Source organism: uncultured Pseudoflavonifractor sp. (assembly GCA_904419835.1).
Lineage (GTDB): Bacteria > Bacillota > Clostridia > Oscillospirales > Oscillospiraceae > Pseudoflavonifractor.
Map to the genome: position 1 here is coordinate 1 of CAJFTA010000014.1, position 42,686 is coordinate 42,686.

Here is a 42,686-nt window from a genome sequence, read left to right on the forward strand (position 1 = left end):
AGCGCGAGGGGGCAGCCGCCCGCCTCGCGTGGAATCGAATGCCCCGCAATGCCTTGCCGTGCAAGGCTTGCGGCGAGCGGAGCGAGGACTTTTGCGCCGTTGCGCGGCGCGAAAGTAACGGCATTCCTGAAGGCAGCCGAAAAAGTCCGCGGACTTTTTCGACTGCCTGAGGCGGGCCCTTCAGGGCCCGCTTTTCCCTGTTCACCCCGGGACAGGCTCCCCGTCTGTCACCACCAGATCCACCGGCCGGTCGTGGGCCTCTCTGGGGACGGCCTCCTGGAGCACCGCCCGGCGGCACAGGCCCACGGTGGACCCGGCATACCCGGCCAGGTAACGGTCATAGTATCCCCCGCCCTGGCCCAGCCGATAACCCAGGCGGTCAAAACACAGCCCGGGCACCAGAATCAGATCAATGCTCTCCCGCGCCGCCAGAGGGCAGTCCTCCCCCGGCTCCAGCATGCCGTACCGGTGGCGGATAAGGGCGCTCTCCTCCGTCACCCGGCGGGCCTCCAGGCCGCGGCCGGGCAGGCAGCGGGGCAGCAGAACCTGCTTCCCCCGGTCCAGGAGCGCGGGGATCAGCCGGGCCGTGTCCGGCTCGGTCCCCATGCCGCAGAACAGCAGGACCCGGTCCGCCGCCGCCAATCCGGGCAGGGCCAGAAAGCGGCGGAAGAGAATTCCGTCGCTCTCCGCCCGCTCCTCCGGGGACATGGCGGACAGCCGGGCCCGAACCGCCCGGCGCAGGGCCGCTTTCTCCTCAGTGATGGAAGTGGACGGCATCCCGCACCCGCTCCATGGCCTCGCGGCCGCAGGCCGCCTCCACCAGGCGCAGGCCGAACTCAAAGGCGGAGCCGGCCGCCTCGCCGGTGATGATGCGGCCGTCGGTCACCACCTGGCTGCCCTTCTGCACCACGGCGGAGCCCATCTCTTCCTCCATGCCGGGGTAGCACACCGCCTCCCTGCGGTCCAGACAGCCAATGCGGGCCAGAATGGTGGGCGCGGCGCAGATGGCGCACAGCCAGCAGCCCCGGTCATAGGCCTTCTGGATCAGGGCCAGGGCAAACAGGTTCTTCTGAATGGCCTCCACGCCGCCCAGGCCGCCGGGCAGCACCAGCATCTCCATGTCCTCAGGGTCCCGGACCTGGTCCATGGTGATGTCGGCCTTTACCGTGACGCCGTGGCCGCCTGTGACCTCCGGGCCGTCCAGGCCCACCAGCGCCACCTTGGCGCCGGCCCGGCGGAGCAGGTCCAGGGGGACCAGCGCCTCAGCCTCTTCAAAGCCGTTGCCCAGCAGAATGTAGATCATGTTCATTTCCTCCTGTTTTCCGGGGCTGAGCCGCCCCGACGTATTGACCAGTGGTTTTCCGCTTCCGTCTCCCGGTCAGAGCATGCCCTGACCGGTTATGATATCCCAGAGCTCCCGGTGGATGTCCTCAATGGACCGGACAGCGCCCGCGCTGTCCACACAGGAGACCCTGCGCCAGCCCAGCAGCCCGGCGGCAGCCAGGGCGGTACGGCGGCATTTGGCCAGATACTCCGTATCCACCTCGTGGATGTCCCCCTTTGTATGGGTGGCCTTCTCCCGGGCGCGGAGCATCTCCACCGCCCGCTCGGTGGGCATGTCCAGGTAGATCACCAGATCGGGGACGGGCAGTCCCAGCTTGCCGCACTCAAAGTCAAAGAGCCAGCGGATAAAGCCCTCCCACGCCTCCTCGGGCAGCTTGCAGGTCTGGTGCACCGCGTTGGAGGTGGTATACCGGTCGGACAAAACCAGCCCGCCGTTCTGATAATAGCTGCCCCAGTCCTTTTTCCAGGCGGCGTACCGGTCCACCGCGTAAAAGGTGGACGCGGCGTAGGGGTTCACGTCATCGGGATGGGTGCCGAACTCCCCGTTGAGATACATCCGCAGAAGGGCGGACGAGGGCTCCTGATACTGGGGGAAAATGAGCCGCCGGAAGGGGGTGCCCTCCGCCTCCAGCCGCCGGCACAGCCGGGCAAACTGGGTGGACTTGCCCGACCCGTCGGTCCCCTCAAATACAATCAGCCTGCCGGACATCTGCCCCGCCTCACTTTCCCCGCAGCCGGGCGCCGGCGGCATCCACCAGCACCAGGGGCAGCTTGGCCATGCGGCCGATGCGCTTGGGCTCCTTGAGCAGCCGGTAGAGCCACTCCATGCCCATCTTCTGCCACTTCTCCGGGGCCCGCTCCACCGCGCCGGCGAACACGTCCAGAGAGCCGCCCAGGCCGACCATCAGCCGGGCGCCGGTGGACGGGCCGTACTCGGCCATCCACAGCTCCTGCTTTGGGGCGCCCAGACAGACAAAGACCACATCGGCGTGGGACTCCTGAATGGCCCGGATCACCGGCCGGGGGTCCTGGAAGTAGCCGTCATGGGTGCCGCACACCATCAGGCCGGGGTACTGCTTCTGCAGGTTGGCCGCGGCGGTCTCGGCGATGCCGGGCTTGGCGCCCAGCAGGAACAGCCGCTCCCCGGACCGGGCCATCCTGCCCAGCAGGCCGGAGGCGAAGTCAATGCCGGGCACCTTGCCCTTCAGGGGCCGGCCCAGAATGGACGCCGCCTTCACCACGCCGATGCCGTCGGCCAGCACCAGATCCGCCCCGTTGAGCACGGCGCGGAACTTCTCATTCTTCTTGGCCAGCAGCAGGAACTCCGGGTTGGGGGTCACCGCATAGGAGAACTTCTCCCCGGCGGCCAGCCCGGCCCCCCGCTCAATCGCCTCATCCAGCGTCAGATTGTCAAACCCGACGCCCAGTACATCAATTCTCAATCCAATGCCTCCACATGAGATAGATTCCGTTAGATAATATCACATACATCTGAAAAAGTCCATGAAAAAGCCGTGAACAACCGTCCGCTTTCCAAAAATTAAGGATTGACAATTCCTGCTGCCCTCATTATAATAGACGCAGCCGAAGCCGGAAGGCTTTTTTTTACACCCGGATTCTTTAACACCTAAAAGTGCTAAAGCATTCTCAGAGGAGGATACCATGAAAACACTGTCCAAACTGACCGCGCTTGCCATGGCCGCCGCCATGGCCCTCTCCCTGACCGCCTGCACCGTGGGCGGCGATACGGGGGGACCCACCCAGACTTCCCCCAGCCCCTCTCAGTCCGGCGGAACACAGGGGAACTCCCCCGCTCCCTCCGCCTCCCAGCCTGCGGAGGACGCCTCCTATTTGGTTGGCATCTGCCAGCTGGCCCCCCACGACGCGCTGGACGCCGCCACCCAGGGCTTCAAGGACGCCATCACCGCCGCGCTGGGCGATGCCGTTGCGTTTAAGGAGGGCAACGCCGGCGGCGAGAGCAACAACTGCGCCACCATCATCGACGGCTTCCTGGCCGAGAACGTGGACCTGATTCTGGCCAACGCCACCGCCTCCCTCCAGGCCGCCGCCTCCGCCACGGACACGGTCCCCGTGCTGGGCACCGCTGTCACCAACTACGGCATTGCCCTGGACCTGGACTCTACCGAGGACGGCGTGCTGGGCGGCAACATCTCCGGCACCTCCGACCTGGCCCCCCTGGACCAGCAGGCCGACCTGCTGGAGGAGCTCTTCCCTGCGGCCGACTACCCAAGCGTGGGTCTGCTCTACTGCTCCGCCGAGCCCAACTCCATCTTCCAGGTGGAGACCATCCAGGGCTATCTGGAGGACAAGGGCTACACCTGCGCCCAGTACGCCTTCACCGACGTCAACGACCTGTCCTCCGTCGCCCAGACCGCCTGCGACAGCTCCGACGTCATCTATATCCCCACTGATAACACCGCCGCCAACAACACCGAGACCATCGCCAATGTGGTCATCCCCGCCGGGGTGCCCGTCATTGCCGGCGAGTCGGGCATCTGCTCCGGCTGCGGCGTGGCCACCCTGTCCATCGACTACTATGAGCTGGGCCAGATCACCGGCGAGATGGCTGTGAAGATTCTGACCGGTGAGGAGAGCGTGTCCGATATGGCCATCGCCTACGATACCACCCTCACCAAGATGTACAACGCGGCCAACTGCCAGGCGCTGGGCATCACCCCGCCCGAGGGCTACGAGCCCATCGCCTGAGCCTGCGGCGCACCATGACCGCCCGTCGGCGGGAGCGGAGCATTCCGCTCCCGCTCAGTCTGTTGAAAAACCTCGGTTGAACAGAATTGCCTGTGCCGGGGCGGGGGAGCGCGAGGGGGCAGCGGCCCGCCTCGCGTGGAATCGAATGCCCCGGAAGCCTTGCGCGGCAAGGCTTCCGGAGAGCGGAGCGAGGACTTTTCCGCCGTTGTGCGGCGGAAAAGTAACGGCATTTTGGAAGGCTGCCGAAAAAGTCCAAGGACTTTTTCGACAGCCTGGGCGGGAGCGGAGCATTCCGCTCCCGCTGCTGTGCGCTTCTCCCCACCTGTTTGATTTTTCATTTTTAGGAGGAACCGCGATGGATTTTCTGCTCTCCTTTCTCAACTCCATGCCGGGGGCCCTGGGACAGGGCCTGATATGGGGTGTTATGGCAATCGGTGTGTACATCACATACCGGATTCTGGACGTGGCCGACCTGACGGTGGACGGATCCCTGGCCACCGGCGGCGCCATGTGCGCCCTGGGCATTACCCTGGGCTGGAACCCCTGGGTGGCCCTGGCGGCCGCCATTCTTGCCGGCATGCTGGCCGGCCTGATCACCGGCCTGCTCCACACTCTCTGCGGCATTCCCGCCATTCTCTCCGGCATTCTCACCCAGCTGGCTCTCTACTCCATCAATCTTCGTATCATGGCCGTGGGCTCCGGCCTGACCACCAAGGCCACCCTGTCGGTCAGCGTGGACAAGTATCCCCTGATGCTCTCCTCCCGCTATATCCGGGACCTGTCGGCGGCCAACCCCTTTATCCTCCTGGTTCCCCTGGTGCTCATTGTCATTATGCTGCTCTACTGGTTCTTCGGCACCGAGCTGGGCTCCTCCCTCCGGGCCACCGGCGCCAATCAGAGCATGGCCCGGGCCCAGGGCATCAACACCAGCTGGACCAAGGTGCTGGGCCTGGTGGTGTCCAACGGGTTGGTCGCCTTCTCCGGCGCTCTCCTCTCCCAGTACCAGGGCAGCGCCACCGTGGATATGGGCCGCGGCGCCATTGTCATCGGCCTGGCCGCCGTCATCATCGGCGAGGTGCTGCTGGGCAAGGTATTCCGCAACTTTGCCCTCAAGCTGCTCTCCGCCGTTATCGGCGCCATCATCTACTACATTGTCATTACCCTGGTGCTCCGTCTGGGTCTGGAGACCACCGACCTGAAGCTGCTCACCGCCCTGGTGGTGGCCGTATTCCTCACCATCCCCCACTGGAAGGGCAAGCTCGCCAAGGCCGGCAGAAAGGGAGGCGCAGCCCATGCTTGAGCTTCAGAATATCTATAAGACCTTCAACCCCGGCACCATCAACGAGAAGCGGGCCCTCAACGGCGTGTCCCTCACCCTGAAGGAGGGGGACTTTGTCACGGTCATCGGCGGCAACGGCGCGGGCAAGTCCACCCTGCTCAACGCGGTGGCCGGCGTGTGGCCGGTGGACCGGGGCAGCATCCTCATCGACGGCGTGGATGTGACCCACCTCCCCGAGCACAAGCGGGCCAAATACATTGGCCGTGTGTTCCAGGACCCCATGACCGGCACCGCCGCCACCATGCAGATTGAGGAAAACCTGGCCCTGGCCAAGCGCCGGGGGCACCGGCGCACCCTCCGCCCCGGCATCACCCGCGCGGAGCGGGAGGAGTACCGGGAGCTGCTGAAGATTCTGGACCTGGGTCTGGAGGACCGGCTCACCTCCAAGGTGGGCCTGCTGTCCGGCGGCCAGCGCCAGGCCCTCACCCTGCTGATGGCCAGCCTGGTTAAGCCCAAGCTCCTCCTGCTGGACGAGCACACCGCCGCCCTGGACCCCAAGACCGCCGCCAAGGTGCTCAGCGCCACCGAGCAGATTGTCCGGCGGGACCGCCTGACCACCCTGATGATCACCCACAACATGCGGGACGCCATCGCCCACGGCAACCGGCTGATCATGATGTACGAGGGCCGGGTGGCCCTGGATATCTCCGGCGAGGAGAAAAAGCGCCTCACCGTGGAGGACCTGCTGGCCAAGTTCGGCCAGGCCACCGGCTCCGATGAGGCGGACGACAAGCTGCTGCTCTCCTGACAAATCCGATCATGGCAGAAAAACGTGCCCGCATCCACCAGGATGCGGGCACGTTCAGGCTGTCGAAAAAGTGGCTTCCGCCACTTTTCCGAAGGAGCTTCATGAAATTTTCACCTCGATTTCTGATGAAATTGTCGGCAAAAATTTTATGAGAAGTGTCATTTTCGAGGCACATGTCCCCGAAAATGACGGATTTTCATTTGATTCCGTCATCTGCGGATGACGGAACTCCGCGAGACTTCCTCTTCGGGGAGGTTTTTCGACAGACTGAGGGCGGCGGATATCCGCCGCCCCGCTTTTATCCGTCAGACCGTCAGCAGGCCCACCGTCACAAAGAGGTTGTACACCATGGCGGCAGCCTCCTCCCGGGTGGTGAGGGCCGCGGGGCCGATGTCCTCCAGGGGGGCCCAGAGCAGGGAGAAGGTCTGGCCGAAGATGTTCTTCTGGCTGCCGTTGAGCAGCCACATGGACTCCCTGGACCAGTCTGCCCAGGCCCAGTAGTCCCCCAGGGCGGCGGAGTGCTCGGTTTTGGCCGCCTCATAGAAGTTCATGGAGAGATACTCCGCCAGCCGGCCCATGATAGTGAGGAACTGCTGGTGATCCATGGGGTCGTCGGGGTGGAAGAGGCCGTCGCCGTACCCGCTGATGAGCCCCATGGCGGTGAGGGCGTTGAGGGAGGGGGCATACCAGGCGTCGGCAGGTACGTCGGCAAAGCCGGTGTCCCCCTGTCTGCCGTCGTGGAGGGCCTGGGCCAGCAGGGCGCAGAACTCCGCCCTTGTCAGGGTATCCCCGGGGCGGAAGGTGCCGTCGCCGGAGCCGGAGACAATCCGGTAGGCCGCCAGCTTGCTGATGGCGGCGGCGTAGGGGGAATCGGCGGTATCGCGAAAGGTCCGGGGCGTATAGCCGTCCAGGCCGTATTTCTGCGCCAGACCTTCAGCCGTGACCGCCATCCACCCATCGGCGCCGCCGGTGCCCAGCCACAGGGGCGTCTGAGGCGGAAGCGCCTCCAGCAGAGCGGTAAAGGCCGGCTTTCCGGTCTCAGAGGCGGCGTCATCCAGGTCCACGTACCAGCGCCATTTCAGGTCCACCCGCAGCAGGCCGGAGGTATCCCCGTTGGGAGCGGAGGACGAGAGGAGGCAGGCCACGTCGGCGGTATAGGCGTCATCCACCAGCAGGTCGGGAATGACCCCCACCCGGTCGGCGGTGGTTCCGTTGGGGGAGAAGTAGCGGTAAGCCGTCACCTTCAGCGCGTCACCTTCGGTAAAGCTGCCGGGGTAATTGGTCTCGTCCAGCATAATCTGAGCCACGCCCTTGCCGTAGGTGCGGCTGCCGATGACAATGCCGGCGCTCTGATCCCGGACGATGGAGGCAAAAATCTCGGAGGCGCTGGCGGTGCCCTCATTCACCAGCACGATCACCGGGTCCAGGGTCAGCTCCGCCTCCTCCCGGGGCTCCACGCCGTAACGGCCTGACTTGTCCCGCAGGTAGACCAGATTCCCCGACCCTGCAAACATGCCCGCCGCCTGCGCCGCCGCGCTGACGCTGCCGCCGCCGTTGCTGCGCAGGTCCACAATCCAGCGGTCCGCGGCGGCGTCATTGGCCTGAATCCCCTCCACAAAATGCCCCTCCGTCTCGTCGCCGAAGGTCGTGCAAGAAATATAGCCGATGTGCCCGTCCAGCAGCGAGGTGGTTGTGGCGGGAATGATCAGTTCCTCACGGGTGAGGACATAGTCCCTGCTCTCCCCGTCCCGGACCACGGTGACGGTTACCTGGGTGCCCGGCTCTCCCCGCAGCCGCTCCGCCGCGGCCTGGGCGTTCTGGCCGATCACCGTGACGCCGTCCACAGCGGTGATGATATCCCCCGGCTGGATGCCCGCCTCCCGGGCGGGCATGCCCTCGGTCAGGGTCTCCACCACCATGCCCTGGTCCGTCATGGTGCTGGTTACGCCCACGCCGCCGGTCCGGGTGTCGGACATGGTGGCCAGGAAAGCGGCGTACTCCTGAGCGTCAAAATACTGGGTGTAGGGGTCCCCCAGGGCGGAGAGCATGTCCTCCACCGTGCTCTGGGAGAGCACCTCCTGTGAGACGCTGTCGATGTAATATTTCTGGAGCAGCTCGCCGGCCTGGGCTGTATCCAGGGCCAGCGCCGGGGCGGCAAGCAGCATCAGGGACAGCAGGATGGAGAGGGCGCGGCGCAGCAGCGCCTTGTTCTTTTTCATGGGCGTAGCTCCCTTACTTTACATAATAATGTCATTCTACTACAAAGAACGGGCAGGCTCAAGGGCCTGCCCGCGCTAAGGCTGTCAAAAAAGTTAAAAATTTTTTGACAGCCTTCCAAAATGCCGTTACGTTTGCGCTGCACGGCGGCGCAAACGTCCTCGCTCCGCTCGCCGGAAGCCTTGCAGGGCAAGGCCTCCGGGGCATTCAATCCCACGCGAGGCGGGCGGCTGCCCCCTCGCGCTCCCCCGCCCAGTTCAGACGAGCGATTTTTGTCCGAGGCTTTTTTACATACTGAGCGCGGGCAGGCTCAAGGGCCTGCCCGCGCTTTTTCTCGATTTTTTGCCTTATACTGGCCAGAGCCCCTCCGCCCTCACATTGTGGAGGTTCAGCAGGTCGTCGGCGGGCAGGAAGGACACGCCGTTCCGGGCCGTGAGGGTCCCGGTGAGGGCCGTCCCGCTGCCGCCGTCCCCGGTGTTGGCCCGGTCATTGCCCAAAATCAGGAGATACTCCGTCTTCTCCCCACGCACGGCAATTTTATCGGGCCGGGCGGGATCCCAGAGAACCTGGCATCCCAGCGCCTCGGCAAAGGCCCGGACAGGGACCATCAGGGTCTCGCCCTCCACGTAGGGCTGCTCTGCCGCGGTCAGCTCCACCTCGCCGCCGTTGACGGCCAGCCGTCCCGGCTCCAGCACCGCCCAGGCGGAATAGGGCGAGGGAATAACCATCACCTTGCTGGGCCAGGCCTGGGCCGGGAAGGACTCGGCCACCATGTCGTACCAGGCCAGCAGACCGCAGCCGGGGGTGATGTCGGCCAGAGTGACCGTATCGCCGTCAAAGCCGGGTCCGGCCAGCAGCTCCGTATCGCTCAGGGAGTAGTCCACGTCGTCGCTCATGAGGACGGAGGTGCGCCCCCCCCAGACGTTCACCTGCTCCACGGTGGAGTAGGCGGGCACGCCGTAGTCGGCGGGAATGGCGGCCAGAATCACCGCCGCCGTGGCGATAGGCGGCAGACTGCGGGTCATGGCGGGGCTCACATAGGCGTAGACGTACTCGCCCTCCCGCAGGTCCTCGGCGGCCATGGCGCCGCCGTCCACGGCGTTGAGAATCAGGGTGTCCTCCGCCAGGCTGAGGACAATCTCAGGGTATTCGGCCCACTCGCTGCTGTTGGTCACCAGGATGCGGTCCCCGTCCACGGAGACGGTGCCCTGCACCCGCACCAGGTCGGGCTGGTGCTGCTGGGCGATGGTGTAGACGGGCTCTTCCGGGGGCGCCAGCGGGTCGCCGGTGGGAACGTCCACCGTGGTCTGGGCGGGAGCGCTGACCGCCTCCTCAGCAGGGGGCACAGAGGGCATCACAGCGGAGGACGCATTGCTGTCATCTGCGGCAGCGGAAGTGCAGCCGGACAGACAGAGTACAGCGGCAAGGGACAGAGACAATGCGGCAGAGCAGATCTTCTTTCCTTTCATGGTCAAGCTCCTTCCCGGATGTTTTGCCCTTTAGACGAACTGCCGGTGGAAAAGTTCCCTCTCCACCGGCAGTTTTACGCATTTTACAGGTCCCGGAACCGCTTTACGCCCACAGTGGCCAGCAGCCTCCACAGCGCCAGGTTTAGCAGGGCGCAGATTCCCGCCGCAATGAGCAGGCCGGCGGTCTCACCAAGCCGGGAGAACAGGAAGAAATACCCGAAGCCCAGGGCCGCCAGCAGACCCCAGGCGCCGAACATGACAATCAGCACCGAGGCCGACTGCTTGACCACCACCGTGTCGTTTGGAGCGTCCAGCTTTGGGAGGAACAGGTTGGCCAGCAGGCCCCCCTGGGCCATCACGCCGCTGAAGAGCAGCCCCAGCACCAGGAGCAGCACAGTGGAGCCCACATCCACACCCACGGCCACGGCGGCGCAGATGACCCCCACCAGCAGGCAGGGCAGGGTGACCAGCATCTGCGCCCCGGCCTTGACCAGGAAAATCTCGCCGCAGGAGACGGGCGCCTCCTTGAGAATCCACAGCTGCCTGCCCTCCAGGCTGATGGACGAGGCGGTGATCTCCGTGGTGGAGAGCAGGAAGGCCATGCTGAGGGCCAGAATGGGCACCACAGGCAGCAGGCCCTGGGTGAGGGCCAGGAACTCCCGCACCTGTCCCCGGAACACCAGGCAGGCTACGCCGCTGGCAAGCAGCAGGATAAGGCCGAAGCCGGCGTTGATGAAATAGGCGGGCGTGCCGAAGAAGCGCTTGAGCTCTTTCTTCAAAAGGGCGGCGCGGTGGCCGGAGGCGGACAGCCGCTCCAGCTTGTAGTCGCTGCGGGCCTTGCGGGCGCCCATGCTGGTGACAATCTTCTTGTACCGCCCGGCAAAGAGCCACACCACCAGGAGGAAGGGCACAAGGCACAGCCCCGTTAAAGCCAGCAGGGAGAGCAGATTTCCCTCACAGGCCGCCTGCTCCAGCAGCAGGAAGGGCAGTCCCCAGCCGGTGAATGCGCCCTGAAGCCCGGCGGCATACCGGCTCAGGTCGCCCATGGCAAAGCTGAGCCGCATGATCACGCCCATGAGCAGCAGGAAGAACACCATATAGAGCAGGGTGGACAAAATCCCACGGCGGAGGAACCTGGAGGACACCCAGGAGAGCACAAAGCCAATCAGCAGGGAGAACAGGGTGGGCAGGGCGGAGAGGAGCACCGCGCCGATCATCAGCACCACAAAGAAGCCCGCGCCGCCCGCGCCGCCGAAGACCAGGTAGGCCGCGCCGGCGGGGGCCAGGACAAAAACGGTGAACACCAGGTTCTCCACGTACAGGGCCAGGGTGCGGGAGAGCATGAGCGAGAACGGGGACACGGGCATGGACAGCATCAGGTCGTTGTCCCTGCCGCCGAACACCACGCCCTGGGCGGCAAAGACGGTGAACATCAGCCCAAAGGACACGGCGATCACCGGCATGATGAGGATGATCAGGTTGATCATGCCCATGGGGGCCAGCTGGCTGCCGAAGGTAAAGCTGTACACGCCGGAGATGTAGAGCCCCAGGACGGCCAGCAGGAAGAGGGCGCCGAAGCCGGAGAGCCGCCCGGCCCTGTTCCCCCGCCGCCCGGCGCCAAAGCGCATGGCGTTCAAGGTGGCACGCAGATTGACAGACACCAGAGCCAGGAATTTAGTCACGGTCCTTCTCCCCCTCCAGCTCCAGGAACACGTCCTCCAGGGTGGAATTGCCCACAATGTCCTCGGTGGCGCCCACCTCCACCAGCCTGCCCTGCCGGATGATGCCGATGCGGTCGCACAGCTTCTCCGCCACCTCCAGCACATGGGTGGAGAAGAACACCGCGCCGCCGCTTTCGCACACCTCATGCAGGTAGCCCTTGAGCAGATGGGCGGCCACCGGGTCCAGGCCCACAAAGGGCTCGTCCAGAATGAGCAGCCTGGGCTGGCGGATGAGGGCGGAGATAATGGCCAGCTTCTGCTTCATGCCGTGGGAGTAGCTGCCGATGGGGCTGCCCAGGCTGCCGGTGAGCTCGAAGGCGTCGCTGTACTTCTGAATCCGGTCCTGCCGCTCCCTGCGGGGGATGTCGTACAGGTCGGCGATAAAGTTCAGGTACTGCACGCCGGTGAGAAAGTCGTACAGGTCCGGGTTGTCGGGCAGGAATGCGGTGATTTTCTTGGCCGCCGTGGCGTCCCGCTGTACGTCGTGGCCGCCGATGGAGATGGAGCCCTCGGTAAAGTCCATCACGCCCGCCGCCGCCCGGAGGGTGGTGGTCTTTCCGGCGCCGTTGTGGCCGATAAAACCAAAGATTTCACCCGGTGCAACGTTCAGGTTCAGGTCGTCCACAGCCCGTTTTCCCCCGGGATAGGTCTTGGAAAAGTGTTCAATCTTCAGCACGTCTGCTTCCTCCTTCATTTGGGCCAGTTCATCACAAAGGTTATGGCCGCCAGCACCGGGGAGAGCACCGCCAGGATAAGACCGGCGGTCTTTTTCTCCCCGCTGCGGGTCAGGACCGTGCCCACCGCCCCCACCGCCACAGGCAGGAGCAGGGCGGGCACCTTGGGCATATAGTTCTGGAGCTGGCCCGACGCTCCGATCTGCATGGCCAGGCTGTCCGGCAGCAGAAAGTAGCCCGCAATCCCCAGAATCAGCGCCAGGGCTGTGGCCGCCAGGGCAATCCATGTGGTCTTCTCCAGCTTCATAGTCTTACCCCACGATGCGCACCGCCGTGCCGTACGCCGTCACCTCGGCGGCCCCCTGCATGATGGAGGAGCTGGTGTAGCGGACGTTGATCACCGCGTCGGCCCCCATGGCCTGTGCGTCGTCCACCATGCGCTTGGTGGCAATCTGGCGGGCCTGGGCCAGCAGGTCGGTATAGGCCTCCACCTCGCCTCCCACCAGGTTCTTCATGCCGGACATAAAGTCCTTGCCGAAGCTCTTGGCCTGGACCACGCTGCCCTTTACCAGCCCCAGGGCCTCAATCTTTCTGTTGGGAACGTAGTCAATATTGAGAAGCAGCATCCTCTTCTCCTCCTTTAATCTGTTTGAATCTCTGGACCAGCGCCACCAGGACGCCCACAATGACCGCCGCCGGGATGGCGATGAATGCAATCATCACCGGCAGGGGCGGCGCCTCCGCCGGGTCCAGCGCAAAGGCCCACACCATCAGGGCGATGACGCCCGCCATAAAGGCGATGAAGATCAGCGCCGCGCCCAGCGGCCCCAGGTAGCGGGACATGGTGTCCTTCTTTTTGATGTTCACAAATCGGGTCCCCTCCTGTTCCATCCGCTCCATCTCCGCCAGATAGCGGTCGGCGTCCAGCCCGGAGAGCTGGGCCCCCTCCTCCAGCACCCTGGCGCACAGGGCGTGCATAGTGCCCAGGTTGCTCCGCTCCCGCTCCAGCACAATCATGTGGCGGCGGACGGCGTCCTCCAGGTTCAGGACGCCGTGCTGCATCCGGCGGATCTCCTCCAGGGGCATGTCCAGCTTGCGCAGGAGCTTGATCTTCTTCAGCTCCGTCACGTCGGCCTCGGTATAGTCCCGGTAGCCGTTCTCGCTGTTCCGCCCCGGCGTAAGCAGGCCTTCCTTTTCGTAGTAGCGGATATTCCGCTTGGTAATGCCCACCCGTTCCTCTACCTCATTGATTTTCACTGCCGTTCACCTCCCCGCAGCCTCACCTTACACCTTCCACCAGGTGGAAAGTCAAGATCGCCGGGCAAATTTTTCGCGGTTCGAAGGGATTTCGTATCGCACAGCCTCCTCTGCTCCCGACAGGGCAGAGCAGGGGAACTATTTTCTCTCCGCTTCGTCTTACCATATGCTCTCTTTTCCTTCTGTTTCAGAATTATATTATGGGCCATCTGCTTTTGTTGTCAAGAATGCCTGTGGCTCTGCCGGTTTTAATTTTTCTTTTGGCCATTTCTGCCACACTTTTTTAATTTTTTGTTAATATCTATGAAAAGAACTTGTAACATTTAAAATTTGTGCTAAGATATCGCAAATGGATAAAAGCGCTTGTCTCTGTGCAACCAAAACTATTATCAGGTGAAATGTTATGAATATGATCCAATTGATAGAGCACCTGAATCTCTTTATGGCCGTGCTCTTTACGGTACTCTATTTTTATCAGCTGGTCTATCTGGGCGTGGGCCTGGTGCGCAGGAAGCGCCCGCCCCGCCTGCCGGAAACCTGCAAGTTCCACCGCTACGCTGCGGTGATCTCCGCCCGGAACGAGGAAGGGGTCATAGGAGAGCTGATACAATGTTTGAAACAGCAGAACTACCCCTCCGAACTGCTGGACATCTATGTGGTGGCGGACAACTGCACCGACGATACCGCCGGCGCGGCCCGCGCGGCGGGCGCCATTGTCTATGAGCGCCAGGATAAGCGGCTCAAGGGCAAGGGCTACGCTCTGGACTGGCTTTTCCACCACTTGGCGGCGGAAGAGCGGGACGTGTACGACGCCTATCTCATCTTTGACGCCGACAACCTGGTGGATAAGGAGTTCGTGCGGGAGATGAACCGGGTCTTTGACACCGGAAAGTACGACGCCCTCACCTGCTACCGCAACTCCAAGAATTTTGGCGACAACTGGATTTCCGCCGGATACTCCATCTGGTTCCTGCGGGAGGCCCGCTTCCTCAGTTATCCCCGGATGCTGCTGGGCAGCAACTGCCACGTGTCCGGCACCGGCTTTCTGGTGTCCTCCCGGGTCATCCGGGAGAACGGCGGCTGGCCCTACCACCTGCTCACCGAGGACATCGAGTTCTCCGTCAGCTCGGCGGTCAAGGGCTTCCGCATCGGCTACTGCGACGCCGCCGTGGTCTACGACGAGCAGCCCACCACCTTCCGCCAGTCCTGGGATCAGCGGCTGCGGTGGTCCAAGGGCTTCTACCAGGTGGACAGAAAGTACGCCATCCCCCTGCTGAAGGGCTGCGCCCGTCTGGACAAGACCAGCTGGTCCTGCTACGATATGCTGATGACCGTGGCCCCCGGCATGCTGCTCACCCTGGCTGTTTTCCTCTTCAACGGCATCATCTGCGCCGCCTGCCTAGTGGAGCCCCCCTACATCGCCCGGTATGTCATCTCCCTGTGTCTGGAGTTCATGGGCTCCTCCCTCTTCACCTTCTACATGGGTCTGCTGGTCTACGGCATCGTCACCGTGCTCAGCGAGTGGAAAAATATCAGCGCGCCGGCGGCGAAAAAGGTGCTCTATGTCTTCCTCTTCCCCGTCTTTATGTTTACCTACATCCCCATCTCCCTGGCCGCTCTGGTGCGCCGGGTGGAGTGGAAGCCCATTTACCACTCCAGCAACAAGCAGCTCAGCACCGCCCGTTAATTGCTCCGGGCCGGCACCTGCCGGCCCGGAGTTTTTTGTCCTTCCGTCCACGGCGGAGTGCGCCGCATGGGCGGTTTTTATCTTGCGCCATTTTCCTTCTTGACAAATCCCCACTGTCCGAGTATGATTATATCGCAAGAACACTCCCCCCCAGGGGGGTGTTTAGGAAAGGAGGCGCGCGCCATGATGGCCGATGCAAAAACTGTGACCAGACTGCTGAAAACCGCCCGGGGTCAGCTGGACGGTATCCTGAAAATGGTGGAGGATGACCGCTACTGCATCGACATCTCCCAGCAGATCATGGCCACTGAGGCCATTCTTAACCGGGCCAACAAGGAGATTCTGGCCGCCCACCTGAAGCACTGCGTCCAGGAGGCCGCCAGCGACGAGGAGCGGGCCGCCAAAATCGACGAGTTCACCCAGACCCTGGGCCGGATTCTCAAGTAATCCCCCTATCCCCCCATCTCGCTGTGTTTGAAAGTGTGGTGTTCCCTTTGAAACAGAAATTTGACGTTACTGGCATGACCTGCTCGGCTTGCTCCGCTCATGTTGACAAGGCGGTGCGCAAGGTGGACGGCGTCACGGAGGTCAACGTAAACCTGCTGTCCAACTCCATGACCGTGGAGTATGACCCGGCCAAGACCTCCCCCCAGGCCATTGAGGAAGCGGTGGCCGCCGCCGGATACGGCGCCTCCTGCCCCCTGCCCGCCGGTAAGCAGGCCCCCGCTGTGCAGCAGGGGCCCTCTCCCATGGAGGCGGAGCTGAAGCACATGAAGCGACGTCTCATCGTGTCCTTTGTCTTCCTCATCCCCCTGTTCTACATCGCCATGGGCCACATGATGGGCTGGCCTCTGCCTGAGTTCTTCCACGGCACGGAAAACGCCATGGTCTTTGCCCTGGTACAGTTCCTGCTGCTGCTGCCCATCCTGTACGTCAACGACAAATACTACAAGGTGGGCTTCAAGACGCTCTTCAAAGGCGCGCCCAACATGGACTCCCTTATCGCCATGGGTTCCGCCGCCGCCCTCATCTACGGCGTGGCCGCCCTGTTCGCCATTGGCTGGGGTCTGGGCCACGGGGATACGGCTCTGGTGGACAAGTGGTCCATGGACCTGTACTTCGAGTCGGCGGGCATGATCCTCACCCTCATCACCCTGGGCAAGTACCTGGAGACCCGCTCCAAGGGCAAGACCAGCCAGGCCATCACCCGTCTGATGGACCTGGCCCCCAAGACTGCCTCCGTCCTGCGGGACGGGGTGGAGACCGAGGTGCCGGTGGATGAGGTGGCGGTGGGCGACCTGATTGTGGTGCGGCCCGGCGGGCGCATCCCGGTGGACGGGGTCATCACCGACGGCTTCTCCGCTGTGGACGAGTCCGCCCTCACCGGCGAGAGCCTGCCGGTGGACAAGGGCCCCGGGGACAAGGTGGCCGCCGCGTCCATCAACAAGTCCGGCTCCTTCACCTTCAAGGCCCTCCGGGTGGGCGAGGACACCACCCTGGCCCAGATGATCCGTCTGGTGGACGAGGCCGCCTCCTCCAAGGCCCCCATCGCCAAGCTGGCCGACAAGGTGGCGGGCGTCTTTGTCCCCGCCGTCATCGGCATCGCCCTGGTGACCGCCGTCGTCTGGCTCATCGCCACCGGCGGCAGCATCACCTCCGCCCTCACCGCCGGCGTGGCCGTGCTGGTCATCTCCTGCCCCTGCGCCCTGGGCCTGGCCACCCCGGTGGCCATCATGGTGGGCACCGGCAAGGGCGCGGAAAACGGCATCCTCATCAAGTCCGCCGAGGCCCTGGAGACCCTTCACACCATCGACACCGTGGTGCTGGACAAGACGGGCACCCTCACCAGCGGCAAGCCGGTGGTCACCGACTGCCTCACCGCCGCCGGCGTCACGGAGGAGGAGCTGCTGTGCGTGGCCGCCTCCCTGGAGCAGCCCTCGGAACACCCCCTGGCCCAGGCCATTGTGGCCGAGGCGGGGGAGCGAAACATCCCCCTTGTGCGCGTGGAGGGCTTCCAGGCCGTCCACGGACGGGGCGTCACCGCCCGGCTCCACGGCGCCCCCGTGCTGGCGGGCAACCGGGCCATGATGGAGGAGGCGGGGGTGGACCTGTCCTGCTTTGAGGGCCCCGCCGGGGCTCTGGCCGAGCAGGGCAAGACCCCCCTCTACTTTGCCGAAAGCGGCAGTCTGCTGGGCGTGGTGGCGGTGGCCGACACCGCCAAGCCCACCAGCGCCGCCGCCGTGGCGGGCTTCAAGGCCCTGGGCATCCGGGTTGTCATGCTCACCGGCGACAACCGCCGCACCGCCCAGGCGGTGGGGCAGGCACTGGGCGTGGACGGGATTGTCTCCGAGGTGCTGCCCCAGGACAAGGAAAAGACCGTGTCCGCCCTCCAGGCCCAGGGCCGCAAGGTGGCCATGGTGGGCGACGGCATCAACGACGCCCCCGCCCTGGCCCGGGCGGATGTGGGCATGGCCATCGGCGCGGGCACCGACGTGGCCATCGAGTCGGCGGACATCGTGCTGATGAAGAGCGATCTGATGGACGCGGTGGACGCGGTGCGGCTGTCCAAGGCCACCATCCGCAACATCAAGGAGAACCTGTTCTGGGCCTTCTTCTACAATATCATCTGCATCCCCATTGCCGCCGGTGTGCTGGTGCTCTTCGGCGGCCCTCAGCTCAACCCCATGTTCGCCGCCGCGGCCATGAGCCTCAGCTCGGTGTGCGTGGTGACCAACGCCCTGCGGCTCAAGTTCTTCAAGCCCACCCCCCGGGACACCGCTGTCCCTCAGCATACGCAGTCCAAAGAAACCACTGAGAAAGGAACGATTACCATGGAAAAGAAGCTCGGAATTGAAGGCATGATGTGCAATCACTGCAAGGCCCACGTGGAGAAGGCCCTCTCCGCCCTGGACGGGGTCACCTCCGCCGCAGCCGACGTGGAGGGCAAGTGCGCCGTGGTCACCCTGTCCCATGACGTGACGGATGAGGCGCTGAAAAAGGCCGTGGAGGACGCGGGCTATCAGGTCACCTCTGTGTCCTGACCTCCGGCTCATAAAAAATTCCCCGGGAGCTCCCGGGGAATTTTTTATGGGCTGTCGAAAAAGTGGCTTCCACCACTTTTTCGAGGGAGTTTCCATTTGATTCCGTCATCTGCGGATGACGGAACTCTGCGAGGCTTCCCCTTCCGGGAGGTTTTTGACAGACAAAAGCCCGGGCCCCAGGCCCGGGCTTTTCACATATGATGGAATTATGCCTCCGCGCTCTGTTTGGCGCGGGCCAGCTTGACGCAGGCGGCAATGACGCCGAAGAGGAAGAAGTAGACGAACATATTGCGGGGGTAGAACCAGGTGTACTCCGCCACGCTGATGACCGAGATGCCGAAGAAGGCGCCCACGGCGGCGGAGAGGATGTTCTTGATCCGGCGGTCCGTGCAGGTATAGTAGGTCTTGACGCCCACCTTCAGCTGGTGGAGCACCATGGCCACATAGGTCAGAGCGCCGAAGAAGCCCAGCTCGCCCCACATCTGGAGGTAGTTGTTGTGGGTGTGGATGGGGTAGTTGCCGTCGTACATGGTGGGGTACACCTTGAACACCTGGCGCATCACGTCGGTGCCCAGGCCCACGCCCCGCAGGCCGTAGTCCTCGATGAGGTAGGCGGTGTTCCCATAAATGGCAAAGCGGTACCGGAGAGAGCTGTCCTTCATATTGCCGATGGTGAGGATGCGGTTCATGATGCTCTCGGGCAGGAAGGGCAGTGCGGCAAGACCCAGCACGATAAAGAGGGGCAGGAAGCGCCAGTTTTGGAGTATCAGGAACACAGCCATAACAAGAACCATGGCAATCCATCCGGTCCGGAAGTAGGTCATGCCGATAGCCACCACACAGGGCACCAATGCTGCCAGAGCCAGCACTCTCCCCCGCCATCCCCTGGCGTTGAGGAACAGGGCCAGCAGGAAGGGCATGAGCATAATCAGAATTTCACCGAAGTTATTGGGGTTGTCGAAGAAGGAGTAGACCCGGCCGGGCATGCCCGCGTTGAGGACCAGGTCCTGCTGGGAGGCCACCACCTCCACGCCGATATAGCCCTGGTAGCAGCCGTAGAGGGCCGACACGGTCAGGCCGCACAGGGAGATGACCAGCATCAGCTGGAGCTGCTCCACCTTCTGCACCGCGCTCACGGTCAGCAGGGTAATGAGGAAGGCGATGGCATGGAACACGAAAAAGCGCCAGGACAGGCTGCCGGTGACGCCGCTGACCAGGCCGGAGGAGAGGTCTGTGCCCAGGCTGCACAGGAAGCCGTAGCACACAAAGGCCATGAACAGGGTGTAGTAGGGACCCAGCTTGTCCAGGTCCAGCCGGTGCCTGGGCCGGGCCATGCAGCCGGCCAGGAAGAGCATCATCACGCCGTACATGCACAGCAGGGTGTAGGCATTGTTCCAGTTGGCGTGGTCCACCACCAGCATGAGCAGCATGGACAATCCCAGGAACACAAAGGTGGCCCCGCCCAGGGCGGAGGCGATGCGGAAGGCAATGCTGGCGTCCCACACATTCTTCCAGATTCTGTACAGCCACTGGACAATCATGCAGGGGATATTGAGGATAAAGGTGACAACCCGGCAGGTCAGGCTCTCCGGCCAGCCGCCGGGTATGCGGCCGTCCCGCCAGACAAACTGCCAGAGGACGCTGCCCTCCACGCCGTGGCGGACGGCAATCTCGATCCGCCGGAGGATTTTCCCGGGCACGCTCTCCGCCCAGCCGTCACTCAGGACGGTCCACAGGGCGATAAAAAAGCGGACCAGGGCACTGTTTTGTGCGACAGACATAGACATAGGCTCCAATCTTGTGGAAAAATTGTAACTGAGCGGCGGGTTTTAGCCCTTGGCCGCCTTTTCGTAGATACGGAAGGTGGCCTCCGCCATCTTGTGGACCTCGAAGCGGTCGTCCACCGCCTTGAGGGCGTTGGAACGGCAGCGCTCCAGCAGCTCCGGCTCCTCCATCATCCGCTTGAGGGCGCCCGCCATGGACTCGGGGTTGTCATACTCCGCCAGCAGGCCGCAGTTGGTCTGGTCGTTGACAATGTCCGGGTTGCCGGCAATGTCGGTGACCACCACGGGCAGTCCGGCGGCCATGGCCTCGATGATGAGGAAGGACAGGGCCTCGTGCCGGGAGGAGTTGACATACAGGTCGCTGGCCTTATACAGGTTCTTGATGTCCTTGCGGAAGCCGATGAACTTCACGCAGTCGTCCAGCCCAAGCTCCCTGGCCTGGGCCTTCCGCTCCTCCAGCAGGGGGCCGTCTCCCGCCAGCACCAGAGTGAAGGGCACGTCGGAGATCTCCCTGAGCCGCTTCACCGACTCCAGCAGGTAGTGGTGGCCCTTGTCGTCGGCAAAGCGGGAGGCGCACAGCATGACGAACCGGTCGGCCGGGATGCCCAGCTCCTGCCGCAGGGTGGACTCGCTCCGGTCCCCGGCCCAGGCGGCGGGATCCACCGCGTTGAAGATGACGGAAATCCGGTCGCCGCTCCAGCCGTTGCGGATGAGCTGCTGCTTGCCCAGGTTGCACACGGCGATCATCTGGTCCTGCCGCCTGTCCATCCACTTGTTGGACAGGCGCGTAATGGCGTTGTTGGCCAGCACAAAGTGGTTGGTGTACACCACCCGGATGTGCTTGTTGTACCGCTTGGCCAGCAGGGCGGTGTAGTGCTCCCGCAGGTAGTGGCAGTGGATTACGTCGATGTTCCACTCCCGGCACAGGTCGGCCAGGCGCCTGGCCGCCTTGAAGTCAAAGCGGCTGTTCATGTCGATTTGCCGGATGGGGACGCCCGCCTCCTCCATCCGCTCCACCAGCAATCCCCCCTGGTTGTAGGCGAAAAAGGCCCGGATATGCTTATGGTTGAGGTACTTCACCAGGGTCTCCACATACCGCTCCGTCCCGGCCTTGCCGGCAAAGTTGAGGAGATAGAGGACATTCAGCACGTCAATCGGCCTCCTGCATTCAGCATAAGATATGGGCAGACACACCGTGTCTGCCCATATAGTTTACCGTAAACTTCTGCCTTTGTCTACGCTTTTCTTCCCGTTCCGGGGGTTTTACAGCGCGGCCTTCAGGGCCTCGGTCATGTCGGTGCGCTCCCAGGGCAGCTCCACGTCGGTGCGGCCGAAGTGGCCGTAGGCCGCGGTCTGGCGGTAGATGGGGCGGCGCAGGTCCAGCTTGCGGATGATGGCGGTGGGCCGCAGGTCAAAGACCTTGCTGACGGCGGCGGACAGGGCCTCATCGGAGACCGTACCGGTGCCGAAGGTGTCGATGAGGACGGACACGGGGCGGGCCACGCCGATGGCGTAGGCCAGCTCAATCTGGCACTTTCTAGCCAGACCGGCGGCCACGATGTTCTTGGCCACGTAGCGGGCCATGTAGGCCGCGGAGCGGTCCACCTTGGTGGGGTCCTTGCCGGAGAAGGCGCCGCCGCCGTGGGGGGCGCTGCCGCCGTAGGTGTCCACGATGATCTTGCGGCCGGTGAGGCCGGAGTCGCCCTGGGGGCCGCCCACCACGAAGCGGCCGGTGGGGTTGACGTAGTACTTGGTGTTCTCGTCCAGCAGCCCGGCGGGGATGGTGGGCTTGATAACCAGCTCCACCATGTCCCTGCGGATCTGCTCCAGAGTGGCCTCGGGGCTGTGCTGGGTGGAGATGACCACGGTGTCCACCCGGACGGGCTGGCCGTTCTCGTCGTACTCCACGGTGACCTGGCTCTTGCCGTCGGGCCGCAGGTAGTCCACCAGGCCCTGCTTGCGGACCTGGGCAAGCCGGTAGGAGAGCTTGTGGGCCAGGGAGATGGCCAGGGGCATCAGCTCGGGGGTCTCGTCGCAGGCGTAGCCGAACATCATGCCCTGGTCGCCGGCGCCGTTCTCCAGCTCGGCGTCGGCGCCGCCCTCCTTGGCCTCCAGGGACTTGTCCACGCCCATGGCGATGTCGGGGGACTGCTCGTCGATGGAGGTGAGGACGGCGCAGGTGTCGCAGTCAAAGCCGAATTTGGCCCGGTCGTAGCCGATCTCCCGGATGACCTCCCGGGCGATGTGGGGGATGTCCACATAGCAGTGGGTGGAGATCTCGCCCATCACATGGACCAGGCCGGTGGTGACGGTTGTCTCACAGGCCACCCGGGCCTGGGGGTCCTTCTCCAGGATGGCGTCCAGCACCGCGTCGGAGATCTGGTCGCAGATTTTATCGGGGTGTCCCTCGGTGACGGACTCGGAGGTAAAGAAACGGTGTGCCATAAGTACATTCTTCCTTTCTGTGTTTGCGCGGGGATGGTCTGGAACGAAAAAGCGCTCCGCCGGCCGGCGGAGCGCATGGAGTCAGTTCCATCCTCATCTTTCGATTCTCTCGCCGGATTTGGCACCTTGCGCAATGCGCAGGTTGCCGGGCTTCATCGGGCCGTTCCCTCCACCGCTCTTGATAAGGCGTATTCACTTTTGCGTAGAGTATTTTATCAGATTTTTTCCCTTTGTCAACAGTTTTCTTGGGTTCAGGTTCACAGTCTCCCTAAATTGTCCCGCCAAAGAGCGTCCCGCCGCCGGAAAACCGGCGACGGGACACAATACTCAGGCCTTCCAGCCGTTGAGATACTCTACCTGATCGGGGGTCAGGGTGTCGATGGACAGACCCAGGGCGGCCAGCTTCACCCGGCCGATCTGGTCGTCAATCTCGTCGGGCACGTTGTAGACCTTCTTCTCCAGGCCGTCCCGATGCTTTGCCAGCCACTCCAGCGCCAGGGCCTGGACGGCGAAGGACATGTCCATAATCTCGGCGGGATGGCCGTTGCCGGCGGCCAGGTTCACCAGGCGGCCCTCGCCGATGACGTTGAGCACCCGCCCGTCGGGCAGGGTGAAGCCCTCGATGTTGTCCCGGCGCAGCTCCCGCTTCACCGCCATCCCGGCCAGGCCCGCCACGTCCACCTCGCAGTCGAAGTGGCCGGCGTTGGTGAGCAGTGCGTTGTGCTTCATAACGGCGAAGTGGGCGGGGGTGATCACGTCCCTGCAACCGGTGACGGTGACGAACACGTCGCCGATTTTGGCGGCCTCGTCCATCTTCATCACCCGGAAGCCCTGCATGGTGGCGTCCAGGGCCTTGAAGGGGTCCACCTCGCAGACCACCACGTCGGCGCCCATGCCCGCGGCCCGCATGGCCACGCCCTTGCCGCACCAGCCGTACCCGGCCACCACCACGGTCTTGCCCGCCACAATGAGGTTGGTGGTGTGCATGATGGCGTCCCACACGGACTGGCCGGTGCCGTACTTGTTGTCATAGTAGTGCTTGGCCTTGGCGTCGTTGACCGCCATCATGGGGCAGGGCAGGATGCCCTCCCGCTCCCGGGCCCGCAGGCGCAGGATGCCGGTGGTGGTCTCCTCGCAGCCGCCGATGAGGTTCTCCGCCAGATCGGAGCGCCTGCCGCCCAGCAGGTGAACCAGGTCGCCGCCGTCGTCCACAATCAGGTGGGGCTTGTGGGAGAGGGCCTGGACCAGATGGTCCTCGTACTCCTCCGCCGTGGCGCCGTGGACGCCGAAGGTCTCCACCCCCAGGCTGGCAAGGCCGGCGGCCACGTCGTCCTGGGTGGAGAGGGGGTTGGAGCCGGTGAGCCGCACCTCAGCGCCGCCCCTGGCCAGCACCAGGCCCAGATTGGCGGTTTTAGCCTCCAGGTGGACGGATACGGTCACCCGCAGCCCGGCAAAGGGCTTTTCCCGCTCAAAACGGGCCTCAATTCCGCTGAGGGCGGGCATAAAGTCCCGCACCCACTGGATTTTCCTGCGGCCGGACTCGGCCAGGGACATATCTCTTACCACGCTCATGGCGTATGCCTCCTCAAGGTATGTTTTGTCGGTTTTTTCAGTTTAACATACTTTTCCGCTCCGTGGAAGAATGTTCACAGATTTTTTATCGTCCGCTTTCTGCGGACGATAAAAAATGTCCATATGGCGCGCTCTGCCGCGCCATGGACTTGAAATCACAGCCCACGGCCATACCGTGGCCGTATGGGCGTAAAAAAATAGCGCTCTGCGCTATTTTTTTATTTACTTTACGAAAAAAAGCGGGTAGAATGATGCACAGCATAATTTGATTGTTAGGAGGACTTGCCTTGCGCTCCATTGACAGCTGGTTTGACCGCTTCTGCAGAAAGCATCCCAGGCTGGCCATCCCCAACCTGATGATGTACATCGTCATCGGCACCGCCATTGTGTATATTCTGGACATGTTCGGCCCCTTCCCCATCTCTGATTACCTGACTTTCAGTCCCTATTACATCGTCCGCGGCCAGGTGTGGCGCCTCATCACCTTTATCTTTATCCCGCTGGACAACAACCCCTTCTGGTTCATTCTCTCATTGTACATGTACTGGTGGATCGGCAGCGCGGTGGAGCGGGAGTGGGGCTCCACCAAATTCACCGTGTTCTACGGCACCGGCGTGCTGCTGAACATCCTCTCCGGCCTGATTCTGGCCCTGTTCCTGGGCGGCTTCTCCGGCCCCATCCCCACGCTGCATGGGGCGGAGTATCTGAACATGTCCCTCTTCTTCTCCATGGCCACCCTGTTCCCCGATCTGACCATCCTGCTCTTCTTTGTCATCCCTCTGAAGGCCAAGTGGCTGGCCTGGATTGACGCGGCCCTGTTCCTCTTCGGCATCGGCAGAGGGCTGGTGAACACGGTGCTCTACGGGCCCTTCATGCTTGTCTCGGTGATTCCGCCCCTGGTTGCCATGCTCAACTACCTGCTCTTCTTCTGGTCGGACATTGCCGGGTTCTTCACCCGTACATTCCATCGGACCAAGCACCAGACCTCCCGCCAGACCATCAACTTCAAGCAGGCCACCCGGCACGCCCAGCAGCAGAAGGGATATATCCACAAGTGCGCCGTCTGCGGCAAGACCGACACCGACTACCCCGACGAGGAGTTCCGCTACTGCTCCAAGTGCAACGGCTACTACTGCTACTGCTCCGAGCACATCCACAACCACGTCCATATCGAATGATTGACCGGGAGCCGGAGGACAGGGTCCTCCGGCTCCGTCTGTGAAGGACAGATGTTCTGCCAGGGAAAATTTTCTCTTGACAAACGGCCGCTTTGCTCCTATACTTACGCTATCAGTTGAGAACGAAGGTGTTCCGACCCCCATGGGCGGAGCATCTTCTTTTTTATTTTCAGGCGGCAGGCGCGCCCGGGCCGCCCGGAAAGGGGCAACCACCATGAAAACCAGACGACAGCGGGGACTCTACTCCCCTTCTTTTGAACATGACAGCTGCGGCATCGGCGCCGTGGTGGACATCCACGGCCGGCCCAGCCACCGGACCGTGGACGACGCATTGAAGATTGTGGAGAAGCTGGAGCACCGGGCCGGCAAGGACGCCGCCGGCGAGACCGGCGACGGCGTGGGCATTCTGCTCCAGATCTCCCACCGTTTCTTTGTCAACGCCGCCCGGGATGTGGGCATTGCTCTCCCCGGCCCCCGGGATTACGGCGTGGGCATGTTCTTCTTTCCCCAGGATGAGAACGTCCGCCGCCGCGCCAAGAAGATGTTCGAACTGCTCACCGCCCGGGAGGGACTCACCTTCCTGGGCTGGCGGAAGGTGCCGGTCTGTCCCGAGATTCTGGGCCAAAAGGCCCTGGCCAAGATGCCCTGCATTGAGCAGGCCTTTATCGGCAGGCCCGCCGGCCTGGCCCCCGGCCTTTCCTTTGATCGAAAGCTCTATCTGGTGCGCCGGGTGTTTGAGCACTCCAACGGCAGCACCTACGTGCCCTCCCTGTCCAGCCGCACCATTGTCTACAAGGGCATGTTCCTGGTCCACCAGCTACGGCGGTTCTACCCCGACCTCCAGAGCGAGGAGTATGAGTCCGCCATTGCCCTTGTCCACTCCCGGTTCTCCACCAACACCAATCCCTCCTGGGAGCGGGCCCACCCCAACCGGCTCATGGCCCACAACGGTGAGATCAACACCATCCGGGGCAACGCCGACCGTATGCTGGCCCGTGAGGAGACCATGTACACCCCCCTGCTGGACGGGGACATGGACAAGGTGCTGCCGGTGATCGACGCCTCCGGCTCCGACTCCTCCATGCTGGACAACACGCTGGAGTTTATGATGATGGCGGGCATGGACCTGCCCCTGGCGGTGATGGTGGCCATCCCCGAGCCCTGGCGGGAGGACCGGAACATCTCCCGGGCCCGCCGGGATCTGTACCGGTACTACGCCACCCTGATGGAGCCCTGGGACGGCCCGGCCTCCATCCTCTTCTCCGACGGCGACGTGGTGGGCGCCGTGCTGGATCGCAACGGTCTGCGCCCCTCCCGCTACTACCTGACCGACGACGGGCGGCTCATCCTCTCCTCCGAGGTGGGCGTGCTGGACCTGCCCGACACGGAGATTATCCGCAAGGACCGGCTCCAGCCCGGACGGATGCTGCTGGTGGACACGGTCCAGGGCCGCATCATCTCCGACCAGGAGCTGAAGGAGACCTACGCCGCCCGACAGCCCTACGGCGAGTGGCTGGATCGGAACCTGCTCCACCTGCGTGACCTGCCCATCCCCAACCGCCGGGTGGAGCGGCGCAGCCACGAGGACCTGGTCCGGCTGCGCACCGCCTTCGGCTACACCGATATGGACGTCACCGGCACCATTCTTCCCATGGCGGAGGCCGGCGTTGAGCCCACCGCCGCCATGGGCGTGGATATTCCCCTTGCCGTGCTGGACCCCAAGGACCAGCCCCTGTTCAGCTACTTCAAGCAGCTCTTCGCCCAGGTGACCAACCCGCCCATCGATGCCATCCGGGAGGAAGTGGTCACCGACACCACCGTGTATGTGGGCGACGACGGCAACCTGCTCCAGGAGAACGCCGACAACTGCCGGGTCCTCCAGATCCATAACCCCATTCTCACCTCCACCGACATGATGAAGATCAAGGCCATGGACCAGCCCGGTTTCCGGGTGGAGACCGTGTCCATGCTCTACTATAAAAATACCCCCCTGGACCGGGCCCTGGACCATCTGGCCCTGTCGGTGGACCGTGCCTGGCGGGAGGGTGCCAACGTCATCGTCCTCTCCGACCGGGGTGTGGACGAGAATCACGTGGCCATTCCCTCCCTGCTGGCCGTGTCCTCCATTGAGCAGCACCTGATCCGCACCAAGAAGCGGACGGCGGTGTCCATCCTGGTGGAGACCGGCGAGCCCCGGGACGTCCACCACTTCGCCGCCCTGCTGGGCTACGGCGCCCGGGCAGTAAACCCCTACCTGGTGGAGGAGACCATTGTGGACCTCATTGAGTCGGGCAGGCTGGACAAGGACTTCCACACCGCTGTGGCCGACTACAACTCCGCCGTGCTCCACGGCATCGTGAAGATCGCCGCCAAGATGGGCATCTCCACCCTTCAATCCTACCAGTCCGCCCAGATCTTTGAGGCGGTGGGCATCCGGCAGGATGTCATCGACCGCCACTTCACCAACACAGTCTCCCGGGTGGGGGGCATCGGTCTGGATGAGATGGGGGCCATGGTGGACCGAAACCATTCCAAAGCCTTTGAGACGCCACTTGAGGAGGAGCCTGCCTCCCCAAAGCGCCCCGGAGACGGTGAGGACCACCTCTTCAATCCCCAGACCATCCGCCTTCTGCGTCAGGCCACCCACGAGGGCAATTACGAAATCTTCCGGCAGTACACCGCCATGGCGGACGACGAAACCCGGCCCCATACCCTCCGGGGTCTGCTGGATTTCCAGTACGCCGCTCACCCCCTCCCCCTGGACGAGGTGGAGAGCGTGGACTCCATTGTCAGGCGCTTCAAGACTGGCGCCATGAGCTATGGCTCCATCTCTCAGGAGGCCCACGAGTGCCTGGCCCGGGCCATGAATCTGCTGGGCGGCAAGTCCAACTCCGGCGAGGGCGGCGAGGAGCCCGACCGGCTCCGCGACCCGGAGCGCAACTCCGCCATCAAGCAGGTGGCCTCCGGCCGGTTCGGCGTCACCAGCGAGTATCTGGTCAGCGCCCAGGAGATTCAGATTAAGATGGCCCAGGGCGCCAAGCCCGGCGAGGGCGGGCACCTGCCCGCCGGAAAGGTGTACCCCTGGATCGCCAGGTGCCGCCACTCCACCCCCGGCGTCACCCTTATCTCCCCGCCCCCGCACCACGACATCTACTCCATTGAGGACCTCTCCCAGCTGATTTACGACCTGAAATGCGCCAACCGGCAGGCCAGCATTTCGGTGAAGCTGGTCAGCGAGGCCGGCGTGGGCACCGTGGCCGCCGGCGTGGCCAAGGCCGGCGCCCAGGTGGTTCTCATCTCGGGCTACGACGGCGGCACCGGCGCCGCCGCCCGCACCTCCATCCATAACGCGGGCCTGCCCTGGGAGCTGGGGCTCTCTGAGGCCCACCAGACTCTGATCCAGAACGGCCTGCGCACCCGGGTCATGCTGGAGGTGGACGGCAAACTCATGTCCGGCCGGGACGTGGCCATTGCCTGTATGCTGGGGGCCGAGGAATTCGGCTTCGCCACCGCCCCCCTGGTGGCCCTGGGCTGCGTGATGATGCGGGTGTGCAATCTGGACACCTGCCCTGTAGGCGTGGCCACCCAGAACCCGGAGCTGCGCAAGCGATTCAGAGGCAAGGCGGAGTACGTGGTGAACTTTATGCGCTTCATCGCCCAGGAGCTGCGGGAGTACATGGCAAAGCTGGGCGTGCGCACCGTGGACGAGCTGGTGGGCCGCAGCGATCTGCTGATGGTCCGCACCCCCGCCGCCAACCCCCGGGCCGCCACAGTGGACCTGTCCGCCATCCTCCGCAATCCCTGGGCCGGACAGCCGGGGCAGCGGTTCAACCCGGCGGATGTCTACGACTTTCATCTGGAGAACACCGTGGACCTGAAGTTCCTGGAGCCCACCCTGGGCGAGGCCCTGGCCGAGGGCAGGCCCATGCGGCTGTCCCTGCCGGTGTCCTCCACCGACCGGGCCGTGGGCACCATTCTGGGCTCGGATGTCACCCGTCTCCACGGCGGCAGCCTCCCTGAGGACACCTTTCTCATCCGGTGCAGCGGCGGCGGCGGTCAGTCCTTCGGTGCTTTTCTCCCCGCAGGCGTGACCCTGGAGCTGGAGGGCGACGCCAACGACTACCTGGGCAAGGGTCTGTCCGGCGGCAAGCTGGTGGTCTATCCCCCCAGAGGCAGCCGCTTTGCCCCGGCAGAGAACATTCTGGTGGGCAACGTGGCCCTGTACGGCGCCACCGGCGGCAAGGCCTTCCTCAACGGCGTGGCGGGCGAGCGGTTCTGCGTCCGCAACTCGGGGGCCGCGGCTGTGGTAGAGGGCGTGGGCGACCACGGCTGCGAGTATATGACCGGCGGCCGGGTGGTCATTCTGGGTCCCACCGGCAAGAACTTTGCCGCCGGCATGAGCGGCGGCGTGGCCTACGTGCTGGACGAGAAGCGGGATTTATACCTGCGTCTGAACAAAGAGCTGGTGTCCATGGACCCGGTGACGGAGCGATACGACGCTGAGGAGCTGCGCGCCCTCATCCAGGCCCACGCGGCGGCCACCGGCTCTCCCAAGGCCAAGACCATTCTGGCCGACTTTGAACACTACCTCCCTCTGTTCAAGAAAATCCTCCCCCGGGATTACGACCGGATGCTCCACGCCATCGCCCAGTACGAGGAGAAGGGCCTGTCCAGAGAGGAAGCCGAGGTAGAGGCATTTTACCAGAGCACCGGCAAAGGCGCCGGTTCGGGCCGCTGACGGTCCGTCATCCCCGGGGTTTTATCCCCTGTAACATGGCAGCAAAGGCGCTGCGGCTTCTGCCGCGGCGCCTTTTGCATATTTCGGGCACAAATTTAAGGAGTGAGCGTTATGAAGAAGATTCCCGCGCTGTTTGGCAGTATGGTGTTCAACGAGTCCGTGATGAAGGAGCGCCTGACCAAGGACGCCTACCGCGCCCTGTGCCGCACCATCAAGGAGGGCGAGGCCCTGGACCCGGCGGTGGCCGATGTGGTGGCCTCCGCCATGAAGGACTGGGCTGTGGAGAAGGGGGCCACCCACTTCACCCACTGGTTTCAGCCCATGACCGGCGTCACCGCCGAGAAGCACGACGCCTTCCTCTCCCCCTGCGGGGACGGCACCGGCATCATGGAGTTCTCCGGCAAGGAGCTCATCAAGGGTGAGCCCGACGCCTCCTCCTTCCCCTCCGGCGGCCTGCGGGCCACCTTTGAGGCCAGAGGCTACACCGCCTGGGATCCCACCTCCTATGCCTTCATCAAAGATAACACCCTGTGCATTCCCACCGCCTTCTGCTCCTACCGGGGCGAGATTCTGGACAAAAAGACCCCTCTGCTCCGGTCCATGGACGTGCTTAGCCGGGAGGCGGTGCGGGTGCTCAAGCTCTTTGGCAAGGAGGTCCGCCGGGTCACCGCCACCGTGGGGCCCGAGCAGGAGTACTTCCTCATCGACAAGGCCGACTACGCCAGGCGTCCCGACCTGATTCTCACCGGGCGGACCCTCTTCGGCGCTCCCGCCCCCAAGGGCCAGGAGATGGAGGACCACTACTTCGGCTCCATCCGGCCCCGTGTGAAGGCCTTCATGGCCGACCTGGATGAAGAGCTGTGGAAGCTGGGCATCTATGCCAAGACCGAGCACAACGAGGTTGCACCCAGCCAGCACGAGATGGCGCCCATCTTCACCACCGCCAACCTGGCCACCGACCAGAACCAGCTGACCATGGAGGTGATGAAGAAGGTGGCCGACCGCCACGGCTTTGTCTGCCTGCTCCACGAGAAGCCCTTTGAGGGGGTCAACGGCTCGGGCAAGCACAACAACTGGGCCCTGTCCACCGACGCCGGCGAGAACCTGCTGGACCCGGGCAAGACCCCCATGGACAACGCCCAGTTCCTCCTGTTCCTGACCGCCGTTATCCGAGCCGTGGACGAGTACCAGGACCTGCTGCGCATCTCGGTGGCCAGCGCGGGCAACGACCACCGCCTGGGCGGCAACGAGGCCCCGCCCGCCATTGTGTCCGTCTATGTGGGCGACGAGCTGTCCGACGTGATCAGCGCCCTGATCCAGGGCACCGGCCACAGCGATGCCGCCCCCGGCAGCATGGACATCGGCGTCACCGCCCTGCCTCCCATCCCCCTGGACAACTCCGACCGCAACCGCACCTCCCCCTTCGCCTTCACCGGCAACAAGTTTGAGTTCCGTATGCCCGGCTCCTCCTTCAACATCGCCTGCCCCAACATCATGCTCAACTGCGCTGTGGCCGAGTCCCTGGGGCTGTATGCCGGGGAGCTGGAGCAGGCCACCGACTTTGACGCCGCCCTCTCCGCCCTGGTCCGCCGGGAGCTCTCCGCCCACAGCCGCATCCTCTTCAACGGCAACGGCTACGGCGCCGACTGGCCCGAGGAGGCCGCCCGCCGGGGCCTGATGAACCTGCACAACACCCCCGAAGCCCTGGAACACTTCGACGACGGGAAGAACGTGGCCCTCTTCACCTCCCAGGGCATCTACACCCCCGAGGAGATCCACTCCCGCCAGGAGATCGCCCAGGAGGAGTATGCCAAGACCATCCTCATCGAGGCCAGAACCTCTCTGGACATCCTGCGCAAGCAGATCATCCCCGCCTGCATCTCCTACTCCAGCCAGGTGGCCCAGGGCGCAGCGGTGAAGGGGTCCATCGGCGTCTCCGCGGAAGGCGAGATCGCCCTGGTCCGCACCATCACCGACAAGACCAGCGCCCTTATGGAGCGCACCGAGGCGCTGGATAAGGCTGTGGCCGCTATGCCCGAGGACGTGAAGGAGAGCGCCCGGTACTGCGCCGAGACCCTCCTCCCCGCCATGGAGGCCGCCCGTGCCATCGCCGACCAGCTGGAGCTGCTGGTGGACCGCGCCCACTGGCCCTTCCCCACCTACCGCGACCTGCTCTTCTATGTATAATCCGTCCGGCTTTCGGCCAGGACTCCTCACTCCGCCCTCACGGCCGGGCTGCCTCTCACGGCGGCCCGGCCGGAGGGCTGATTGTCGTGTCTGAGCACCGTTTCCGTGCTCATCCATCCCCTTTCAGAAAGGAAGAATCGTTTCGTGTCAATCCACGAGGAATGCGGCGTATTCGGCGTGCTGGACCCCGCCGGAGACTGCGCCCGCACCACCTATTACGGTCTCTTTGCCCTCCAGCACCGGGGTCAGGAGGCCTGCGGCATCGCCACCATTCAGGACCGTGAGCTGGCCTTTCACAAGGACCTGGGCCTGGTGGGAGAGGTGTTCTCCCCCGAAATTCTGGACCGACTGGGGGGCACCATGGCCGTGGGCCACGTGCGCTACGCCACCACCGGCGGCAGCCGCCGGGAGAACGCCCAGCCCCTGACCCTCAAGTACGTCAAGGGCACTCTGGCCGTAGCCCACAACGGCAATCTGGTCAACGCCGGCCAGCTGCGCACCGCCTTTGAGTACCGGGGCGCCATCTTCCAGACCACCACCGACTCCGAGCTCATCGCCTACGCCATCGCCCAGGAGCGGCTCCGCTGCCCCTCCGCTGAAGAGGCAGTGTGCCAGGCTCTGAAGGGTCTGCGTGGCGCCTTCTCCCTCATCGTCATGTCTCCCCAGAAGCTCATTGCCGCCCGGGACCCCTGGGGCTTCCGGCCTCTGTGCATGGGCCGTCGGGGCGACGCGGTGATCTTCGCCTCCGAGACCTGCGCCCTCACCGCCGTGGGAGCCACCTTTGAGCGGGAGCTGGAGCCGGGTGAGATCGTGGTGGCCAGCCGGGACGGTGTGCGCTCCATCCGGGAGAACTGCGCGGCCGCCTCCAGCCACATGTGCATCTTTGAGTACATCTACTTCGCCCGGCCCGACTCGGTGCTCTGCGGTCAGTCGGTCCACGAGGCCCGGCGGAACGCAGGCCGCCTGCTGGCCCAGGAGTACCCGGCGGAGGCCGATGTGGTCATCGGCGTGCCCGACTCGGGCCTGGACGCCGCCATGGGCTACGCCGAGGCCTCCGGCATCCCCTACGGCGTGGGGCTGGTGAAGAACCGGTACATCGGCCGTACCTTCATCACCCCCGGTCAGGAGAGCCGGGAGCAGGCCGTGCGCATCAAGCTGGGCGCTCTGGCCAGCTGCGTGGCGGGCAAGCGGGTAATCATGATTGACGACTCCATCGTCCGGGGCACCACCTCCCGGCAGATCGTCTCCCTGCTGCGGGAGGCGGGAGCCACGGCGGTCCACATGCGCTCCTCCGCGCCCCCCTTCATCGCCCCCTGCTACTTCGGCACCGACATCCCCGACCGTAAAAACCTCATCGCCTGCCACCACTCGGTGGAGGAGATCCGGGACATGATCGGCGCCGACAGTCTGGGCTTCCTCAGTCTGGAGAACCTGCACAAGATTGCGCCTGAGGCAAACTGCGGCTTCTGCGACGGCTGCTTTACCGGCAATTACCCCGTCTGCGTCTGAGTCCTCCAGGCTCTGGCGGGTTGTGTCCATCCCTCTGCAATGGTATAATGGCTGTATTCCAGCCATTATACCATTTTTTATTGCGTCCGGCCGGTGTCCGGCGCTTCCATACGGAGGTACTATGATTCGAATTTCAAATATCCCCCTGCCCATCGGCGACGGGGAAGCCCAGCTGAAGAAGAAGGCTGCCCGCATTCTGGGCATAAAGCCCGACGCCGTGGTCCGTCTCTCTCTGGCACGGCAGTCCATCGACGCCCGGAAGAAAAATGACGTCCACTATGTCTGCACCGTGGACGTGACCGTGGCCGACGAGGCCGGGGTCATGGCCCGCTGCCGGGACAAAAACGTCTCCCTCCACGAGCATGTCCCCTATACCTTCCCGCCGGTGCGCCGCACCTCCTCCCTGCCGCCGGTGGTGGTTGGCATGGGCCCCGCCGGGCTCTTCGCCGCCCTCTACCTGGCCCGCAGCGGCATTCCCTCCATCGTGCTGGAGCGGGGCCGCCCGGTGGAGGAGCGGACCGCGGATGTGGAGCGGTTCTGGTCCACCGGCGTGCTCAATCCGGCCTCCAATGTCCAGTTCGGCGAGGGGGGCGCGGGCACCTTCTCCGACGGCAAGCTGACCACCGGCACCCACGACAGCCGCATCTCCACCGTGCTCCGCACGCTGGTGATGGCGGGCGCCCCGGAGGATATTCTCTACCAGCACAAGCCCCACATCGGCACCGATGTGCTGCGGGATGTGGTAAAAACCATCCGTCTGGAGCTGATCCGCCTGGGCTGCGACGTCCGCTTCGGCCACAAGCTGACCGGCCTGGGGCTGAAGGACGGCCGGGTGACCTCCCTGACGGTGGACGGTCCCACCGGTCAGTACAATCTGCCCTGCGACGCCCTGGTGCTCTCCCCCGGCCACTCCGCCCGGGACACCTTTCAGATGCTGATGGACGCCGGGGTGCCTATGGCCCCCAAGCCCTTTGCCATCGGCGTGCGCATTGAGCACAGCCAGGCGGCGGTGTCGGCGGCTCAGTTCGGCCCCGCCTGGGAGCAGCTGCCCCCGGCGGACTATAAGCTCTCCTGCCACCTGCCCGACGGCCGCAGTGCCTTCACCTTCTGCGTGTGTCCCGGCGGCTCGGTGGTGGCCGCCGCTTCGGAACAGGGCCGGCTGGTGACCAACGGCATGAGCTGCCGCGCCCGGGACGGCGCCCTTATCAACGGCGGCTTCCTGGTGGGGGTCTCCCCCGCCGACTACGGCAGCGAGCACCCTCTGGCGGGCGTGTCCTTCCAGGCCCGGTGGGAGGAGGCCGCCTTCCAGCTGGGCGGCGGGGACTTCCGGGCCCCCGCCCAAACCGTGGGGGACTTTCTGGCGGGTGTGCCCTCCAAAGCCCTGAGCGGCATCCAACCCACCTACCGCCCCGGCGTCACTCCCACCAGCCTGGACCGCTGCCTGCCCGGCTTTGTGACCGGCACCCTCCGTGCCGCCCTGCCCCTCTTTGACCGGAAGCTCCGAGGCTTCGCCGCCCCCGAGGCGGTGCTCACCGGCGTGGAGACCCGCTCCTCCTCCCCGGTGCGCATTCTCCGGGACGAAGCCTTCCAGTCCCCCGTCCGGGGCCTGTACCCCTGCGGCGAAGGGGCGGGGTACGCCGGCGGCATCATGAGCGCCGCCGTGGACGGCATCCGGGTGGCTGAAGCCGTCGCGCAGGCCCTGTAAAACGGCAAACAGCGTTTCCGGGCTTTGTCAGGCCGTCAACATGCCTCGCAGAGTTCGCGCCCGCAGGCGCGAAGGAAATAAAATCCGTTTTCTCCGGGGATATGTGCCTCGGAGAAAACACTGCTCAGGCCGCAAGTGTGGCCTTTGTCTGCAAGATACAGACAAAGGCTGCGCGCGGCGGACTGCATCCCGCTCGAAAAGGTGCTTCGCACCTTTTCGACAGTCTCAGCGCCTCCGGGCTTTGACCCGGAGGCGCTGCTCTGTCTTATTCACTCTGTACGCCGGTTACGCCGGAGAAGCTGTGGGTATCCGCAGAGATGGTAAACTCGGTGGAGGGCTCCGCAGCCTCGCCGCCGCCCATGCCGTCCTCCGGGGGCTGGCGGTTCCCGCCGCCGGTGGGCTGAGGCGGCTGCTGTCCGTCCCCGCCCGCTCCCTCGGGCAGCTCCGGGCGCTCTCCCTCCGGCATTTCGCCGTCCTGGGGCGGTTCGCCCATATCCTCCAGGGGATTCTCCATGCCCTCCGGGGGTTCTCCCATGTCCTCGGGAGGCTGCTGCCCGTCCTGGGGCCGGCCGCCCCCAAAGCCCATACCGCCGCCCATGCCGGCGCTGTGGCCGGTGAACTGCTGCTGCACCCCGTCCACATAGACGGAATAGGTGGCCCCGTCGGTAAGGGCGGCGTCGGTGTAGGTCACGGAGGAGAACGCCCGCTGGGCGGTGTAGCTGACCAGCTCGCTGCCCTCGCTGTCCCGGATGACAAGGCTGCTCCCGGCGGCCTGCTCCCCGGCAAAGGACAGCTCCATATAGGCCTGGCCGGAGGCGGTCTCCACTGCGTCGTTCCGGCTGCCCAGGGCCAGCACACTGCCGCCGTTGAGATAGATTCCCCCGTCGGAATCAATGCCTCCGTCGCCGGACTGGCCGTTTGCGACGGCTACGATCTCCCCGCCGTTGATGGTCAGGTAGCCGTTGGAGTCGATGCCGTCCCCCTCCGCGCCCAGGCCGCCGTTGATGGACAGCCGGCCGCCGTTGACGGTGGTGACGGACACGCCGTCCTCACTGGTGTTGATGCCGTCGTTCTGGGCGGTGATGAAGATGCTTCCGCCATTGATGGTCAGGTGGAGCTCGCTGTCCAGGCCCTCGTTGTCGGCGATGATGTTGAGGGTGCCCGACTCGTCCGACGCTCCGTCCACATTCATGGACATCTTGGAGTAGAAGGCGCCGTCGTACTTGTGGAGCTTTTCGTCGGTGCCCTCTTTATAAATGCGGGCCACGTGGGAGCCGGTGACCGTGTTCACCGAGCCGTCGGCCAGGAGCACGTTGGCGCCCGCGGCGGAGGTATCCACCGTGGGGGAGGCGGTCTCTGTGTCCTTGCTGCCGCACTCATAGACGTTGTAGAAGATAACCGCCGGGGCCACGGTACAGGTGATATCCACCCCGTCCAGAATGAGGGTGACCACCGCGTCCGGGTCATTTTCTGCGTCCTCCCCCAGGTCCACCGCCACCTGCCCGGCGGAGAGGGTGCCGGAGAGCCGGTAGGTTCCGGGCTGGGTGATGGTGACCACCGTGTGGGCGGCGGCCTCCTCGGCGGAGTGGGCCTCTTCAGCGGTGCCCTCGCCGTAGGTCTCGTCGTGGCCGTCCTCATAATAGACGATATCCGCCCCCACATAGACCGCCGAGGCCGGGTCTGTGGAGGCCGCCTGGCCGTCCACCGTGACCCCCTCGTCGGAGAGGACCACGGCGGTCTCCTCTGTCCCGCCGCTCTGGGCGGCGGTGCTCTGGAGGGGCGCGCTCTGGGTGGGCGCGGGAGATTGGCTCTCCCCCGTCTCACTGCCCGTGCAGGCGGCGCAGGAAAACAGCATCGCCAGCGCAAGTGCCGCAGGCATCCATTTATTCCGCATAATCAAAGTTCCTTTCTGTTTTCAGAGTGGGAACAGTATAGCAGTCGAGGCTGAAACCAACCTGAAATTCAGGTAAACGGTTTGTAAACTTTCCGGCAACGAAATAAAAAATTTATTTTTTCCATTCTGCAATAATCCGCCGCTTTCGGGTGTGTTAAGGGTGAAAGGAGGAGGAAGCCTATGACCGGACAATTTCAGCGGGAGAGCCCGTTCTCCTACGCCTGCGACCACTATATGGACACGGTCTACCGGGTGGCGGCCCACAACGCCCCGTCGCCGGAGGACGCGGAGGACGTGACCCAGGAGGTCTTTGAGCGGCTGCTCACCTGCCGCAAGGGCTTCGCTGACGAGGAGCACCTGAAGGCCTGGCTCATCCGCTGCACCCTGAACCGGTGCAAAAACCTGTTCCGGAACCGACGGGAGGTGGCGCTTAGCGAGGCCCTGCCCGCTCCGGAGCGGGAGGAGGGCTCTGTGCTGGAGGAGGTGCGCCGCCTGCCTGAGCGGTATCGGAACGCCATCTACCTGCACTATTTTGAGGGATATACCGCCGCCGAAATCGCCCAGATCATGGGCGGCACCACCAGCACGGCCCTCTCCTGGCTGCGGCGGGGCCGGGAAGCCCTGCGGAAACGGATGATAGGAGGGTTTGACGATGAATAAGCGGGATTATATCAGAGAGGTGGAGGCGCTCCACACCCCCGACCACCTGCGCCGCCGGATTACCTCCCTCCCCGGGCGGCGGACCGCCCGCTCCTTCCGGTGGGGCAGGCTGCTCTCCCTGGCCGCCTGCCTGGTGCTGGCGGCAGCCCTGGCCGCGGCGCTGCCCGCCCTCCTCCGGGGACTCCACCCGGGCGGCGAGATCCTCACGCCCCCGGTGTCCACCAGCTCCGGAGACACTATCCCGGACGGGGAGCTGGCCGAGCTGCTGGCGGCAGAGTTCCCCGACGGCCAGCCCGGCGACACCTGGGAGCTGCTCTGCTCCCTTCCGGGAGAGGGCCGCACCCTGGGTGTGCTGCGCTATGCAGCTTCCTCCCATGCTGGTGGTCTGGGCAACCTGATTCTGGGTATCTTTGACAACCGGACCAGAGAGCCGGCGGAGCCGGTCACCATCATCAACGGAGACGCCGGTGCTGTCCATACCTGGGAGGACGCGGCCGCCCTTCAGTGGTATCTTCTGTGCACTAACTTCACCACCTATCAGGGCCGGGAAGAGTCCTGCACCGCCGCTCTCTTTGTCTTTGGCGGCAGCGCCCTGAGCGCCGTGACGGAGCTTTCTGAAGCGGCCCTCGGGGCGGAGGGTCTCCCCCAGGGCGCGGAGACCATGTTCCGGGCGGACACCGCCTTCTGGGAGGACCACAAGGGAGTCATCAACGGCGCCGGGCTGGACCTCTATGAGCGGAGCCCGGACTGGGACGCCTCGCAGGGCAACGGGGGCGGCCAGTGGACTTATCTCTGCTACCTCCCCCTGGGCACAGAGGCGCAGGCCCCCGTCTCCGACGAAAAAGATCCCGCCCAGACCGCTCCCACCACCGGCTTTGACTGGTACAATCCCCCTGTTCTGCCCCTGATTGCGGACGGGGACAGCTCCGGCCTGAAGGTCTGGCGGAAGCTGACCTTTGATTTTACCGACGATCTCTTTAACGCCCAGGGGTTTGAGGGCTACACCCCCACCCCCCGGGTGACCGACCGGTATGTGGTGCAGAATACCGGCAGCACAGAGCAGTACTTCCTCCTCTGGTACCCCCAGGCCAGCAACCTGACCGCCTCTTCCAATCTGCCCTCCATCACCATTGACGGCGAGCCCCTGGAACTGGACCCGGGCATCGTGCCCCTGGTGGGCGGCGCGCTCTTCCCCGGCACCAGCGACAGCTGGAGCGGGACCTTCACCGCCTGGGAGGACTACCGGGACGCCATGGACAGCGGCGACGCCCTGGCCGGGGCCAAGGCCATGCCCCAGATTACCCTGCGGGAGGAGCCTGCGGCAGTGTACGACATTGTGCCCCAGGAGAACTATGAGGCCGTCCGGGACAGCCTGGACGACCCCTGGGCGGCCTCCATGGCGGTGGACTGCACTCTCTCCGACCCGGACGCCCAGGTCTTTGTCTACGGCATGGAGGGCTATCAGCCGCTCTCAGAGGACGGTCTGAGCCGCCGGTACAGCTTTTCTCTCAACGACAACGCCAGCGGACTCCACCGCATCATCGTGGTGGGCGGCACGCTGGAGGTGGGCCCTGTCACCGCCTACACCGACGGCAGCTGTACTTCGGCGGTGCCCCAGCTCACCGGCCGGGTGGACTACACCGCCCCCGGCACCCTGGAGGACGGCCTGCTGGGCAACGCTCTCTATGACTGCGTGAAGGACTTCTACTATCAGCCGGACGGCAGCCTGCTCTATACCGAGGGCACCCTCAACCGGACCCTGTGCGATCTGATTCTCAACTATGTCAGCGGCAGGGACCTGTCCGCCGTGGCCGGAGGCATGTTCCGGGGCGTGTTCGACGGGGAATACGACAGCGCCTTCACCCGGGTTGAGGACCTGCTCTACAACGTGTCTGGCATGCTCCGTTTCTTCTTCTGGCCCTGCGAGGTGACCATCCCGGCAGGCGGGCATGTGGTCATCGAGGCCGCCCAGTACGTCTCCCCCAGCTGTGCCCAGGCAGAAGACGAGGACGGCTACCTGGTCACCGGCGCGCCCTACGGCTTCGACTTTGCGCCCGCCCTGGCGGACAGCCCGCCCCTGGCGTCCCTGGAGGTGGAGGTTATCCACAACGGTGGGCTGACCCTTGCCGGGAGCAGCTTTGACCTGACCTTTGACGGCTACGGGGCCGTCTCTTATCCGGACCCCGGGGCGGAGCGGCATTTCTTTTCCGTCCGCACAGACGGGTAATCCTCCCTCCCGCGGGGCGGCCAGGGGCGGCGGCTCTATCCGCTCCGGGCCACCTTAAGCTTTGCAAAAATCCCCCTCTTTTCGGAAGATTGGGGTTTCCCCCGGCTTCGGGATCTGATAAAATTCTCTCAGACATTCATCCAAACGAAAAGGAGGAGGTCTGTTTGAATCCACTGATTCTCATCGCCGAGGACGACGCGGACATCCGCGCCCTGCTGCGGCTGTATCTGGAGGGAGACGGATTTCGGGTTTTAGAGGCGGAGAACGGCACCGCCGCTCTGACGCTGGCCCGGGAGCACGCGCCTGACATGGCCATCTTGGACATCATGATGCCCGGGATGAACGGCTTTGAGCTTACCCGCGCCCTGAGGAAATACAGCGAGCTCCCCATTCTCATCCTCTCGGCCAAGAGCCAGGACAACGACAAAATTCTGGGGCTGAACCTGGGGGCGGACGACTATATCGCCAAGCCCTTCAACCCGGTGGAGATTGTGGCCCGGGTCAAGGCCCAGCTCCGCCGGGCCGCCCGCAGCAGCAGCGACGTGATCACAGTGCGGGAGCTGAGTCTGGATACCGCCGCCTTCCAGCTGACAAAAAGCGGCGTTCCCATCCCCCTCACCCCCATGGAGTATAAGATTCTGGCCCTGTTCATGCGCTCGCCGGGCCGCATCTTTACCAAAATCCAGCTCTATGAGGGGGCCATCGGCAACTACTTCGAGGGGGATGACAACACCATGATGGTCCACATCTCCAAGCTGCGGGAGAAAATCGAGGACGATCCCAGAAACCCCCGCTATATTATTACAGTGAGAGGACTGGGGTACAAGCTTGAAAAATAAGAGCGTACGCGGGAGCCTTTTTACCCTGCTGGCGCGCAACTACCTGCTCTTCACCCTGACGCTGCTGGCCATGGCCGCCGTGGTGTTTGCCCTGTGGAACGCCTGGCTGGACAGCCTGTACCAGCCGCCGGACTGGGATGGATTGCTGAAGAGTCCCGCGCTCTCTTCTGGAGACTACGACGCCCTGCGCCGTCACCTGGGCCGGGATGGGAACGATTTTGCAGTCTATGACGGCAGCGGCGCGCTGATCTACGCCACAGGCAGCGGCTTTGACGCCCAGTGCGAGCCGGAGGAGCTGGGCCTTGTCCAGCTCTGGGACAGCGCCGAGGAGATCAACGTCTATGAGCTGACCTCCCGGCAGGGGGAGGAGCCCCGCTGCCTGCTGGTCCGGCGGCTTTTCACTCTGGACGGCACGCCGGAGCGGACCGACGTCATGGTTCTGGACAGCGGCCTGCGGGTGATCTTCGGCGGCCTGGAGGACGGACGGACCGGCTATACCCGCCGGGAGTTTCTCTATCTCACCGGCGCCCGCTTTCCCAATGCCAGCCTGTACCGGGAGCAGTTCGCGGACCTGGACGGCCGGCTTATGACCGTGCTTCTGCGCAGCAATTACATCAGCGACGAGCTCTATTTCCGGCACTACTCCAACTCCTGGCGGATCTGGCTGCTGTGCATCCCCCTGTACCTGGCGGGGGCCGGGCTGTTCATCTGGTGGATGCGCCGGAAAATCGGCCGGCCGCTCCAGCGGCTCAACGACGCGGTGGTGTCCCAGTCGGAGGGCCGGGTGGTGCGGGTGGGGGACTGCGGCGGCCCACGGGAGATCCGGCTTATCGGCGAGAGCTTTGACCGCTTCTCCGACCGGCTGGCCGAGAGCGAGGCGGAGCGGAGGCGGCTGGACCAGGGCCGTCAGAAGCTCATCGCCGACATCTCCCACGACCTGAAGACCCCCATCACCGTCATCGCCGGGTATATCGACGCCATCTGCGACGGCAAGGTGCCCCCGGAGGAGACGGGCCGCTACCTCCGGGCCATCCAGGGCAAGGCGGAGGCCCTCACCGAGCTGGTCAACGCCTTCCACGAGTACAGCAAGGTGGAGCACCCGGAGTTTGTCCTCCACACCGAGCGCACCGACCTGTGCGAGTTTCTGCGGGAGTACCTGGCGGGCAAGTACGATGAAATCGACCTGGCCGGCTTCTCCCTGGAGGTGTCCATTCCCGAACGCCCCGTCTTCTGCGCCCTGGACCAGCTCCAGTTCCGCCGGGTGCTGGACAACCTGCTCTCCAACGCCCTGCGCCACAACCGGCTGGGCACCGTCCTCTTCTTTGACGTATCCGCGGAGGAGGGCGCCGCCGTCCTCCGGGTGGCGGACAACGGCGCGGGCATCCCCCCTGACCGTATAAAGTACATCTTCGAGCCCTTTGTAGTGGGCAGCGACGCCCGTTCGGGCACGGGCAGCGGCCTGGGCCTGTCCATCACCAAACGCATTGTGGAGAAGCACGGCGGAGCCGTATTCCTCTCCCCCCGCCCGGCCCCGGGCAGAAGCACGGAGTTTGTGCTCCGCCTGCCCCTGGCGCCATAGAGCATAAAAACATACATGTCCGCCGGATCAAAAATCCGGCGGACATTTCAGCGTGTCGAAAAACCTCCCAGAAGGGGAAGCCTCGCAGAGTTCCGTCATCCGCAGATGACGGAATCAAATGAAAATCCGTCATTTTCGGGGACAT

31 protein-coding genes and 1 riboswitch are annotated in these 42,686 nt (G+C 64.3%); of the genes, 15 read left to right on the top strand and 16 right to left on the bottom strand.

The window, feature by feature from the left end; translation table 11 throughout:
* Positions 1–201: 201 nt before the first annotated feature.
* From QZY67_RS04200 to QZY67_RS04215, 4 genes are all read right to left on the bottom strand, one after another.
* Entirely contained in the window at positions 202–777 is a 576-nt protein-coding gene (locus tag QZY67_RS04200) for a 5-formyltetrahydrofolate cyclo-ligase (protein ID WP_295368705.1), read from the bottom strand.
* Complete coding sequence (locus QZY67_RS04205) at positions 755–1,303, bottom strand: DJ-1 family glyoxalase III (RefSeq protein ID WP_295368706.1); 549 nt, start codon at positions 1,301–1,303, stop codon at positions 755–757. The genes QZY67_RS04200 and QZY67_RS04205 overlap by 23 nt, the downstream gene beginning before the upstream one ends.
* A 75-nt stretch (positions 1,304–1,378) precedes the next feature.
* Entirely contained in the window at positions 1,379–2,053 is a 675-nt protein-coding gene (locus QZY67_RS04210) for a thymidylate kinase (RefSeq protein WP_295368707.1), read from the bottom strand.
* 10 nt (positions 2,054–2,063) lie between these two features.
* Positions 2,064–2,786 carry a WecB/TagA/CpsF family glycosyltransferase gene (locus QZY67_RS04215; protein ID WP_294534295.1) on the bottom strand — a complete coding sequence of 241 codons (723 nt, stop codon included), beginning with the start codon at positions 2,784–2,786 and terminating at the stop codon, positions 2,064–2,066.
* A gap of 220 nt (positions 2,787–3,006) precedes the next feature.
* Here QZY67_RS04215 and QZY67_RS04220 point away from each other — a divergent pair, with 220 nt between their 5' ends.
* The 3 genes from QZY67_RS04220 (at position 3,007) to QZY67_RS04230 (ending at position 6,158) form a co-directional block, all read left to right on the top strand.
* Entirely contained in the window at positions 3,007–4,071 is a 1,065-nt protein-coding gene (locus QZY67_RS04220; RefSeq protein WP_295368708.1) for an ABC transporter substrate-binding protein, read from the top strand.
* Between the two features lie 355 nt (positions 4,072–4,426).
* On the top strand, positions 4,427–5,371 hold the full coding sequence (locus tag QZY67_RS04225) for an ABC transporter permease (protein ID WP_294534290.1): 945 nt from the start codon (positions 4,427–4,429) through the stop codon (positions 5,369–5,371).
* The gene (locus tag QZY67_RS04230) at positions 5,364–6,158 is read left to right on the top strand and encodes an ABC transporter ATP-binding protein (RefSeq protein WP_295368709.1); all 795 of its coding nucleotides are present in this window, start codon (positions 5,364–5,366) and stop codon (positions 6,156–6,158) included. Before QZY67_RS04225 ends, QZY67_RS04230 begins: the two co-directional genes overlap by 8 nt.
* Positions 6,159–6,463: 305 nt before the next feature.
* On the opposite strand, the gene QZY67_RS04235 is transcribed toward QZY67_RS04230, so the two are convergent.
* The 7 genes from QZY67_RS04235 to QZY67_RS04265 form a co-directional block, all read right to left on the bottom strand.
* The gene (locus QZY67_RS04235) at positions 6,464–8,377 is read right to left on the bottom strand and encodes a S41 family peptidase (RefSeq protein ID WP_295368710.1); all 1,914 of its coding nucleotides are present in this window, start codon (positions 8,375–8,377) and stop codon (positions 6,464–6,466) included.
* A gap of 345 nt (positions 8,378–8,722) precedes the next feature.
* The gene (locus tag QZY67_RS04240; protein ID WP_295368711.1) at positions 8,723–9,844 is read right to left on the bottom strand and encodes a stalk domain-containing protein; all 1,122 of its coding nucleotides are present in this window, start codon (positions 9,842–9,844) and stop codon (positions 8,723–8,725) included.
* An 83-nt stretch (positions 9,845–9,927) separates the two neighbouring features.
* Entirely contained in the window at positions 9,928–11,526 is a 1,599-nt protein-coding gene (locus QZY67_RS04245; protein ID WP_295368712.1) for a hypothetical protein, read from the bottom strand.
* Positions 11,519–12,241 carry an ABC transporter ATP-binding protein gene (locus tag QZY67_RS04250; RefSeq protein ID WP_295368713.1) on the bottom strand — a complete coding sequence of 241 codons (723 nt, stop codon included), beginning with the start codon at positions 12,239–12,241 and terminating at the stop codon, positions 11,519–11,521. The genes QZY67_RS04245 and QZY67_RS04250 overlap by 8 nt, the downstream gene beginning before the upstream one ends.
* A 14-nt stretch (positions 12,242–12,255) precedes the next feature.
* Complete coding sequence (locus tag QZY67_RS04255; protein WP_295368714.1) at positions 12,256–12,546, bottom strand: DUF1648 domain-containing protein; 291 nt, start codon at positions 12,544–12,546, stop codon at positions 12,256–12,258.
* Between the two features lie 4 nt (positions 12,547–12,550).
* A complete protein-coding gene (locus QZY67_RS04260; RefSeq protein WP_295368715.1) occupies positions 12,551–12,865 on the bottom strand; it encodes a YbjQ family protein in 315 nt (104 codons plus the stop codon).
* On the bottom strand, positions 12,846–13,496 hold the full coding sequence (locus QZY67_RS04265; RefSeq protein WP_295368716.1) for a MerR family transcriptional regulator: 651 nt from the start codon (positions 13,494–13,496) through the stop codon (positions 12,846–12,848). The genes QZY67_RS04260 and QZY67_RS04265 overlap by 20 nt, the downstream gene beginning before the upstream one ends.
* Positions 13,497–13,899: 403 nt before the next feature.
* Between QZY67_RS04265 and QZY67_RS04270 the strand changes: the two genes are divergently transcribed.
* The 3 genes from QZY67_RS04270 (at position 13,900) to QZY67_RS04280 (ending at position 18,224) form a co-directional block, all read left to right on the top strand.
* On the top strand, positions 13,900–15,183 hold the full coding sequence (locus QZY67_RS04270) for a glycosyltransferase family 2 protein (protein WP_295368717.1): 1,284 nt from the start codon (positions 13,900–13,902) through the stop codon (positions 15,181–15,183).
* A 183-nt stretch (positions 15,184–15,366) separates the two neighbouring features.
* On the top strand, positions 15,367–15,630 hold the full coding sequence (locus tag QZY67_RS04275; protein WP_006571435.1) for a metal-sensing transcriptional repressor: 264 nt from the start codon (positions 15,367–15,369) through the stop codon (positions 15,628–15,630).
* A gap of 47 nt (positions 15,631–15,677) precedes the next feature.
* The gene (locus QZY67_RS04280; RefSeq protein WP_295368718.1) at positions 15,678–18,224 is read left to right on the top strand and encodes a heavy metal translocating P-type ATPase; all 2,547 of its coding nucleotides are present in this window, start codon (positions 15,678–15,680) and stop codon (positions 18,222–18,224) included.
* Between the two features lie 206 nt (positions 18,225–18,430).
* Here QZY67_RS04280 and QZY67_RS04285 read toward each other — a convergent pair whose 3' ends face one another.
* From QZY67_RS04285 to QZY67_RS04300, 4 genes are all read right to left on the bottom strand, one after another.
* Positions 18,431–20,005, bottom strand: coding sequence for an O-antigen ligase family protein (locus tag QZY67_RS04285; protein ID WP_295368719.1), 1,575 nt, complete (start codon positions 20,003–20,005; stop codon positions 18,431–18,433).
* A gap of 48 nt (positions 20,006–20,053) precedes the next feature.
* Positions 20,054–21,157: a glycosyltransferase family 4 protein gene (locus tag QZY67_RS04290; RefSeq protein ID WP_295368720.1), complete on the bottom strand. Its 1,104-nt coding sequence runs from the start codon at positions 21,155–21,157 to the stop codon at positions 20,054–20,056.
* A gap of 114 nt (positions 21,158–21,271) precedes the next feature.
* Positions 21,272–22,453, bottom strand: a complete 1,182-nt coding sequence (gene metK, locus QZY67_RS04295; protein ID WP_295368721.1) for a methionine adenosyltransferase — start codon at positions 22,451–22,453, stop codon at positions 21,272–21,274.
* Between the two features lie 90 nt (positions 22,454–22,543).
* A riboswitch (SAM riboswitch) is annotated at positions 22,544–22,641 on the bottom strand.
* A gap of 139 nt (positions 22,642–22,780) precedes the next feature.
* Positions 22,781–24,025 (bottom strand): adenosylhomocysteinase, encoded by a 1,245-nt coding sequence (locus tag QZY67_RS04300; RefSeq protein ID WP_295368722.1) that lies wholly within the window; start codon positions 24,023–24,025, stop codon positions 22,781–22,783.
* 287 nt (positions 24,026–24,312) lie between these two features.
* Between QZY67_RS04300 and QZY67_RS04305 the strand changes: the two genes are divergently transcribed.
* The 5 genes from QZY67_RS04305 (at position 24,313) to QZY67_RS04325 (ending at position 35,342) form a co-directional block, all read left to right on the top strand.
* Entirely contained in the window at positions 24,313–25,203 is an 891-nt protein-coding gene (locus tag QZY67_RS04305) for a rhomboid family intramembrane serine protease (protein WP_295368723.1), read from the top strand.
* Between the two features lie 214 nt (positions 25,204–25,417).
* On the top strand, positions 25,418–29,941 hold the full coding sequence (gene gltB / locus QZY67_RS04310) for a glutamate synthase large subunit (protein WP_295368724.1): 4,524 nt from the start codon (positions 25,418–25,420) through the stop codon (positions 29,939–29,941).
* A 111-nt stretch (positions 29,942–30,052) separates the two neighbouring features.
* Complete coding sequence (locus tag QZY67_RS04315) at positions 30,053–32,128, top strand: glutamine synthetase III (protein WP_295368725.1); 2,076 nt, start codon at positions 30,053–30,055, stop codon at positions 32,126–32,128.
* A gap of 144 nt (positions 32,129–32,272) precedes the next feature.
* Positions 32,273–33,637: an amidophosphoribosyltransferase gene (gene purF, locus QZY67_RS04320; RefSeq protein ID WP_295368726.1), complete on the top strand. Its 1,365-nt coding sequence runs from the start codon at positions 32,273–32,275 to the stop codon at positions 33,635–33,637.
* A gap of 121 nt (positions 33,638–33,758) precedes the next feature.
* Positions 33,759–35,342, top strand: a complete 1,584-nt coding sequence (locus QZY67_RS04325; protein WP_295368727.1) for an FAD-dependent protein — start codon at positions 33,759–33,761, stop codon at positions 35,340–35,342.
* Positions 35,343–35,607: 265 nt separating this feature from the next.
* Here the strand turns inward: QZY67_RS04325 and QZY67_RS04330 are convergent, their stop codons facing one another.
* Positions 35,608–37,236, bottom strand: a complete 1,629-nt coding sequence (locus QZY67_RS04330) for a carbohydrate-binding domain-containing protein (RefSeq protein WP_295368728.1) — start codon at positions 37,234–37,236, stop codon at positions 35,608–35,610.
* A gap of 180 nt (positions 37,237–37,416) precedes the next feature.
* Between QZY67_RS04330 and QZY67_RS04335 the strand changes: the two genes are divergently transcribed.
* The 4 genes from QZY67_RS04335 to QZY67_RS04350 all read left to right on the top strand — a co-directional run bounded on the left by QZY67_RS04335 (position 37,417) and on the right by QZY67_RS04350 (position 42,541).
* Complete coding sequence (locus tag QZY67_RS04335) at positions 37,417–37,896, top strand: sigma-70 family RNA polymerase sigma factor (protein WP_295368729.1); 480 nt, start codon at positions 37,417–37,419, stop codon at positions 37,894–37,896.
* The gene (locus tag QZY67_RS04340; protein WP_295368730.1) at positions 37,889–40,123 is read left to right on the top strand and encodes a hypothetical protein; all 2,235 of its coding nucleotides are present in this window, start codon (positions 37,889–37,891) and stop codon (positions 40,121–40,123) included. The genes QZY67_RS04335 and QZY67_RS04340 overlap by 8 nt, the downstream gene beginning before the upstream one ends.
* Positions 40,124–40,287: 164 nt before the next feature.
* The gene (locus tag QZY67_RS04345; RefSeq protein WP_294536625.1) at positions 40,288–40,962 is read left to right on the top strand and encodes a response regulator transcription factor; all 675 of its coding nucleotides are present in this window, start codon (positions 40,288–40,290) and stop codon (positions 40,960–40,962) included.
* On the top strand, positions 40,952–42,541 hold the full coding sequence (locus tag QZY67_RS04350; RefSeq protein WP_295368731.1) for a HAMP domain-containing sensor histidine kinase: 1,590 nt from the start codon (positions 40,952–40,954) through the stop codon (positions 42,539–42,541). Before QZY67_RS04345 ends, QZY67_RS04350 begins: the two co-directional genes overlap by 11 nt.
* Positions 42,542–42,686 lie beyond the last annotated feature (145 nt).

What these genes read in the sequence shown, in the direction of transcription:
- QZY67_RS04285 (WP_295368719.1), bottom strand. Translation starts at nt 20,005, where the DNA reads ATGTCTGTCGCACAAAACAGTGCCCTGGTCCGCTTTTTTATCGCCCTG.
- QZY67_RS04255 (WP_295368714.1), bottom strand. Translation starts at nt 12,546, where the DNA reads ATGAAGCTGGAGAAGACCACATGGATTGCCCTGGCGGCCACAGCCCTG.
- QZY67_RS04235 (WP_295368710.1), bottom strand. Translation starts at nt 8,377, where the DNA reads ATGAAAAAGAACAAGGCGCTGCTGCGCCGCGCCCTCTCCATCCTGCTG.
- QZY67_RS04205 (WP_295368706.1), bottom strand. Translation starts at nt 1,303, where the DNA reads ATGATCTACATTCTGCTGGGCAACGGCTTTGAAGAGGCTGAGGCGCTG.
- QZY67_RS04330 (WP_295368728.1), bottom strand. Translation starts at nt 37,236, where the DNA reads ATGCGGAATAAATGGATGCCTGCGGCACTTGCGCTGGCGATGCTGTTT.
- QZY67_RS04225 (WP_294534290.1), top strand. Translation starts at nt 4,427, where the DNA reads ATGGATTTTCTGCTCTCCTTTCTCAACTCCATGCCGGGGGCCCTGGGA.
- QZY67_RS04340 (WP_295368730.1), top strand. Translation starts at nt 37,889, where the DNA reads ATGAATAAGCGGGATTATATCAGAGAGGTGGAGGCGCTCCACACCCCC.
- QZY67_RS04220 (WP_295368708.1), top strand. Translation starts at nt 3,007, where the DNA reads ATGAAAACACTGTCCAAACTGACCGCGCTTGCCATGGCCGCCGCCATG.
- QZY67_RS04315 (WP_295368725.1), top strand. Translation starts at nt 30,053, where the DNA reads ATGAAGAAGATTCCCGCGCTGTTTGGCAGTATGGTGTTCAACGAGTCC.
- QZY67_RS04275 (WP_006571435.1), top strand. Translation starts at nt 15,367, where the DNA reads ATGATGGCCGATGCAAAAACTGTGACCAGACTGCTGAAAACCGCCCGG.
- QZY67_RS04240 (WP_295368711.1), bottom strand. Translation starts at nt 9,844, where the DNA reads ATGAAAGGAAAGAAGATCTGCTCTGCCGCATTGTCTCTGTCCCTTGCC.
- metK (WP_295368721.1), bottom strand. Translation starts at nt 22,453, where the DNA reads ATGGCACACCGTTTCTTTACCTCCGAGTCCGTCACCGAGGGACACCCC.
- QZY67_RS04260 (WP_295368715.1), bottom strand. Translation starts at nt 12,865, where the DNA reads ATGCTGCTTCTCAATATTGACTACGTTCCCAACAGAAAGATTGAGGCC.
- QZY67_RS04210 (WP_295368707.1), bottom strand. Translation starts at nt 2,053, where the DNA reads ATGTCCGGCAGGCTGATTGTATTTGAGGGGACCGACGGGTCGGGCAAG.
- QZY67_RS04300 (WP_295368722.1), bottom strand. Translation starts at nt 24,025, where the DNA reads ATGAGCGTGGTAAGAGATATGTCCCTGGCCGAGTCCGGCCGCAGGAAA.
- QZY67_RS04200 (WP_295368705.1), bottom strand. Translation starts at nt 777, where the DNA reads ATGCCGTCCACTTCCATCACTGAGGAGAAAGCGGCCCTGCGCCGGGCG.
- QZY67_RS04270 (WP_295368717.1), top strand. Translation starts at nt 13,900, where the DNA reads ATGAATATGATCCAATTGATAGAGCACCTGAATCTCTTTATGGCCGTG.
- QZY67_RS04230 (WP_295368709.1), top strand. Translation starts at nt 5,364, where the DNA reads ATGCTTGAGCTTCAGAATATCTATAAGACCTTCAACCCCGGCACCATC.
- QZY67_RS04335 (WP_295368729.1), top strand. Translation starts at nt 37,417, where the DNA reads ATGACCGGACAATTTCAGCGGGAGAGCCCGTTCTCCTACGCCTGCGAC.
- gltB (WP_295368724.1), top strand. Translation starts at nt 25,418, where the DNA reads ATGAAAACCAGACGACAGCGGGGACTCTACTCCCCTTCTTTTGAACAT.
- QZY67_RS04325 (WP_295368727.1), top strand. Translation starts at nt 33,759, where the DNA reads ATGATTCGAATTTCAAATATCCCCCTGCCCATCGGCGACGGGGAAGCC.